Annotated in this window: 52 protein-coding genes and 2 pseudogenes (1 of these 54 running past the window's edge); 31 read left to right on the plus strand and 23 right to left on the minus strand. The window is 70.8% G+C overall.

Features of this window, described 5'->3' with window-relative positions; genetic code table 11:
• Window positions 1-201 precede the first annotated feature (201 nt).
• From ACIOKD_RS32175 to ACIOKD_RS32205, 7 genes are all read left to right on the plus strand, one after another.
• On the plus strand, window positions 202-936 hold the full coding sequence (locus ACIOKD_RS32175) for an HdeD family acid-resistance protein (RefSeq protein WP_402091006.1): 735 nt from the start codon (window positions 202-204) through the stop codon (window positions 934-936).
• Between the two features lie 95 nt (window positions 937-1,031).
• Window positions 1,032-2,399: a hypothetical protein gene (locus ACIOKD_RS32180; RefSeq protein ID WP_402091008.1), complete on the plus strand. Its 1,368-nt coding sequence runs from the start codon at window positions 1,032-1,034 to the stop codon at window positions 2,397-2,399.
• Between the two features lie 147 nt (window positions 2,400-2,546).
• Window positions 2,547-3,002: an SHOCT domain-containing protein gene (locus ACIOKD_RS32185; protein ID WP_402091010.1), complete on the plus strand. Its 456-nt coding sequence runs from the start codon at window positions 2,547-2,549 to the stop codon at window positions 3,000-3,002.
• A gap of 33 nt (window positions 3,003-3,035) precedes the next feature.
• Entirely contained in the window at window positions 3,036-3,488 is a 453-nt protein-coding gene (locus ACIOKD_RS32190) for a hypothetical protein (protein ID WP_402091012.1), read from the plus strand.
• Between the two features lie 177 nt (window positions 3,489-3,665).
• A complete protein-coding gene (locus ACIOKD_RS32195; protein WP_402091014.1) occupies window positions 3,666-4,337 on the plus strand; it encodes a TetR/AcrR family transcriptional regulator in 672 nt (223 codons plus the stop codon).
• A 100-nt stretch (window positions 4,338-4,437) separates the two neighbouring features.
• Entirely contained in the window at window positions 4,438-5,502 is a 1,065-nt protein-coding gene (locus ACIOKD_RS32200; RefSeq protein ID WP_402091016.1) for a threonine aldolase family protein, read from the plus strand.
• Window positions 5,503-5,906: 404 nt separating this feature from the next.
• Window positions 5,907-6,872 (plus strand): YihY/virulence factor BrkB family protein, encoded by a 966-nt coding sequence (locus ACIOKD_RS32205; RefSeq protein WP_402091018.1) that lies wholly within the window; start codon window positions 5,907-5,909, stop codon window positions 6,870-6,872.
• Window positions 6,873-6,923: 51 nt separating this feature from the next.
• On the opposite strand, the gene ACIOKD_RS32210 is transcribed toward ACIOKD_RS32205, so the two are convergent.
• A complete protein-coding gene (locus ACIOKD_RS32210; RefSeq protein WP_402091020.1) occupies window positions 6,924-7,286 on the minus strand; it encodes a hypothetical protein in 363 nt (120 codons plus the stop codon).
• A gap of 247 nt (window positions 7,287-7,533) precedes the next feature.
• Here ACIOKD_RS32210 and ACIOKD_RS32215 point away from each other — a divergent pair, with 247 nt between their 5' ends.
• Together ACIOKD_RS32215 and ACIOKD_RS32220 are read left to right on the plus strand one after the other, a co-directional pair.
• Window positions 7,534-8,811 carry a PucR family transcriptional regulator gene (locus ACIOKD_RS32215; RefSeq protein ID WP_402091022.1) on the plus strand — a complete coding sequence of 426 codons (1,278 nt, stop codon included), beginning with the start codon at window positions 7,534-7,536 and terminating at the stop codon, window positions 8,809-8,811.
• A gap of 104 nt (window positions 8,812-8,915) precedes the next feature.
• The gene (locus ACIOKD_RS32220) at window positions 8,916-10,559 is read left to right on the plus strand and encodes a GMC oxidoreductase (RefSeq protein WP_402091024.1); all 1,644 of its coding nucleotides are present in this window, start codon (window positions 8,916-8,918) and stop codon (window positions 10,557-10,559) included.
• Window positions 10,560-10,642: 83 nt separating this feature from the next.
• Here ACIOKD_RS32220 and ACIOKD_RS32225 read toward each other — a convergent pair whose 3' ends face one another.
• Window positions 10,643-11,122, minus strand: coding sequence for a carboxymuconolactone decarboxylase family protein (locus ACIOKD_RS32225; RefSeq protein WP_402091026.1), 480 nt, complete (start codon window positions 11,120-11,122; stop codon window positions 10,643-10,645).
• Between the two features lie 25 nt (window positions 11,123-11,147).
• The gene (locus ACIOKD_RS32230) at window positions 11,148-12,221 is read right to left on the minus strand and encodes a dihydrodipicolinate reductase (RefSeq protein ID WP_402091028.1); all 1,074 of its coding nucleotides are present in this window, start codon (window positions 12,219-12,221) and stop codon (window positions 11,148-11,150) included.
• A gap of 338 nt (window positions 12,222-12,559) precedes the next feature.
• Between ACIOKD_RS32230 and ACIOKD_RS32235 the strand changes: the two genes are divergently transcribed.
• The 4 genes from ACIOKD_RS32235 to ACIOKD_RS32250 all read left to right on the plus strand — a co-directional run bounded on the left by ACIOKD_RS32235 (window position 12,560) and on the right by ACIOKD_RS32250 (window position 16,004).
• On the plus strand, window positions 12,560-12,763 hold the full coding sequence (locus ACIOKD_RS32235; protein ID WP_107014974.1) for a cold-shock protein: 204 nt from the start codon (window positions 12,560-12,562) through the stop codon (window positions 12,761-12,763).
• Window positions 12,764-13,080: 317 nt separating this feature from the next.
• The gene (locus tag ACIOKD_RS32240; RefSeq protein ID WP_402091030.1) at window positions 13,081-14,610 is read left to right on the plus strand and encodes a DEAD/DEAH box helicase; all 1,530 of its coding nucleotides are present in this window, start codon (window positions 13,081-13,083) and stop codon (window positions 14,608-14,610) included.
• A gap of 125 nt (window positions 14,611-14,735) precedes the next feature.
• The gene (locus tag ACIOKD_RS32245) at window positions 14,736-15,167 is read left to right on the plus strand and encodes a hypothetical protein (protein ID WP_402091032.1); all 432 of its coding nucleotides are present in this window, start codon (window positions 14,736-14,738) and stop codon (window positions 15,165-15,167) included.
• A gap of 66 nt (window positions 15,168-15,233) precedes the next feature.
• On the plus strand, window positions 15,234-16,004 hold the full coding sequence (locus ACIOKD_RS32250; RefSeq protein ID WP_402091034.1) for a YqjF family protein: 771 nt from the start codon (window positions 15,234-15,236) through the stop codon (window positions 16,002-16,004).
• A gap of 60 nt (window positions 16,005-16,064) precedes the next feature.
• Here ACIOKD_RS32250 and ACIOKD_RS32255 read toward each other — a convergent pair whose 3' ends face one another.
• On the minus strand, window positions 16,065-18,623 hold the full coding sequence (locus ACIOKD_RS32255; protein ID WP_402091036.1) for a SpoIIE family protein phosphatase: 2,559 nt from the start codon (window positions 18,621-18,623) through the stop codon (window positions 16,065-16,067).
• Window positions 18,624-19,071: 448 nt separating this feature from the next.
• Here ACIOKD_RS32255 and ACIOKD_RS32260 point away from each other — a divergent pair, with 448 nt between their 5' ends.
• The 5 genes from ACIOKD_RS32260 to ACIOKD_RS32280 all read left to right on the plus strand — a co-directional run bounded on the left by ACIOKD_RS32260 (window position 19,072) and on the right by ACIOKD_RS32280 (window position 24,378).
• The gene (locus ACIOKD_RS32260; protein WP_402091038.1) at window positions 19,072-19,389 is read left to right on the plus strand and encodes a hypothetical protein; all 318 of its coding nucleotides are present in this window, start codon (window positions 19,072-19,074) and stop codon (window positions 19,387-19,389) included.
• A gap of 169 nt (window positions 19,390-19,558) precedes the next feature.
• Window positions 19,559-21,238, plus strand: coding sequence for a hypothetical protein (locus ACIOKD_RS32265; RefSeq protein WP_402091040.1), 1,680 nt, complete (start codon window positions 19,559-19,561; stop codon window positions 21,236-21,238).
• 91 nt (window positions 21,239-21,329) lie between these two features.
• A complete protein-coding gene (locus ACIOKD_RS32270) occupies window positions 21,330-22,886 on the plus strand; it encodes a hypothetical protein (protein WP_402091042.1) in 1,557 nt (518 codons plus the stop codon).
• A 231-nt stretch (window positions 22,887-23,117) separates the two neighbouring features.
• Complete coding sequence (locus ACIOKD_RS32275) at window positions 23,118-23,780, plus strand: YceI family protein (protein WP_402091044.1); 663 nt, start codon at window positions 23,118-23,120, stop codon at window positions 23,778-23,780.
• A gap of 106 nt (window positions 23,781-23,886) precedes the next feature.
• Window positions 23,887-24,378 carry an ATP-binding protein gene (locus ACIOKD_RS32280; RefSeq protein ID WP_402091046.1) on the plus strand — a complete coding sequence of 164 codons (492 nt, stop codon included), beginning with the start codon at window positions 23,887-23,889 and terminating at the stop codon, window positions 24,376-24,378.
• 67 nt (window positions 24,379-24,445) lie between these two features.
• On the opposite strand, the gene ACIOKD_RS32285 is transcribed toward ACIOKD_RS32280, so the two are convergent.
• The 6 genes from ACIOKD_RS32285 to ACIOKD_RS32310 all read right to left on the minus strand — a co-directional run bounded on the left by ACIOKD_RS32285 (window position 24,446) and on the right by ACIOKD_RS32310 (window position 30,454).
• On the minus strand, window positions 24,446-25,672 hold the full coding sequence (locus ACIOKD_RS32285) for a GDSL-type esterase/lipase family protein (protein ID WP_402091048.1): 1,227 nt from the start codon (window positions 25,670-25,672) through the stop codon (window positions 24,446-24,448).
• Between the two features lie 50 nt (window positions 25,673-25,722).
• Window positions 25,723-26,295: a TetR/AcrR family transcriptional regulator gene (locus ACIOKD_RS32290; protein WP_402091050.1), complete on the minus strand. Its 573-nt coding sequence runs from the start codon at window positions 26,293-26,295 to the stop codon at window positions 25,723-25,725.
• Window positions 26,296-26,662: 367 nt separating this feature from the next.
• Complete coding sequence (gene hemC, locus ACIOKD_RS32295) at window positions 26,663-27,598, minus strand: hydroxymethylbilane synthase (protein WP_402091052.1); 936 nt, start codon at window positions 27,596-27,598, stop codon at window positions 26,663-26,665.
• Between the two features lie 56 nt (window positions 27,599-27,654).
• On the minus strand, window positions 27,655-27,876 hold the full coding sequence (locus ACIOKD_RS32300) for a hypothetical protein (RefSeq protein ID WP_402091054.1): 222 nt from the start codon (window positions 27,874-27,876) through the stop codon (window positions 27,655-27,657).
• Window positions 27,877-28,059: 183 nt separating this feature from the next.
• Window positions 28,060-28,719 (minus strand): fasciclin domain-containing protein, encoded by a 660-nt coding sequence (locus tag ACIOKD_RS32305; protein WP_402091056.1) that lies wholly within the window; start codon window positions 28,717-28,719, stop codon window positions 28,060-28,062.
• A gap of 118 nt (window positions 28,720-28,837) precedes the next feature.
• Window positions 28,838-30,454, minus strand: coding sequence for a sulfite oxidase (locus ACIOKD_RS32310; RefSeq protein WP_402091058.1), 1,617 nt, complete (start codon window positions 30,452-30,454; stop codon window positions 28,838-28,840).
• A 143-nt stretch (window positions 30,455-30,597) separates the two neighbouring features.
• Here ACIOKD_RS32310 and ACIOKD_RS32315 point away from each other — a divergent pair, with 143 nt between their 5' ends.
• Window positions 30,598-30,975, plus strand: coding sequence for a DUF952 domain-containing protein (locus ACIOKD_RS32315; RefSeq protein ID WP_402091060.1), 378 nt, complete (start codon window positions 30,598-30,600; stop codon window positions 30,973-30,975).
• Here ACIOKD_RS32315 and ACIOKD_RS32320 read toward each other — a convergent pair.
• Window positions 30,945-31,247, minus strand: a complete 303-nt coding sequence (locus ACIOKD_RS32320; protein ID WP_402091062.1) for a CGNR zinc finger domain-containing protein — start codon at window positions 31,245-31,247, stop codon at window positions 30,945-30,947. The two genes, ACIOKD_RS32315 and ACIOKD_RS32320, sit on opposite strands and share 31 nt — an antisense overlap.
• Window positions 31,248-31,310: 63 nt before the next feature.
• On the opposite strand from ACIOKD_RS32320, the gene ACIOKD_RS32325 reads away from it, so the two are divergent.
• Window positions 31,311-32,882: a CHAD domain-containing protein gene (locus ACIOKD_RS32325; protein ID WP_402091064.1), complete on the plus strand. Its 1,572-nt coding sequence runs from the start codon at window positions 31,311-31,313 to the stop codon at window positions 32,880-32,882.
• Between the two features lie 26 nt (window positions 32,883-32,908).
• On the opposite strand, the gene ACIOKD_RS32330 is transcribed toward ACIOKD_RS32325, so the two are convergent.
• On the minus strand, window positions 32,909-35,848 hold the full coding sequence (locus tag ACIOKD_RS32330; RefSeq protein ID WP_402091066.1) for a SpoIIE family protein phosphatase: 2,940 nt from the start codon (window positions 35,846-35,848) through the stop codon (window positions 32,909-32,911).
• Window positions 35,849-36,193: 345 nt separating this feature from the next.
• On the opposite strand from ACIOKD_RS32330, the gene rpmG reads away from it, so the two are divergent.
• The 4 genes from rpmG to ACIOKD_RS32350 all read left to right on the plus strand — a co-directional run bounded on the left by rpmG (window position 36,194) and on the right by ACIOKD_RS32350 (window position 37,635).
• The gene (gene rpmG, locus ACIOKD_RS32335) at window positions 36,194-36,358 is read left to right on the plus strand and encodes a 50S ribosomal protein L33 (protein WP_402091068.1); all 165 of its coding nucleotides are present in this window, start codon (window positions 36,194-36,196) and stop codon (window positions 36,356-36,358) included.
• A gap of 46 nt (window positions 36,359-36,404) precedes the next feature.
• The gene (locus ACIOKD_RS32340; RefSeq protein ID WP_402091070.1) at window positions 36,405-36,665 is read left to right on the plus strand and encodes a type B 50S ribosomal protein L31; all 261 of its coding nucleotides are present in this window, start codon (window positions 36,405-36,407) and stop codon (window positions 36,663-36,665) included.
• Window positions 36,666-36,749: 84 nt separating this feature from the next.
• A complete protein-coding gene (ykgO, locus tag ACIOKD_RS32345) occupies window positions 36,750-36,872 on the plus strand; it encodes a type B 50S ribosomal protein L36 (protein ID WP_266451931.1) in 123 nt (40 codons plus the stop codon).
• A gap of 196 nt (window positions 36,873-37,068) precedes the next feature.
• Window positions 37,069-37,635, plus strand: coding sequence for a snapalysin family zinc-dependent metalloprotease (locus ACIOKD_RS32350; protein WP_402091074.1), 567 nt, complete (start codon window positions 37,069-37,071; stop codon window positions 37,633-37,635).
• A gap of 170 nt (window positions 37,636-37,805) precedes the next feature.
• On the opposite strand, the gene ACIOKD_RS32355 is transcribed toward ACIOKD_RS32350, so the two are convergent.
• Complete coding sequence (locus ACIOKD_RS32355; protein ID WP_402091076.1) at window positions 37,806-38,276, minus strand: ATP-binding protein; 471 nt, start codon at window positions 38,274-38,276, stop codon at window positions 37,806-37,808.
• 396 nt (window positions 38,277-38,672) lie between these two features.
• Here ACIOKD_RS32355 and ACIOKD_RS32360 point away from each other — a divergent pair, with 396 nt between their 5' ends.
• A complete protein-coding gene (locus ACIOKD_RS32360) occupies window positions 38,673-40,325 on the plus strand; it encodes a protein kinase (RefSeq protein WP_402091078.1) in 1,653 nt (550 codons plus the stop codon).
• A gap of 13 nt (window positions 40,326-40,338) precedes the next feature.
• Here ACIOKD_RS32360 and ACIOKD_RS32365 read toward each other — a convergent pair.
• From ACIOKD_RS32365 to ppk2, 3 genes and pseudogenes are all read right to left on the minus strand, one after another.
• Window positions 40,339-40,680 (minus strand): annotated as a pseudogene (locus tag ACIOKD_RS32365) (MFS transporter); the annotation flags it as partial.
• 52 nt (window positions 40,681-40,732) lie between these two features.
• Window positions 40,733-41,214 (minus strand): annotated as a pseudogene (locus ACIOKD_RS32370) (ArsR family transcriptional regulator).
• A gap of 124 nt (window positions 41,215-41,338) precedes the next feature.
• Complete coding sequence (gene ppk2, locus ACIOKD_RS32375; protein ID WP_402091080.1) at window positions 41,339-42,325, minus strand: polyphosphate kinase 2; 987 nt, start codon at window positions 42,323-42,325, stop codon at window positions 41,339-41,341.
• Window positions 42,326-42,652: 327 nt separating this feature from the next.
• Here ppk2 and ACIOKD_RS32380 point away from each other — a divergent pair, with 327 nt between their 5' ends.
• Complete coding sequence (locus tag ACIOKD_RS32380; protein ID WP_402091082.1) at window positions 42,653-43,663, plus strand: ArsR/SmtB family transcription factor; 1,011 nt, start codon at window positions 42,653-42,655, stop codon at window positions 43,661-43,663.
• A 232-nt stretch (window positions 43,664-43,895) separates the two neighbouring features.
• Here ACIOKD_RS32380 and ACIOKD_RS32385 read toward each other — a convergent pair whose 3' ends face one another.
• Entirely contained in the window at window positions 43,896-45,086 is a 1,191-nt protein-coding gene (locus ACIOKD_RS32385; protein WP_402091086.1) for a PP2C family protein-serine/threonine phosphatase, read from the minus strand.
• A gap of 294 nt (window positions 45,087-45,380) precedes the next feature.
• Here ACIOKD_RS32385 and ACIOKD_RS32390 point away from each other — a divergent pair, with 294 nt between their 5' ends.
• Window positions 45,381-46,460: a protein kinase family protein gene (locus ACIOKD_RS32390; RefSeq protein ID WP_402091089.1), complete on the plus strand. Its 1,080-nt coding sequence runs from the start codon at window positions 45,381-45,383 to the stop codon at window positions 46,458-46,460.
• A gap of 12 nt (window positions 46,461-46,472) precedes the next feature.
• Here the strand turns inward: ACIOKD_RS32390 and ACIOKD_RS32395 are convergent, their stop codons facing one another.
• Complete coding sequence (locus tag ACIOKD_RS32395) at window positions 46,473-46,721, minus strand: hypothetical protein (protein WP_402091092.1); 249 nt, start codon at window positions 46,719-46,721, stop codon at window positions 46,473-46,475.
• 70 nt (window positions 46,722-46,791) lie between these two features.
• Between ACIOKD_RS32395 and ACIOKD_RS32400 the strand changes: the two genes are divergently transcribed.
• The gene (locus ACIOKD_RS32400; protein ID WP_402091095.1) at window positions 46,792-48,060 is read left to right on the plus strand and encodes a HEAT repeat domain-containing protein; all 1,269 of its coding nucleotides are present in this window, start codon (window positions 46,792-46,794) and stop codon (window positions 48,058-48,060) included.
• Between the two features lie 91 nt (window positions 48,061-48,151).
• Entirely contained in the window at window positions 48,152-48,811 is a 660-nt protein-coding gene (locus ACIOKD_RS32405; protein ID WP_402091097.1) for a CatB-related O-acetyltransferase, read from the plus strand.
• Here ACIOKD_RS32405 and ACIOKD_RS32410 read toward each other — a convergent pair.
• Both ACIOKD_RS32410 and ACIOKD_RS32415 read right to left on the minus strand, forming a co-directional pair.
• Window positions 48,808-49,362, minus strand: a complete 555-nt coding sequence (locus ACIOKD_RS32410; protein ID WP_402091100.1) for a hypothetical protein — start codon at window positions 49,360-49,362, stop codon at window positions 48,808-48,810. The two genes, ACIOKD_RS32405 and ACIOKD_RS32410, sit on opposite strands and share 4 nt — an antisense overlap.
• Before the next feature lie 34 nt (window positions 49,363-49,396).
• On the minus strand, window positions 49,397-49,660 hold the full coding sequence (locus ACIOKD_RS32415) for a hypothetical protein (RefSeq protein ID WP_402091103.1): 264 nt from the start codon (window positions 49,658-49,660) through the stop codon (window positions 49,397-49,399).
• A 288-nt stretch (window positions 49,661-49,948) separates the two neighbouring features.
• Between ACIOKD_RS32415 and ACIOKD_RS32420 the strand changes: the two genes are divergently transcribed.
• Both ACIOKD_RS32420 and ACIOKD_RS32425 read left to right on the plus strand, forming a co-directional pair.
• Window positions 49,949-51,613 (plus strand): alkaline phosphatase D family protein, encoded by a 1,665-nt coding sequence (locus tag ACIOKD_RS32420; RefSeq protein WP_402091105.1) that lies wholly within the window; start codon window positions 49,949-49,951, stop codon window positions 51,611-51,613.
• Between the two features lie 217 nt (window positions 51,614-51,830).
• The gene (locus ACIOKD_RS32425; RefSeq protein ID WP_402091107.1) at window positions 51,831-53,198 is read left to right on the plus strand and encodes a carbohydrate-binding protein; all 1,368 of its coding nucleotides are present in this window, start codon (window positions 51,831-51,833) and stop codon (window positions 53,196-53,198) included.
• 97 nt (window positions 53,199-53,295) lie between these two features.
• On the opposite strand, the gene ACIOKD_RS32430 is transcribed toward ACIOKD_RS32425, so the two are convergent.
• The 3 genes in view from ACIOKD_RS32430 to ACIOKD_RS32440 are tightly spaced (each overlapping or abutting the next) and all read right to left on the minus strand, a layout consistent with a single transcriptional unit that may run on beyond the window.
• Complete coding sequence (locus ACIOKD_RS32430; RefSeq protein ID WP_402091109.1) at window positions 53,296-54,405, minus strand: serine hydrolase domain-containing protein; 1,110 nt, start codon at window positions 54,403-54,405, stop codon at window positions 53,296-53,298.
• Entirely contained in the window at window positions 54,402-55,322 is a 921-nt protein-coding gene (locus ACIOKD_RS32435) for a DUF6895 family protein (protein ID WP_402091112.1), read from the minus strand. Before ACIOKD_RS32435 ends, ACIOKD_RS32430 begins: the two co-directional genes overlap by 4 nt.
• Window positions 55,319-55,419, minus strand: partial view of a DUF6895 family protein gene (locus tag ACIOKD_RS32440; protein ID WP_402091233.1) — the 3' portion only. Its footprint extends 889 nt past the window's final position; 101 of the gene's 990 nt are visible here — the last part of the coding sequence; its start codon lies beyond the right edge, outside the window; it ends in the stop codon at window positions 55,319-55,321. The genes ACIOKD_RS32435 and ACIOKD_RS32440 overlap by 4 nt, the downstream gene beginning before the upstream one ends.

Below are 55,419 nucleotides of genomic sequence, written 5' to 3' on the forward strand. Positions count from 1 at the left end.
CGGGGCTGCGGTGCGGTCCGTGCCGCCGGGTGCGGGCGCACGTCTGCGTTCTCCACCTCCGCGCCCCTCGGGGGGGGGGGGAACCCCCGCGGGGGGTGACCCCCCCCCACCGGCAGGGCGCGACGCTGACGGTCCAAGTCACCGCACACCGGCCGGGTGGCGGTCCGTCCGCGGTGCTCTTCGACCGCGCGAGGAGGAGCCATGACCGTGTCTGGTAAGGCGGCACCGCGTTCCGGACAGGCGTACCGCTCCGCCGGGGCGGCCGAGGGGTCGTCGGCCGATCCGGCGGAGGTGCTGGCGAAGCTCGGTCACTCCTGGACCTGGATCCTCGGTTCGGCGGTGGCCACCCTTGTGCCGGGCATCCTCGTACTGGTCTGGCCGGACGAGACGCTGCACGTCCTCGCGGTCCTGATCGGGCTGTACCTGCTGGTGACCGGTGGCTTCCGGTTCGTCTCGTCCTTCGCCCGCGACGACCTCGGCGAACGGCTGCCCGGACTGCTCCTGGCGGTGCTGTACGTCCTCGCGGGGGTGCTCTGCCTGCGGAACCCGCTGCAGACGATCGCCGCGCTCTCGCTGATCGTCGGGGTCGTCTGGCTGGTGTCCGGCATCCTCACCCTCTACACGGCCATCGTCGCCAAGGGCCTGCCCCACCGCGGCTTCCTCTTCGGCGCGGCGGTGATCGGCATCCTCGCCGGGATCGTGGTGCTGGCGCTGCCGACCGAGTCGGCCCAGGCGTTGACCCGGCTGCTCGGCCTGTGGATGGTCCTGCTGGGACTGGTGGAGGTGGCGATCGCCTTCGCCTGGCGAGCCACGTTCGGCAAGGGGCGCGCCACGAGTCCACGAGCCCCGGCCGGCCGGTCCGAGCCGGCGAACCCCACCGGGCCCACGAGCCACCCGGACCCCGCGAGCCCCGCTAAACCCGCCGGGACCGACTGACACCTCCCCGACCTCCTTCGTCGCCGGACCGCCGCAGCCCCCGCAATACCCCGGCAGCGCGCCGCTGCCGGGGTGCACCCCTCCCAGGAGGAGCCATGGTCCCGGACGTCCCGGACAGCAACGCCGTACCGTCCCACTCCGGCGGGGCCGAGGACACCGGTCGTGTCCTGCGCCCCGAGGAACGCTCGGAGTACGAGCGGCTGCGCCGGGCCGCGACCCTGCGCCACCGGCGGGTACGCAGGCTGGGCGCGTCGGTCCTTCTCCTGGCGGCCCTCCTGCTCGCGCCCCTGGCGGTCGTCGCGGCCTGGGTGCACGACACGGTCTCCGACACCGACCGGTACGTCGCGACCGTCGCGCCGCTGGCCTCCGACCCCGCCGTGCGGAAGGTGGTGACCGACCGGCTGACCGACCGTGTGGTGCGGCAGGTGGACGTCGAGGCGGTGACGGCCTCGCTCACGAAGGTGCTCGCGGACGCCGGGGCGCCGCCGCGCGTGGTGGCCGGCTCCGAGGCCCTGACCGGGCCGCTGACCTCCGCGGTACAGACCGTCGTACGGCGCAACGTCGACCGAGTGGTCACGAGCGACCTCTTCCAGCAGGCGTGGGAGGGATCGAACCGGCGGGCGCACGCCGCCGTGGTGGGCATGCTCACCGGGGAACGGCACGGCGCCGTCCGCGCCACGGACGACGCCGTCGAACTGGACATCGGCGCGGTGGTCGACCAGGTGCGCCAACGCCTCGTCGACCAGGGCTTCGAGAAGGCCGCCGCCATCCCGGACAGCGACCGGACCGTCACCCTGTTCCGCACCGAGGAACTGGCCAGGGCGCAGGACACGATGCGGGTGCTGGACATCGTCGGTACGTGGCTGCCCGTGCTCACCGTCGCCCTCGCGGCCCTGGCGGTGTGGACCGCCCCCCGACACCGGTTGATGCTGTTGATCACGGCTCTCGGCACCGGCGTGATGATGGTGGCGCTGCTCATCGCGCTGGCGGTCCTGCGCCGGGCGTACCTGGACACGGTCCCGGCCGTCACGCTGCCTCCGGACGCCGCCGCGGCGATCTTCGACACCTTCGTACGCTTCCTGCGCGACAGCACGCGCACCCTGCTCGTCGTCGCGCTGGTCACGGCACTGGCCGCGTATCTGTACGGTCCGGGGCGGGCGGCCGTCGGCGTGCGGAACGCGTCCCGGCGTGGCGCGGGCGCGGCCGGGCGGGCGCTGAGCCGGGCGGGTGTGCGCGTCGGCCCCGTGGGACGCCGGCTGGCCGCCCGCCGGTCGTGGGCCACCGGCATCGTCATCGGGGCGGGTGCCCTGGCCCTCGTGCTGTGGAACCACCCGACGGTCGGCTCCGTGGCGCTCGTCCTTGCCCTGGTCCTGGTGGCACTGGCCGCGGTGGCGGTGCTCGTCGCCGTCGCGGTGTCCGCCCCGCCCGAGGGCGGCAGGGCCTCCGGCCGTGTCGCTCCCTGAACCGTGGCCGGGACGCCCTGAAGTCCCGTCCCGAGCGGCCCGCGTCCGGTTCTCTCACCCTCTCCGGGTGAGCCGACGGCCCTTTGACCCGGGCACGCTGAAAAAGGTGGAAAACGGCTGGGTGAAAGCCCAGGACGGAGGAAAGTCATGTACCTCGCCTACGACTATCCGCTCATGAGTGTCTTCTGGTCCATGTTGGTCTTCTTCCTGTGGATCATGTGGTTCGTCCTGTTGTTCCGGATCGTCGTCGACATCTTCCGGGACGACGACATGAGCGGCTGGGGCAAGGCCGGCTGGCTGGCGTTGGTGATCCTCCTGCCGTTCCTCGGGGTCTTCGTCTACGTGATCGCCCGTGGCAAGAACATGGGCCACCGGGAGGTCGCGCAGGCGCGCGCACAGCACGAGGCGTTCGAGTCGTACGTCCGGGACACGGCCCGGGGCGCGGACCGGCCCAGCAGCGTCGACGAACTCGCCAGGCTGTCCGAGATCAAGTCTCGCGGCGACATCACGGAGGAGGAGTTCCACCGGGCCAAGGAGCTGGTGCTCAGCGGCTCCGGCACCTCGGCCCGGACGGGCGCCGCGCACGCGGCGGCCGGTCGCTGACGGCATCGCACGACACTGAAACGAGGCATCGGTATGACTGCCACACACACCGGTCACCCACGCGCAAACCCGGCCGAACGGCACTGGGCCGAAGGCCTGACGGTCTTCGCGGCCATCATGCTCATGATCGCGGGGGTGCTCGACATACTCCGGGGAATCATGGCGATCGCCGAGGACGACCTCTTCGTCAACACCGCCAACTACGTCTTCGAGTTCGACCTCACCTCATGGGGCTGGATCCATCTCGCCCTGGGCGTCGCGGCCGTGATCGTCAGCATCGGACTCTTCCAGGCGTCGACCTGGGCGAGGGTGGCCGGCATGGTCATCGCCGGCCTCGTCATCATCGCCAACTTCCTCTCCATGCCGTACTACCCGGTCTGGTCCATCGTGATGATCGCCTTCTCGGGCTTCATCATCTGGGCCCTGAGCGTCGTCCGGCAGGACGACTTCGACGAGTCGTTCACGACGCCGCCACGGAACCTGTGAAGGAGCCCCGGCACCGGCGGTGATCCGCGGCCCGTGCCGGGACCGCAGGCGCTCGAACGTGCGTGACCCGGTCGCCCCTTCGGGGAAGCGACCGGGTCATTCGCGTCCGATATGACATCCCGCCCGTCCGATACGGCATTCCACACGTCCGGTACGGCGTACCGTACACTGACACGAATGCCACGGAACTCACCGTCCCTGGACCGAGCGACCCCCGACCGGATCGCGAGGACCGCCCTGCGGCTGGTCGACGAGGCCGGCCCCGAAGCGCTGACCTTCCGTGCGCTGGCCGCCCGGCTGGGCATCTCCCTCGCCTCCCTCCAGCGCCGCTGCACCGACCTGGCCGGACTGCTGGACCTGTGCACCGACCACCTGGCCGCCCGGCTGCCCGAGATCGAGCCGGGCACAGGCTGGGCCGAAGCCACCGAGACGCGGTTCACCGCTCTGTACCGCCTGCTGTCGGCGCATCCGGGCCTGGTCGCGCTGCGGGGCTCCCGCCCCTGGCTCGGTCCGAACCTGCTGGCCCGGCTTGTCGAGCCGCAGCTCGCCGACAGCCTCGCGGCCGGGATGAGCCACGAGGAGGCGATCACCGTCTACCGGAGGATCTACCTGCTCACCCTCGGCAGCGCGAGTTTCGTGGACCACCGCGATCCCAGGGCCACGCAGGCGCTCACCCGTACCGCACTGGCCTCGCTCGACCCGGCGGACTACCCGGCGCTGACCGGCGACGTGGCGGCGATCCTGCCCGTCCTGACCGACCACGAGGTCTACTACGGAGCCCTGCGCCAGCTCGTCACCGCCGCCGACCCGGCACGGGCGCCGACCACCGGCGACGGCCCGCCGCTGTGAGCGCATCGCGGGTCCCCCGGACCGCCGATCCCCTTCCCGCCGCCCCACCCACGCCCCTCACCCCCGCACGCCACTCCACGGAAGAGTCAGGACCCACGGCATGAGCAACAGCACGACCGCCACTCCCACCGCCGCCCGTACGTTCAGCAGCGACAACGCCGCCGGGGCCTCCCCGGAGATAGTCGAAGCGGTGGTCCGGGCCGCCTCGGGACCGGCCTCGCCCTACGGGTCGGACGGCATCACGGCCGGTGTCCGCGGCAAGCTGTCCGAGATCTTCGAACGTGACGTCGACATTCTGATCGTCTCCACCGGCTCCGCCGCGAACGCCCTGAGCCTGGCCGCGCTCACCCCGCCCTGGGGCAGCGTCCTGTGCCACCGCGACAGCCACATCAACAACGACGAGTGCGGGGCACCGGAGTTCTACACCGCGGGCGCGAAGCTCGTCCCCCTCGGCGGTGACGACGCGAAGATCGACGCGGACGGACTCCGCGCGGCCGTCCGCAACAAGGCCGGGGACGTGCACAGCGTGGAGCCCTCCGTGGTGAGCGTCACCCAGGCCACCGAGACCGGTGCCGTCTACTCCCTCGACGAGCTGCGCACCCTCGGCTCCGTCGTCAAGGAGCCGGGCCTGCGGTTCCACATGGACGGCGCCCGTTTCGCCGGAGCCGTCGCGGCCCTCGGTGCCACCCCGGCCGAGCTGACCTGGCGGGCCGGTGTCGACCTGCTGTCGTTCGGAGCCACCAAGAACGGCACGATGACCGCCGAGGCGATCGTCGTCTTCGACCGCTCCCTCACCGCCGAACTGAGCTTCCGCGCCAAGCGGGCCGGTCAGCTCGCCTCCAAGATGCGCTTCCACGCCGCCCAGCTCGACGCGTACCTGACGGACGACCTGTGGCTGCGCAACGCGACCCACGCCAACGCCATGGCAGCCCGCCTCCAGGACGGCGTCAAGGCCGTACCGGAGGTCGACCTCCTCGGCGCCGCCGAGGCCAACATCCTCTTCTGCCGACTGCCCCAGCGGGTCACCGAGGGGCTGCTGGCCGACGGCTACACCTTCTACCACGACCGCTGGGAGCCCGGCGTCGTCCGCTTCGTCACCTCCTTCGCGACGACCCCGCAGAGCATCGACGACCTGCTCCACGACATCCGCCGGTACGCCGCTTGATCCGCCGGTCCCGGCCGGTCTCAGTCGCCGCGATGACGCCAGTACCAGAAGCCGGCGGCGACGAAGGCGCAGAGGAAGGCGACGGGCAGGATCAGCCCGGGAATGCGGGCCGCGCTCACGAGACCGCCTCCGGGAGGGCGTGCGGCGGTGCGTCGATCATTCCCATACGTGTCCGAATCCGCTGTGGTGTGGTGTGGGTACCGGGTGCGCCGGCGTGCCGTGCGGCATGCCGGGAACGCGGGAGCCGGGGGGGGTGGGGGTGCGATACGCGGCCCGGACGGCATCGGCCCCATGATGGCGGAGGCGACCGGGATCCGGGCCGCGCCGGACGTGGCTGAATGTGTGTGCGATCATCTCCCGCCCGGCTCCGGTCGCCGGACGAACGACATGAGGAGACATACGCGATGGGTACCGCCGTGCACGTCCCGCAGACACGGGACATGATCGGGGAGGAACTCTCCGGCGACGAGGCACTCACCGCGCTGCGCCGCTACGGCGGCAGGCGCCTCCTGGTGGACGCGTTCGCCCGCTTCCGCTACGCCGACGGCTTCACCAACGCGCGCTCCCTCGCCTTCCAGGTGGTCCTCGGCATGGTGCCGTTCACCATCGCCCTGGTGGGGGTCGCCACGACCGTCCACACCGAGAGCATCGGACGGATCATCGAGCTCACCCTCGGCCGTATCGTGCCCGGTGCCAGCGCCGATCTGGTCGAGGAGGCCCTGGACAAGACGGCCCGCAGCGCCGGGTCCGGTGTCTGGGGCGCCCTCGCGATGTGGCTGGGCCTGGCCTTCGCCGTACTCAACCTGACCTCGGCGATGGGCCAGGTCGAGCGGGGCGCCAACCGGATCTACGGCATCGAACGCGACCGGCCGTTCCTCACCAAGTACGGCCGGTCCCTGCTCCTCGCCCTCACCGCGGGCATGCCCCTCGTCCTGGGATTCGTCGTCCTCGTCGCCGGTGACGCGGTGGGGGAGTCGGTGGTGGAGACCTTCGGCTGGTCCCGGGACGCTCTCGACTGGTGGGGACCGCTCGAAGTGCCCCTGGGCGTGGTGCTGGTGTGGGTCGCCTCCGCGGTGATCTTCCGCTGGGCCCCGCGCCGGGACCAGCCCGGCTACACCTGGCTGGCCTTCGGCTCGGCGGTCCATCTGGTGCTGTGGGTCGCGGCCACCTGGCTCCTGGCGCTCTACGTCGCCAGGAGCGGGTCGTTCGGTGCCGTCTACGGCCCCCTCACCGCGTTCGTGGCCCTGCTGCTGTGGGCCAACCTCACCGGTGTCGCGCTCTTCCTCGGAGTCGCGTTCGCCGCCCAGCTCGAAGCCGCGCGTGCCGGCATCACCGCCGCCGTGGAACCGGATCCGGGCTCCGGCCCCTGACCCGCGGGACGACGAAGGGCCCCCTGCGCGGCGACTGCGCCCGGCGGCACGTCACCGCCGCCGAGCCGCGGGGTTCTCGGTCCGGTGGTCGTAGTACGCCCACACGGCGACCGCCACGACCGCGGTGCCCGCGACCGCCCCCACGCGCACCGCGCCCGTGGTGGTGAAGGCGACCAGACCGGTCAGGGCCCCTCCGCACAGCATGATCGTGCGGCTCACGAAACGCTGCCGGGGGTTCTGCGGCTCCTCCCGGTCCTTGAGGTCGTGCAGGGCGTCGTGGGCCGGCTGCCCCGAGCCGCGCCGGGCGCGTGACCGGTACGCCAGCGCGTAGCTGATCAGCGCGTACAGAGCGAGGGCGCCCAGGGCCCAGAGCCAGCCTTCGGGGTCCCCTCCGCTTCCACGTGCCAGATGCATGACACATCTCCTCCCGTTCGGCTCCCGGATGCCCCCAAAACCCGGGGGCACGCAGGACGCCTGTCACGAGCCGATGGAAAAGAACGACGCAGAACCCTAGGGACCGACTGGACGGTATGTCATTCTACGGGGCAGGACGAGACAGGTGCCGACCATCGCAGGGAACCGCGGCCGACAGGCGGCCGTGCACGGACCGCTGTGAGCGCACCGCCACGGAGCAGACGAGCCGACGCCCCGGGAGAACGCGATGCAGCAAGCCCTACGGTCCCGAACCGAGTTCGGTCACGGACCGCCGTCCGCCGCGCTGTCGCATGCGCCGAAGGTCCGTTCGCTGATCGACGCCGACGCTCTTCGTGTGCTGCACCGGTCGGCACGGGTGCTCCTGAACGACCTTCCGGAGCTGACCGACCGGCTGGTGGCGGCGCTGCGGCAACAGGAACCCGCCTACCGCAGCACCCTGGAGAGCGATCCCGCGGGCACCTGGCAGGAGGCGCACCGGTCGCTCCGGCACAGTGTCAGCTCGCTGCTCGACCCGCGCAGCGCCCGGGACGCCGCCCTGCGTTGCTCCTGGAAGATCGGCGCCTCGCGTGCCGAACAGGGGCTGCCGCTGGACGCGTTGCTGCACGCCTTCCGGCTCGGCGGGTCCCTGATCTGGCAGTCGCTGGTCGAGGAGACCTCGCGGACCGCCCCCGAGGACGTCCGCCTGCTCGTCCACGTGGCGGCCGACGTGTGGAACTTCGTCGACGAGCACTGCACCCTCGTGGCGGACGTCTACCGCAAGGTGGAACGGCAGCACGCCTGGCGCCAGGAGCACCGGGTGCGCCTGCTGACCGCCGCCCTGCTGGACGGCACGAGCCGGATCGCGGACGTCGCCGAGACGGCGGAGGCCCTGGACCTGCCGGAACAGGGCCGGTACGCGGTGATCGCCGTCGCGGGCGGACGCCAGGCGGGCCGCACGTCCGTGCCCGGCGCCGTCGTCCCGGCCGGTGTGCGCGTGTACTGGCACACAGGGGTGGAGGTCGACCACTGCATCGTCCTCGTCGGCGACGACGACGGTGACCAGGACGAGCCGACGGTGGGACTGAGCGCGCCCGCGGGGACGAGAGTCGGTGTCGGGCCCGTCGTGGCGGGCCTCGCCGCGGTGGGCGACGCCCGCAGGCTGGCGGACATGGCCCTGAGCATGTGCGCCGACGACGGCGGCACCGTACGGCTGACCGAGCAGTTGCCGGCCGCCCTCGTGATGTCGTGCCCGGAGCTGGGCGGCGCGCTGGCCGAGAAGGTCCTGGGGCCGCTGCTGCGTCTGGAGCCGTCCGACCGCGACATCCTGCTGGACACACTATCTGCGTGGCTCGACTGCGACGGCTCGGCGCAGCGGGCGAGTGTCCGGCTGTACTGCCATCGCAACACCGTCCTCAACCGGCTGAAGCGGTGCGAGCAGTTGACCGGACGGTCGCTCGCCCGCCCGGCGGACATGGTCGAGTTCAGCCTCGCGCTGACCGCCCGGCGCCTGCTGCGCGACGCCTGATGCCCCGTATGTGATCGTCTGAAAGTTACCTCAGGGTATGGCGTGACTTCTCACGGGAGTGCCAGTAGAACCCGTTTCACTCTATGGAGAGTGAGGAGCCGCGCATGAACGACGATTCCCCACGTGGGACAGGCCTGAGAGGTGTGACCCGGCGAAAATTCATTACTGGAACTGGTTCTTTTCTTGGCTCGGCCGCGCTCGCCGGGCAGATGGGCCCGGCGCATGCCGCCACCGCGGTCGCGGCGGCGGTGATCGAACCGGGGGCGCACGTGCCCGCCCTCGTGATCGGCACCGGATACGGCGGTTCGGTGGCCGCTCTGCGCCTGGCCCAGGCGGGCGTCGACGTGCACATGGTCGAGATGGGCATGGCCTGGGACACCCCCGGCTCGGACGGCAAGATCTTCGCCAACACGACGAGTCCCGACCACCGGTCCTACTGGCTGCGCACCAGGACGAAGCAGCCGCTCAGCAACTTCCTCGGCTTCCCCATCGACAAGGACGTCCCGCGCTACACGGGGATCCTGGACGCCGAGGAGATGGGCGGCATCACCGTCTACCAGGGGCGTGGCGTGGGCGGCGGTTCGCTGGTCAACGGAGGCATGGCGGTCACTCCGAAGCGGGAGAACTTCGCCGCCGTCCTGCCGTCGGTCGACGCCGCACAGATGTACTCCGTCCACTACCCGCGCGCCAACGCGGGTCTGGGGGTCGGCACGGTCGACCCGGCCTGGTTCGAGACGGCCGACTGCTACCAGTACGCGCGGGTCGGCCGTAAGCACGCCCAGCGTTCGGGCTTCCCGTTCGTCTTCGTGCCCGACGTGTACGACTGGGACTACATGGAGCAGGAGGCCGCCGGGACCGTACCGAAGTCCGCACTCGCGGGCGAGATCCTCTATGGCAACAACTACGGCAAGAAGTCCCTGCAGAAGACCTATCTCGCCAGGGCGAAGGCGACCGGACGGGTCTCGATCTCACCACTGCACAAGGTCACTTCGGTCGCCCCGGCCCCCGGCGGCGGCTACACGGTCGTCATCGACCAGCTCAACACGACCGGCGGCACCACGGCCACCAAGACCGTCACCGCGGACCGGGTGTTCTTCGCGGCCGGCAGCGTCGGCACCAGCAAGCTCCTGGTCAGGCTGAAGGCCACCGGCGCACTGCCCGGCCTCAACAGCGAGGTGGGCAAGGGCTGGGGGGACAACGGCAACGTGATGTGCGGCCGCGCCAACCATCTGTGGGACCCCACGGGGGCCGTGCAGTCGTCCATCCCGTGCTCCGGCATCGACAACTGGGCCGCGGGTGGCGCGTTCGCCGAGGTGGCCCCCCTGCCCACCGGCATCGAGACCTACGCCTCCTTCTATCTGTCGATCACCAAGAACCCCCACCGCGCCCAGTTCTCGTACAACGCCGGCACCGGCAACGTCGGCCTGGACTGGCAGACGGCCTGGAAGCAGCCGTCCATCGACATGGCCAAGACGATCTTCGACAAGATCAACGCCAAGGAGGGCACGATCTACCGGACCGACCTGTTCGGCACCTACAAGATCTGGGGCGACCACCTCACGTACCACCCCCTCGGGGGCGCGGTGCTCAACAAGGCGACGGACAACTACGGCCGCCTGCACGGGCATCCGGGTCTGTACGTCATCGACGGCGCGCTCATCCCGGGCAACACCAGCGTCAACCCGTTCGTCACCATCACGGCGCTCGCGGAACGGAACATCGAAGCGATCATCGCCGCGGACCTGTAGCGCACACGGACACGGACACGGACTCGGACACGGAACCGGGGCCGCCCGGACCACCGGACGGTCCCGGATCGGCGGGCCCGTAGTCAGTGCCCCGGCAGCACACACATGGCGTCCAGCCCCAGTACCCGGTTGAGCCGCCCGAACGCCAGCCACGAGCCGAGACTCATCGTCAGCTCGACGATCTCGGCCTGGCCGTAGTAGGCGGTCATCCGGTCCCAGAACTCCTCGTCGAGGCCGTGATGGTCCAGGGCGTACCGCTCGGCGTACTCGGCGGCCAGCCGGGTTCGCTCGTCGAAGGCGTCGGTCGTGCGCCACTTCGCCACCGCGTCGGCGAACTCCTCCTCGACCTTGAGCCCGTCCCGCTCGGTCCGCCAGTCGAGGCAGAAGAGACAGCCGTTGATCTGCGCGATCCGCAGCCGCGCGGCCTCGAACTCGCGCAGTCCCAGCGTCGTGTGGGCGTACACGGCCAGCGAGAAGTTCGCGGCGGCGGGCCCGATACCGGGGACCATCTCGCCCCACACGTACTCGATCGCGTTCCTGCCCTCGGGAATGTCGACGTCCATCCGGGACTCCTTCGCGTGCGCCGTGTCACTTCCTGCCGAGCCTTCCGACCGCCGGCCGCAGCGGGACGTCGAGCGTGTCGTACAGTCCCGGCTCCGCGTCCACGAGCCACTCGATCGCGCCCACCAGCCGGCCGACCGCCGTGGCGTTCCCGCCAGCGGACCGGTTCTCGCCCTCGTCGGTCGCCTCGACGGTGATCTCGATGCGCGGGCGACCCTCGATGATCACGCGATGGGCCCCGTCGCCGTTCGGCGGCACCGGCCAGTCCGGTGCGCAGGACGGATGGATCCGGGTGACGTGCTCGATCACGATCCGGGGCTCGCCCCCGACGACACCCTGCACCTCGAAGCGCACCGCGCCCTGGGTGCCGGCCTCGAACTCGCCCATCGTCCGGGTGCGCACGGTGGCGTCGAGCGGGCGGCGCTGCAGGGTCTCGCGGATCTCGTCGAGTTCGACGCCCAGAGCCCTGGCCATCAGCCGTATCTGTCCGCCCCACACCATGGTCGGGATCGACGGGGCGAGCATCAGCGGCTCGTAGTCCATCGGCTGCCCCATCCCGACCAGGAACCGCACCGACTCCTCCTGCTCGTACGTGGAGTAGTCGAAAATCTCCTGGCAGCGGATGGTGTCGACGACCGTGCCGAGACCGCTCATCAGCAGGGGCAGTACGTCGTTGCCCCAGCCTGGGTCGACGCCGGAGACGAACAGCGACCCGCCGCCGTCGGCGATGGCGGCCAGCACGGGGTCACGGAACTCGGGCGGGGCGTTGCGCTGGTCGTAGAGCGGATACAGCGACGGGGTGACGACCACGGCACCGGCGCGGATCGCCCTGCCCAGGTCGGCCAGCGCCTCGTCGGGCCGGAGGTCGCCCGAGGCCGCGTACACGACGGCCCGGGGGGCCGCGGCCAGTACGGCGTCGATGTCGTCGGTCGCCGTGACGCCCAGGCCCCGGCCGAGACCGCCGAGCTCGCCCGCGTCGCGCCCGACCTTGCCGGGGCTGTGGACGAGCACGGCCGCGAGGTCGAGCGCCGGATGCGCCTCGACCGCACGGATCGCGGCGCGGCCGACATTGCCGGTACCCCAGACCACCGTGGGAATCATGCGCGGAGCGTAACCTGACGAGTCGTCAGTTTCCATAGGCGTGCACGCCCCTCCCGGGGTCCCCGCCGGAGCGCTCCCGGCAGGGACCCCGGGAGGGGCGGCGGTCCGTAGGTAACGGTTTTCCGGCGGTGCGGCCGTGCCGTTGCCTGACGGGCCCTCCGTGATAGTCTTGATCCAGTTGCAGTTGTAGTTCCCGCACACTTCAAGTGCCGCAGGCGAATTCGTATTCGTCGGGCACTTTTGTATTTCCGGCGTTCCATTCCGGACGGGGTCAATTGCGGCGTCACAGGGGTCCACACAGTGCGGGCCCCCGGGTACTGCCCCGAAAGGGATATGACATGGCTAGTGGAACCGTGAAGTGGTTCAACTCGGAAAAGGGCTTCGGCTTTATCGAGCAGGACGGCGGCGGCCCCGACGTCTTCGCCCACTACTCGAACATCGCCACCCAGGGCTTCCGTGAGCTCCAGGAGGGCCAGAAGGTGACCTTCGACGTTACGCAGGGCCAGAAGGGCCCGCAGGCGGAGAACATCGTTCCTGCCTGATGCTGTAGCGCGCTCGGCAGCTGGGGTCCCACTTAGCGGTGGGGCCCCAGCTTGTTGCATTTTCAAAGGTCGGCGGGACCGCCCCGCGGGCCCACCGACGGCCGGTCCGGTTCACGTGCACTCCGCGCCCCCGATCCGGGTCCTTCGATCCGCCCCGTTCCCACTCCGGGGATTCCCGCCGCCCGACACCGTTTCCCGGTGTGCCGAGTCGGCTGGGCAGGCCTGCTTTCGTCTTACATCCGGCTCGTTCTTGCAATTCGTTCGGCTCGTACATGCCGAGAATTCCTCGATACGTGCCATATCGAGGAAGGTTCTTCATGAACCGCTCAGCTCGTACGAATGATCGTTTCTCAAACAACCGCAAGGACGGCTTCGGCGGCTCGGGCCGCGGCGGCCGGTCCCATGCGCCGGGCCAGAGTCGCACCGTCGGCCGCTCCGGCGGCAACGGACGGCGGCCCGCAGCGGTGCAGGGTGAGTTCGCACCGCCGACCACCCTCACCCCCGCCCTCCCGGCGGTGGAAACCTTCGGTGAACTGGGCCTGCCCGCCGAGCTGCTGGAGACGCTCACCGGCCTCGGCGTGGAGGAGCCCTTTCCGATCCAGGCCGCCACGCTGCCCAACTCGCTCGCGGGCCGCGACGTGCTGGGCCGTGGCCGCACCGGTTCGGGCAAGACGCTCGCCTTCGGCCTGGCGCTCCTCGTCCGCACGGCCGGACGGCGTGCCGAGCCGAAGAAGCCGCTGGCGCTGATCCTGGTCCCCACCCGTGAGCTGGCCCAGCAGGTCACGGACGCGCTCACGCCGTACGCCCGCTCCCTCAAGCTGCGGATGGCCACCGTGGTCGGCGGTATGTCGATCGGCCGGCAGGCCGGTGCGCTGCGTTCCGGCGCCGAGGTCGTCGTCGCGACCCCGGGCCGCCTCATGGACCTGGTCGAGCGCAGGGACTGCCGTCTGGACCGGGTCGGCATCACGGTCCTGGACGAGGCGGACCAGATGGCCGACATGGGCTTCATGCCCCAGGTGACGGCGCTCCTCGACCTGGTGAAGCCCGACGGCCAGCGGATGCTGTTCTCGGCCACCCTGGACCGCAACATCGACCTCCTGGTCCGCGGCTACCTCCACGACCCGGTGGTCCACTCGGTCGACCCGTCGGCCGGCGCCGTCACGACGATGGAGCACCACGTGCTGTACGTGCACGGCGCCGACAAGTACGCCACCGCCACGGAGATCGCGGCCCGTGACGGGCGCGTGCTGATGTTCCTCGACACCAAGCACGCCGTCGACCAGTTCACCAAGCACCTGCTCGGCAGCGGGGTGAAGGCCGCGGCCCTGCACGGCGGCAAGTCGCAGCCGCAGCGCAACCGCACCCTGGCCCAGTTCAAGAGCGGCGCGGTCACCGTGCTGGTGGCGACCAACGTCGCGGCCCGAGGGATCCACGTCGACGATCTCGACCTCGTGGTCAACGTCGACCCGCCCGGCGACCACAAGGACTACCTGCACCGCGGCGGCCGTACGGCACGGGCGGGTGAGTCCGGCAGTGTCGTCACACTGGTCATGCCCAACCAGCGCCGGGACATGACCCGGCTGATGTCCGACGCCCGTATCAGGCCGCAGGTCACCCAGGTCCGCTCCGGCGAGGCCGAGCTGAGCCGCATCACCGGCGCGCAGAGGCCTTCCGGTGTCCCCGTCGCCGGGAGCGGCCAGACCGCGGAGCGCCCCCAGCGCGGCGGCGCCCCCTTCCGGGGCATGGGCACCCGCCCCGGCCGCGCCGGTGGTGAGTCCCGCAGGACGGCGGAGGCGCGTCAGACGGCGGAGGCCCGCAAGGCCGCCCGGATCCGCCGCGGCGCGTAGCTCGCACGTATGTGTAGTCGCACGTCAGTACGGGTGTCGGGCGCTCCGGGCGGCGGTGAACGCTGAGATCCACCATTCTGGAAGCAGATGCGATCACATTGCCCACATTGGGGAAGTCGAGTCCCATGACCGAATCAGAGTTTCCGCCGGAAAGCCGCCCCGTGGACCTTTACCTCGATCTGCTGCGTGTCCGAATGACCCCGACGGACTACGCGATGCTGCTGCGCATGGTCGAACCCGTGCTCGAAGCGATGCAGGAGCAACGCGCTGGACCGATCGAGCTGAGCCTGGACGGTGAGGAGGGCTCCAAGGTCTCGCAGGAGGTCCGTGACGAGGCGTCCCTCGTCGTGGCCGTCGCCGTCACCGGGCGCATGGACAACCAGATCGTCGAGATCGAGACCGAGGGCGGCGGACCCGTCAGGGTCGTGACGGACTCGGGCACCGCGGCCGATCCCGCCCGGTGCCAGGAGATCGCCGACTTCATCGGTGAGCGCCAGCGTCAGGACGAGGAGCTGCGCGGCATCGCCGAGGTGAGCGGACTGCCCACCGACGTCTGACGCCCCACCGGTGCCAGACGCGTCACACGGCACGGGTTCCCACCATGCCCGGGGCACGGCCCTGCGATGCTGGCGCCCGTGTCGATCACCTCGTCCCTGCCGGAACCCATCACGCCCGACGCCCCGGTCGTACTCCGCCGTCCGCTGCTCACACAGCAGTGGCTGGACCTGACCTTCGTGCACTGGGCCGTGGACACGGCGGCCGTCGAGGGACTGCTGCCGGCCGGTACCGTCCCCGACACCCTGGACGGCGTCACCTACGTCGGCCTGGTCGCCTTCCGCATGCACCGGGTGGGCTGGTCGCGGCTGCCGGGTGTGCCCTACCTCGGCTCCTTCCCGGAGACCAACGTGCGGCTGTACTCGGTCGACGAGTACGGGCGGCGCGGTGTGGTCTTCCTGTCCATGGACGCGTCCCGGCTCGTACCGGTGCTCATGGGCCGCCTCGGTTTCCGCCTGCCGTACGTGTGGTCCCGCATGTCCCTGCGGACCGGCGAGGACACGGTCGGCTACACCAGCGCGCGGCGCCTGCCGGGCCCACGGGACGCGTACAGCCGTCTCGTCGTCAGGCCGGGGCAGCGGATAGCGGAACCCACCGGCCTCGAACACTTCCTGACCGCCCGGTGGGGTATGCACAACCCGTTCTTCGGTGACGCCGGATTCCTGCCGAACGACCATCCACGCTGGCCGCTGCACCGCGCGACGCTGGTCCGGTGCGAGGAGAACCTCATCAGCTCGGCCGGCCTGCCGGCGCCGACAGGGGATCCGGTGAGCGTGCTGTACTCGCCAGGAGTCCCCGTCCGCCTCGGCCGCGCGATGACGGGCCCTCCGCGCCGCTGAGAACCGTGCGGACGAGACCCGTACGAGGTCGGCTGTCCACTCGTGGGGCCGGCCGTTCGGTCAGCGGGAGCGGCCCGGCTGCGCGCGGCGGGTGGCGAGCAGGAGCGCTATGTCGTCCGGGCGGTCGGCCACGTGTCGGGCCTTGGCGGTGAGCCGGTCGGCGACCCCCGCGAGCGAACGGCCCCCCGGGCGGCCGGCGGGGGAACCGGCCCGGGCCAGGGCGACGCGCAGCGCGGTGATGCCCTCGTCGATGTCGACGCCGGGCGTCTCGACCAGGCCGTCCGTGTAGAGCGCGAGGATGGCGCCGGGGTCCAGCCGCAGCTCCGTCACCGGGTACCGGGCGTGCGGATCGACCCCGAGGACGACACCGCCGGGGATCTCCAGCACATGTGTGCGGCCGTCCGGGAAGCGGAGGAGCGGCGGCGGATGGCCGGCCCGGGCCACCCGGGCCAGACCGGTGAGCGGATCGAGCCGGATGTAACAGCAGCTGGCGAAGAGACCGGGGTCGAGGTCGATCAGAAGATGGTTGGTGCCGCTCATGACCTCGTCCGGCGGCCGGTCACCGAGCGCGAAGGCCCGTACGGCGCTGCGCAGTTGGCCCATCGTGGCGGCGGCCTGGACGCCGTGCCCCTGGACGTCGCCGATGACCAGCGCGAGCCCGTCACCCGACTCGACGACGTCGTACCAGTCCCCTCCCACGTCCATCCCCTGTGTGCCCGGCAGATAGCGTCCGACCGTCTCCACCCGCGGATGGGCGGAGAGGCGCCGGGGGAGAAGCGCCTGCTGAAGTCCCCGTGCGAGGGCGGCCTCGGTGTCGTAGCGCCGGGCCTTCTCCATGGCGTGCGCGATCAGCCCGGCGAGGGCCGTGAGCACCGTGCGTTCCTCGGTGCTGAAGCCCCGGGGGCGGTCGAAGCCCAGGATGCAGGAACCGACCGGACGCCCGGAGGCGATCAGGGGCAGGAAGGCGCGGGAGCCCTCGGTCGCGTCGAGGGGGACGCCCGGGTAGGCGGTCGCGAGCTGCTGCATCGACTCGAAGAAGAGCGGGCGGCCACTGGTGAGGGTCTCCACTCCCGGTATCCGCGCGTCGAGGCCGACGCCTTCGAACGGCGCGAGGAAGCCCTGCGGGAAGCCCGTCTCCCAGGCCAGGTAGAGATGGCGCTCCTGGAGCAGATAGATGGCGAGCCGGCCGCCCCCGAAGGCGGGCAGCAGCTCCTGCATCACGACCGCGGACACCTGGCGCGCGGTGACCGCCTCGGTCAGCGCGATCGCGAGGACGATCGGCCGGTACAGCGGCGCCATGGAGGTGACGTCGGCGGCCGTCCCGTCGCTCGGGCGCACACCGGCCGCCGAGGGTCCCTCGGTCGGCGGCGCGAGGCGGGGAGCCGGCTCGGCCATCCGGTTGGCGGGCACGACGGTGCAGGTCAGGATGTCGGGTCCGGGATAGACGGAGACCGCGAGCCAGTCACCGCCCCCGTGGAACTCCCGCGGAGAGTCCTCGCTGTACCGCAGGGGGCGTACGACGTGGAAGTGCACCGGTTCCAGCGACAGCAGGGCTTCGCGCAGGTGGTCCTCGTAGGCGGAGCGCTCCAGCCACGGCACCTCCTCGCCCAGGGGGCGGCCCAGGAGCCGCGTCCGCGGGCGGCCCAGCAGCCGGGCTGCCTGCTCGTTCGCGTAGACGATGAGCCCCAGCCGGTCGAGGCAGAACACACCCTCGGGGAGCAGGTCGGCCGCTCCGTCCGCCGCCGACCCGATGTCCGGATCGAGGACGAGGCCCCGGACCGCACACGGCCCGGGTGGCACGGCCGTGTCCTGCGTGTTCCACAGCTCCAGCAGCCGCAGACTGCCGTCGGACGCGTGCACAGGCAGGGGAAGGGGCGGCGGTCTTCCCGCCGCGGTCTCCCGCAGGGCGGTCAGGATCTGATGCGAGTCGGCTGCGGCCACGGCCTCCGCGAGTTCCTGCGGGGTGTCCGTGCGTCTGCCCGGTGCCACGCCGAGCAGGGCGTGCAGACGGCTGTCCGCGGTCACGACGCCGGACGCCGGATCCCAGGTGAACCGTCCGATGCGCCCGGCGGGCGGACGCGTGGCCGGCGGCCGTACGCAGAGAGGTTCGCCGTCCCAGGCGATGTCCGTCTCGCCGTCCTCCGCCAGCTTCCACAGAGCCTGTCCCAGGTCCTCGGCCAGCTGCGCCATGCGGTCACGGTCGGGCAGGACCTCGGTGGCGTCCGACGCCGAGGGCCGCAGAATGGTCAGGACGCCGTACGTCGTCGACCTGCCCACGACCGGCACGTACAGGGATCCGAACTGGAACGGCAGGCCGGCCGCGAACTGGGGGTAGCGGCGCATCGTTTCTGTCGCGTCCGGGAGCACCACCTGGACACCCAGCCGGAAGGCGTCCGCCACGGGGAACCTGCGGTCCACGTGCAGCCGCCACCAGGGGCGGAACAGCGGTCCGGGCAGCCCGGAGAGCACAGCCAGCCGTAACAGCCCGGGTGTGCCGGAGCGCAGGTACACACCACCCGCGAAGCCGCCGGCCGCGCTGATCGCCTCCGTGGTGACCCCGGTGAGCAGCGGGTCCAGGCGTCCGGGGATCCGGGTCTCGTGCTCGGCTCTCCCAGTCATCGGCCCTACCTCGTCCGTGCGCCGCCCGGGTGGCTGACACAGCAAGAATGCGCCACGAGGCCCCCCGCCTGCACCCGGGAGAGGCACTGCGCGCGTGAATCCGATGAGGCTACCGGGGTGTACGCGAACCGTGGGCGTCCGGTGGGAACCGCTGTTCCCCGGTTCACCCGCCCATGGCACCGGAGCGCATGCGGGACGGGAAAAAGAGGCTGGTCGGGTGCCTGGTCCACCCACCGCGCGGGCCGGCCCGCATTTACCGCCGAAGGAGGGGAACGTGGAACGTGGATCACATACGAGCCGGGAGAGGCGGATCGGAACAGTTCGCGGAGCAGATCACGGAGCGGATCCGGTCGAGGGAGCCACCGCATGGGATCAGGACAACCGCGGACCTCGTCCCGTGCGGCCCGTTCCGGCCTCGACGACCCGGCGCAGCATCGTGAGGAGTCCCATGACCACGTACGTCATCACCGTTCCCGGCACGTTCGTCAACGGCGTCGAGGACGCCGCGCGCTCCGACATCGAGCGCAGGCTCCGCCCCCGGGACCCGAAGAACACGGACCTGGGGGAGAGCGAGGAACTGAGCCTGCTGACGGTCGAGGAGGGCGGCATGTTCTCCGCCCGGATCGAGGTCGAGGCATCGGACCAGGCGAGCGCCGAGGCCGAAGCGGTCCAGCTGATCTCGCGGGCCCTGCGCGACAGCGGTTTCCCCGAGAAGGACGCTCCGCTGGGGCCGGCCTTCGTGACCGGCATCGACCGCGAGTTCTGAGGGCGAGTTCTGAGGGCGGGGAAGCCGGTTCCGGTCCGTCCCCGGCACGACGGGGGACGGACCGCCCGTGGCACTCGCCGGGAAGCGGGACAAACCCGCGCGCAGCACCTCTAGGCTCTGAGGCACACATACGTCGGGGGCTACGGCCGTGCACGCGCGGGAGTTGCGGATGGACTACTACGACCTCGGTACCCACGGCCGTGCCGTGACCACGGCGTCACCCGAGGCCCAGCTGTGGTTCGACCGCGGGCTGGTCTGGTCGTACGCCTTCCACCACGAGGAGGCCGTCGCCTGCTTCGAGGCCGCCGCCGCGGCCGACCCCGACTGCGCCATGGCCCACTGGGGCATCGCCTACGCCCTCGGCCCGAACTACAACAAACCCTGGGAGTTCTTCGACGGCGAGGACCTGGTCCGTACCGTCGACCGTACGCACGCCGCCGCGGAGCTCGCCCAGGAGAAGGCGGCCGGCGCCACCCCCGTCGAGCGGGCCCTGATCGCCGCGCTGCGCGCCCGCTATCCGCAGGCGAAGGCCGTCGAGGACTGCTCGGTGTGGAACGAGCCCTACGCCGACAGCATGCGCGCCGTGTACGAACTCGCCCCGGACGACCCGGACGTGGCCGCGCTCTACGCCGACGCGCTGATGAACCTCACCCCCTGGCAGCTGTGGGACCCGCGCACGGGGGAGCCGGCCGACGGTTCGCGTGCGGCGGCGGCCAAGAAGGTGCTGGAGCGGGCGATCGCCACCGACGCCGGGCTGCGGCACCCGGGGCTCCTTCACCTGTACATCCACCTGATGGAGATGTCCTCGGCCCCCGAGACCGCGCTGCCCGCGGCGGACCGGCTGCGCGGTCTGGTGCCCGACGCCGGCCACCTCCAGCACATGCCCACCCACCTGGACGTGCTCTGCGGCGACTACCGGCGCGTGGTGGCCGACAACGGCATGGCGATCGCCGCCGACGAGAAGGTCCTCGCGCGGTCCGGGGCGATGAACTTCTACACGCTGTACCGGTCGCACAACTACCACTTCAGGATCTACGGCGCCATGTTCCTCGGGCAGTCGAGGACCGCCCTGGAGACCGCCGCCCAGCTGGAGGCCGCCATCCCGGAGGAGCTGCTGCGGGTGCAGAGCCCGCCCATGGCGGACTGGCTGGAGGGCTTCCTCGCCATGCGGGTCCACGTCCTGATCCGGTTCGGCCGCTGGGCCGACATCCTGGAACTGCCGCTGCCCGCCGACCCGCGGCTGTACTGCGTGACGACCGCGATGCTCCACTACGCCCGCGGGGTCGCGTACTCGGCCACCGGCAGGATCGGCCGGGCCGAGACCGAGCGCGCGCTGTTCAGCGAAGCGGTCGCGCGGGTTCCGGAGACCCGGATGCTGTTCAACAACACCTGCGCCGACATCCTCGCGGTCGCGCGGGCGATGCTGGACGGTGAACTGGAGTACCGCAAGGGCAACCACGAGGCCGCCTTCGCCGCCCTGGAGCGGTCCATCGAGCTGGACGACGGCCTTCCCTACGACGAGCCCTGGGGGTGGATGCAGCCGACCCGGCACGCGTACGGCGCCCTGCTGCTTGCACAGGGGCGTGTCGCCGAGGCGGAAGCGGTCTACCGGGCCGACCTGGGACTCGACGACACGCTTCCCCGTGCTTCGCACCACCCCGGCAACGTCTGGGCCCTGCACGGGTTCCACGAGTGCCTCGTCCGGCTGGGCAGGGCCGGGGAGGCGCGGATCGTGGCCCAGCAACTGAAGATCGCCGCGGCCGTGGCCGACGTACCGATCGAGGCGTCGTGCTTCTGCCGCCTAGACGCGGTCCCCGCCGATTCGGCGCCCGGCAGCGGTTGTTGCTGAAGAGCCGCCGTTCCCTCTTGTCGCCGTCTCCTGGCTGACCGTACGCTGACAAGTCATAGAACTTCGGACGTGATTGACTGGGGGAGCCGTCATGTCCTGGGACCACAATGACTTCCGTGACGGGTTCGTCATACCGCCGATGCCGACCGCGCCGCCGCCCGCACCGGCGGACGGCTGGAGAGCGGCCGGGGTGGCGCTTCTGAACCTCTGCGGCCTCGGCCTCGGTTACGCGCTGGTGCGCCGCTGGTGGCTGATGGCCGCCTGTTGGGTCGCGACCGCGGTACTGCTCCTGGTGGCGCTGCCCGCGGACCCGGACGGCGTCCCCGGCGGAGCCCTCGTCGCGTACCTCGTCCTGCTCGCGCTCGCGGCCGTCCACGGCGCGGCCGTGGGTCTGCGGACCCGGCTGACGTGGCCGCCGGCGGCCTGGATCGCCGTCGTCCTCGGCATCGTGCTCCTGGCGGTACCCGCGGGAGGTGTCGCCCTGTACGGAGGCGCACGCGACGAAGCCACCGAACAGATGCTCCTGGACCGCCTGGAACGCACGGACAAGCTGGTCCGGGCGGCCGGGAGGCAGCAGTTCCCGACGGCTGAGCCCGACTACCGCCGGGCGCTGACCGCCTACAGCGGGCTCCGCAGCGACCATCCCGGCTCACGGGCGGCCGATCGGGTCCCCGACCGGCTCAAGTCCTTCTACACCACCGTCGCGTCCGCCTACGAGGAGAAGAACTACTGCACCGCGGTGGCGCCCCTGAAGTACCTGCGCACGGTCCCGCGCACCATGGACGAGAAGGAACTCGGCGCGCTGGCGAAATGGCCCGACGGCCGACTGGCCACCTCGCTCTACGAGTGCGGCACGCAGTCGCTGTCCGGCGGATCCGCGGACTGGGCGACGCACTACGGCGAACTGCTCCGGACCTTCCCACGGTCCGAACAGACCGCGAAGGTGGAACCCTCGGTCGAGGCGGCCGTCGACAAGGCCGTGCAGGACGTGCGCGGAGACAACCCCTGCAAGGCCGTCGAGCGCCTCGAAACCCTCAACACCCAGATCGTCGGACTGCCGGGAGAGGACGCCGGACAGGCCCCGGCCCTCGACAAGAACGCCGACCGGGCGGAGAGGAACGCGGAGTCGGGTACGTACGACTGCGGAGTGGACCAGTACAAGGAGAAGAGCTTCGCCGAAGCCGTCAGCACCATGAACGACTTCGTCAAGAACGCCGGGGGGCACAAGAACGCGGCCCGCGCCAAGAAGATCGCCATTGCCGCCGAGGTCGCCCAGACCGTGCCCGCCGCGGGCAAGCGCCTGCCGACCACGGCATCCGGCGGCGGCATCTCCGTCACCGTCAAGAACGACAGCCCCGACGACATCACGGTGCTGTACACGGGCCCGGTGACGGGCAGCTTCACTCTCAAGGCCTGCGGGAAGTGCACCTCCTACTCCCTCGCCAGCACGGTGACGCTGGGTTTCGAACCGTGCAGCGACAGTGGCAGGAACTACCCGCAGCGGACCATCCGGCTGCCCGTCGGTACGACGTACTTCGTGCACAAATCCAAGAGCGGTCTCGGAAACTCCCCGGCCTCGGACACCGCCAAACTGTCGTCCGGCTACATCTACACCGAATGCGCGTATACGACGAAGTACGGCTACTGACCCGAGCCGAAAGGGCGATATGCGCTGGGCGCCGGAATTGCGCTGATCCCGGGTCGGATCCATGCGGGCCAGGCACTCAGTGCCTTCTGCGGGCCCGGTGACGGGTGTGTGGATTCTGTGACCCATTGGCCGGGCGAGGATGCCGGGCCGATTGGCGGGTACGAATCCGGTAAACTATTGGATCTTGGTTTGGCTTGCAGATATATCCATGGCGCAATAGCTAGGTGAGTCATGAATCTTTTCAATCGAGGTGCCTCTCCCCGTCGCTCGGCCACACTCGTCGAACCGCAACGGCCCGACGGCCCACCCGATTTCCCCCAGGGCGGCCGGTCGGAACCGGACCTGAGAACCCTTACCGGGAACTGGGTCATCGACCCCGCGCACAGCCGGATCGGCTTCTCCGTCCGGCACGCCATGGTCACGACGGTGCGGGGCGCCTTCACGGACTACCAGAGCCGCCTCTTCTTCGACGGCCGTGACCCGTCCCGCTCGGGGGCCGAGATCATCCTGTCCACCGCCAGTGTCGACACGGGTGTGGATCAGCGCGACAGCCATCTCTCCGGCCGTGACTTCCTGGACTCCGGCGCCTATCCGCACATGCGCTTCCTCAGCACCGCCGTGAAGCCGGCGGGCCCCGACGTCTACCTGATGACCGGCGACCTCACCATCAAGGACAGGACGCGTCCCGTCGTCCTCGAACTCACCTACATCGGCTATGTCACCGACCCGTTCGGCTACGAGCGCGTCGGCTTCGACGGCACCACCACCATCAACCGCTCCGAGTGGGGCCTGACCTACAACACCAGGCTGGCCGAGGGCGGCGCCATGGTGAGTGACAAGGTCCGCCTCCAGCTCGACATCGCGGCCATCCGCACCACCCCGCAGCCCGGCTGAACGCCGACGGACACCCTCGCACGGCTCGTCGATGCCTGGGTGCGCGCCTGCCGGGTACCTGGTACGTGGACATGCTGGTACGGACGGCGGGAACGGGAGTGATCCGGTGGGGGTCAAGGCAATGGGCTGGGCGCATTCGTTTCCGGTGTCGGGCGGTGTGCGCGCCGGACGGGAGTGGACACGCGAGCATCTGGAGTCCCTGCCGTGGACCGAGGCCGAGCCGGACACGGTGGACGCCGTCGTGCTGGCCGTCTCCGAGCTGCTGACCAACGCCCATGTCCACGCGCACAGTGACGCGCATCTGGTACTCACCTGGGACGGCGACTGCCTCCATGTGAGCGTCCACGACGAGGACCCGACGCTGCCGCGGCAGCGGGACCCGGCGGCCGGTGAGGTGTCCGGCCGCGGGGTGGGGATCGTACGGATGCTCGCCGACGAGTGGGAGATGCGCTGCCAGCGGCACGGCAAGGTGGTGACGGCCTGCTTCCGCCCGGCCGGCTCCGACGCGCGGGACGAGCACATGTGGGGCGACCGTTCGCGGGACGACCACTCACGGGATGGCCGGTCGCAGGACGACCGGTCGCAAGACAACCGCTGAGGTCCGCTCGGGCGGCCGTTGTGCGTCCGTTGCCGCGTCCGCTGCCGCTGGCTGCCCGTGGGCTCCGTCAGGCTTCGCGGGCCGCGAAGGCGCCTTCGGCGGTGAAGACCTGTTCCGCGAAGCGTTCGCCGATACGGCGATGGGTGGCCGCGTCCGGGTGGAGCTGGTCGGGCAGCGGCAGTTCGGCGAAGTCGGCCTCGCCGTAGAGGCGGAGGCCGTCGAGGTGGTGGAGGTTCGGGTCCTCCTTCGACCGCTGGGCCACGATCCGGGCCAGCTCGTCCCGGATGACGCGCAGCGTCAGTTTCCCGGTCGCCTTCTCCGCCGGATCACCCATGGCCACGAACTCCAGCCGGCCCTCGTTCATGCGGGCGAGGTCGGGGGCGCTCGGACCGGGCGTGTCCTCGTGGATGGGGCACAGGATCGGCGAGACGACCAACAGCGGTGTGTGCGGGTGCCCTTCGCGGATCGTGTCGAGGAAGCCGTGGACGGCCGGGGTGAACGCGCGCATGCGCATCGCGTCGGCGTTGACCACGTTGATGCCGATCTTGACGCTGATCAGGTCGGCGGGGGTGTCCCGGAGGGTGCGGGCGGTGAACGGGTCGAGCAGCGCGCTGCCGCCGAGGCCCAGGTTGATCAGCTCCACACCTCCGAGGGAGGCGGCGAGGGCGGGCCAGATGGCGGTCGGCCCGGCGGCGTCGGAACCGTGGCTGATGGAGCTGCCGTGATGCAGCCACACCCTGCGCCCCCGATCGGTCGCGGGCTCGACCGGGGCGTCGGTGCGCAGGGCCACGAGCTCGGTGGTCTCGTTGTGCGGCAGCCAGATCTCGACGTCCTTGCCGCCGTCGCCGTTGCCCTCGGGCAGGCCGGTGAAGCGGACGGTGCCCACCGGACCGGTCCGCAGTTCGGCGCTCCCGGTGGTCATGTCGATGGTCAGGGTGTTGCCGTCCCGCACACTGCCCCGGCCGGCCAGGACGCCGTCGACGAGCAGTTCGTAGAGGCCGTCCGGGCGGGGCGGGGCCCCCGTGTAGACACGCTTGGTGGGCAGCGTGTCCAGTTCGACGGTGGTGGCCCGGGTGCGGAAGGCCAGACGTACGCCCGAGGGCTGGGACTCGGCCATGGCCAGCTGACCGTCGGCGTACTGGGCGCGGACCCAGGCGGGCAGGCGGTGCGGCAGTACGCCGTGCTCGGTGCGTTCCAGGTCGAGGGCGCCCCGCAGGAGGTCCGCGGTGATGGGTGTGGTGATCCAGTTGACTGTGCTGTCAGCCGCGTCGGCTGAGGTGTTCTCGCTGCGCATGGCTTCGACCTTGTCGTTTCTTCTTTTTTGGGAGAGAGGGGCGGGCGGGGCTACTGCTGGGCGGGCCAGTTCCGCAGGAGGGCGTCGAGGGCGTCGAGGATCCTGACCCAGGTCTCCTGGGAGTCGGGGGCGCTGTGGCTGAATCCGCCCCCCAGCTCCAGGCTGACGTAACCGTGGAAGACGCTGCCCAGGAGGCGGACCGCGTGGGTCTGGTCCGGTTCGGTGAGGTCGTAGCCGCGCAGGATGGCTCGCGTCATCTGCGCGTGCCTGCTCCCGGCGCTGGCGGCGGCCGCCTCCGGGGTGAGCTTGAGCTGGGCGGCGGCGTAGCGGCCGGGATGCTCTCCCGCGTAGTCGCGGTAGACGTTCGCCAGGGCGATCAGGGCGTCCTTGCCGGCGCGTCCGGCCAGTGCGGTGGCGCCTCGGTCGGCGAGCTCCTCCAGGGCGAGCAGGGCGATGCCGGTTCTGAGGTCCTGGGAGTTCTTCAGGTGCGAGTAGAGGCTTGCGACCTTTACGTCGAATCTTCTGGCGAGGGCGGAGACGGTGACCTGGTCGAAGCCGACGTCGTCCGCGAGTTCTGCGCCTGCTTGGACCAGGCGTGCTGCCGTCAGGCCTGCGCGGGTCATGAGGGCTCCTCCCGTTTGGAGGGCTCAATTATGCATTTGCCTAAAGGGTTTAGGCAAATGGGTGAGCCCTTAAGGGGGGTTTCGTTCCGGGGTGCGGGTCGGTGGGGGCTGGGTGCGCCGTTCCCCGCGCCCCCGAAAGCCAAAGATTGCGCCGTTCCCCGCGCCCCTGAAAGACCGGGGCTGGGCGCGTGGGTTCCCTTGCCCCCGTAAGCAGAAGATTGTGCCGTTCCCCGCGCCCCTGAAAGACCGGGGCTGGGCGCGTGGGTTCCCTTGCCCCCGTAAGCAAAAGATTGCGCCGTTCCCCGCGCCCCTGGAAGCGAAAGGCTGCGCCGTTCCCCGCGCGCCTCAGGGGGCGACCGCCGCTGCGTCAGTGGGGGATGGTGTCGATCAGGTCGCGGGCGCCCTGGCGTAGGAGTGCTACGGCCACGGATGTGCCGAGGGTGGCGGGGTCCAGGCGGCCGGCCCACTCGTGGGCGTTGAGCTGGGTCTTGCCGTCCGGGGTGAACACGCAGGCGCGCAGGGAAAGTTCACCGTTGCGCCCGGCTGTCGCGTAGCCGGCGATCGGCGAGTTGCAGTGGCCTTGGAGGACGTGCAGGAACATGCGTTCCGCGGTGGCCTCGCGATGGGTGGCCGGGTCACCGAGGGCACTGACGGCATCGATGACCGTGGTGTCGCCCTCACGGCACTGCAGGGCGAGAATGCCCGCGCCGATCGGCGGCATCATCGTCTCGGGGGAGAGGATCTCGGTGATCACATCGGTGCGTTCGATGCGCTCAAGGCCCGAGACCGCGAGCAGCAGCGCGTCCGCCTCACCGGCGGCGAGCTTCGCCAGGCGCCGGTTCGCGTTGCCCCGGAACGGCACGCACTGCAGATGCGGACGGGAGGCGGCCAACTGCGCGACGCGGCGTACGGACGAGGTCCCGATCCGGGTGCCGGGCGGCAGCTCGTCGAGGGAGAGCCCGCCCGGGTGGATGAGCGCGTCCCGGATGTCGTCCCGCTTGAGGAACGCGGCGAACATCGTGCCCGCCGGGAGCGGCCGGTCGGCGGGCACGTCCTTGACGCAGTGCACCGCCAGATCGGCCACACCGGCCAGGAGCGCGGCGTCGACCTCCTTGGTGAACGCCCCCTTGCCCTCGACCTGGGAGAGGTCGCCCATCCACTTGTCGCCGGTCGTCTTCACGGGGACGACCTCGGTGCGCGTTCCGGGATGGAGCGCGGCCAGTTCGGCCCGTACACGCGCCACCTGTGCCAGGGCCATGGGCGAGTCGCGGGAGACGATGCGGATCAGCTCGGGAGCGTGCATACGCCCCACGATAGACCGTGCGGCACACGCGAACTGTGCCTCGCCCGCAGGGGTCTTCAGTGGCCCGGGTGGTCCCGGTCGTCCTCGGCCGACGGCAGGATGTTGGAGCCCTCCGCCCAGTGGTTGACCCAGCCGCAGTACGAGCAGGCGTAACGGTTGTTGAGCCCGCTCACCTGGGCCCCGCACTGGCGGCAGTCCGTCGTGGTGATCTCCGCGCCGGGCGCCGGGGCCGCGACGGCGTCACTTGACCCGGTTTCCGGAGACCGCTCCTGCGTCATGCGGGCAGCGTACCCGCGGGTGCCGCATCCGCGGGAAGGGTCGTCACACCGGCAGCACGCCGGGCATCGCACCGGGAAGGGGTGGCCGGGACCGAACGGTCCCGGCCACCCCTGCTCCTTCCCGTCACGGGAGCCCGGCCGCCGGCCGCCGCCCCCGGTGGGCGGCCGGCCGAGGAAGGTCCATCAGCTGGTGGGCATCAGGACGGTGTCGATGATGTAGACGTTGGCGTTGGCGGTCTTCACGTTGCCGCAGACGACCTTCGCGGAGTCGTTGACCTTGTAGGACTCGCCCGAGCCGGCGGTCGTCAGCTTCGACTTCTCCAGCGTCGGGAAGGAGCCGTTCTCCAGGTCCTTCGGAGCGAGCTTCTGACCCACGACGTGGTACGTGAGGATCTTCGTCAGCGTGGCCTTGTCGGCGAGGACCTTGTCCAGGTCGGCCTTCGGGATCTTCGCGAAGGCGTCGTTGGTCGGGGCGAACACCGTGATGTCCTCGGCGTTGTTCAGGGTGTCGACCAGACCGGCCTTCTTCACGGCCGTCACCAGGGTGGAAAGGGCCGGGTTGTTGGAGGCGGCCGTGGCGACCGGGTCCTGGGCCATGCCGTCGAACGAACCGGAACCGCTCTTGGGCACGGACGCACAGCCCGGGCCGAACGGCTCGTCCTTCGAAGCGGTGTCGCCGGAGCTGCCCATGCTGTCGTCGGACCCGGTGGTGGCGGCCGACGCCTTGCTGGAGGAGTCCGACGTGGCGGAGTCGCTGCCGCTGTCGGAGCAGGCGCTGAGGGACAGCGGGAGAACGGTGGCCGCGGCCACGATCACGGCGATACGGCTGATGCGAGTGTTCATGGTGTTTCTCCTATGGGTTGACGCGGCCGCAGCCGCGTTCGTTCGGGGGTGGGCGGGGGTCGGAAAAGTCGCTCGGGGCGTATGGCTTGAGGTAGTTGGCTTGTGGTGTCACTTGGTGTCACTCGACGGTCACCACGACCGAGTGCCGGCCGCTCGCGCCGTCGGGGACGGTGCCGGTGCGCTTCTCGGTCTGCACGGCGCCGGTGCGGTCCGTGGCCCGGACGGTGAGGGTGTGACCGCCCTTGGCGGCCCGCCAGTCGTAGGACCACTGACGCCAGGTGTCGCGGGAGTCCTCAGCGGCGAGCCGGGCCTCCTGCCAGTCGCCGTCGTCGACACGGACCTCGACCTTCGCGATGCCTCGGTGCTGCGCCCAGGCGACCCCCGCGACCATGACCGAACCGGCCTCGGGGCGGGCGAACGGCTTCGGGGTGTCGATCCGGGACTGTGTCTTGACGGGCGCCTGCCGCGCCCACTTCCGCTTGACCCAGTAGGCGTCGTAGTCGTCGAACGAGGTGAGTTCGATGTCCTTGATCCACTTGCAGGCCGAGACGTAACCGAACAGGCCGGGCACCAGCATCCGGACCGGGAAGCCGTGGGCGAAGGGGAGCGGTTCCCCGTTCATCCCTACCGCGAGGAGGGCGTCACGGCCGTCCATGACGTCCTCGACCGGGCTGCCGATCGTCATGCCGTCGACGGAACGGGCCACCAACTGGTCGGCGCGGCCGTCCTTCGAGGGCGGTTTCACCCCGCACTCGGTCAGCAGGTCGGCGAGCCTTACGCCTGTCCAGCGGGCGTTGCCCACGTACGGGCCGCCGACCTCGTTCGACACGCAGGTGAGCGTGATGTCGCGCTCGATCAGTTCGCGCCGCAGGAGGTCGTCGAAGGTGAGGGTGACCGGCCGGGTGACCCCCTTGCCGTGGATCCGCAGCTTCCAGGTGGTCGCGTCCACCTTGGGCACCACGAGTGCGGTGTCCACGCGGTAGAAGTCCTTGTTCGGGGTGGTGAAGGGACTCACGTCGCGGATCCGCAACTGAGCTCCTCGGGGCACCGCGTCCGCGGGAGAGGCCGGGGTGGGCAGTACGACGTCCGCCCGTGAGGCCGCCGCTTCGCGGCTCTTCGAGCCGCTGAGGGCGCGGCCCAGAAGTCCCGTACCGGCGGACGCGGCGGCGGCAGCGGTCGCCAGGATCACGAAGCCCCGGCGGTCCCAGTCGGTGTCGCGGGACGAGTCGTCCCGCGACGAAACGGTGTCGTCGGTCGCCGGGCCCCGGATCCGGAGCCTGCCGATCAGGAAGAACAGCAGCGCCGCGGCGACCACCGCGCCCGCCACGGAAGGCAGCGCGTCGGTGAGCCCCGTCGAGTCGGGCCGGCTGAGCGCCGCCGCGGCCCCGACCACACCGAAAAGCAGAACTCCGGCGGCCCCGATTCTCCGGTATCGCAGGGCGAATACACCCAGGGCGATCGCGAACAGCACCAGTGCGGCAAGAATGCCGAGCTGCAGGACCAGTTTGTCGTCGGTGCCGAAATTCCGGATCGCCCAGTTCTTCACGGGTGCGGGGGTGCGGTCGATCGCCGCACCCCCGACCGCGATGACGGGACCGGCTTGCGGACGCACCCCCACGGCCACCAGCTCGGCGACGGCTAGCGCGGCGAAACCAGCCAGCAGGCCGCTGAGCGCACCGAGCGCCGACCGCACCGGGCTGCGGGTAATTCGCGGTTGCTTCCTGTCGTCCGTCACGTGGGGAATCCGGTCCTGAATGCCGCCCGGATTGGTCGGTCACCCGATCCGGCACACTTCTTTTTCGGACCAATCCACGGGGCCCCTGGCTACGGATCAAGTAAATTCAGGTGCGTGAATACTTGCTGTTGTACAACCGGATCATGATCTATCACATAGTGACGCTCGGTGAGTGGACTGCCCGCCCTCATGCCCCGTACGCGCCCGCTTCCCTCGCACAGGACGGTTTCATTCACTGCGCTCCCGACGAGGAGACCGCCCTGGCCGTCGTGAACGCCTTCTACCGGTCCTCGCCGAGGCCGCTGCTCGCGCTGGTCCTCGACGAGGCCCGGCTCACCGCACGGCTGGAGTTCGAAGCGGCGGATCCCACCCCGCCGCCCGGCGTCGGCGCGCGCATCCTCTTCCCCCACCTGTTCGGTCCCGTGAACCGGGACGCCGTCGAGCGTGTCCTGGAGATCCGGTGGGACGACGACGGCCGGGCGGCGGGCCTTCAGTCCCGGGAGCCGCGCGAGCGTTCGTAGTGCCGCCGTACCCGCTCACGGTTGCCGCAGTCGCCGCTCCGGCACCACTGCCTGGTGTGGCTGCGACTGCGGTCGAGGAAGAACCACCCGCAGCCCGGCCCCTGGCACCGCCGGAGCTGGGCCAGCGGCCCGGCCAGCAACTCCGTCGCCTCCAGCGCCAGGAGCCGTACGGCGGCGGAGCACCGGCTGAGGGCGGGGCGACAGCGCCCGCTTCGGAGCAACTGCCCCTGTAGCACGTACTCGTGGTGCTCGGGAACGCTGTTCCCTGTCACCCGTAAAGACCGGCAATGTCCGCAGTCGTGTTTCGTTCGGTGAATTGTGTCTACCGGTAGTACATGGTCCAGTCGATGCGCGAGACAGAACGAAAGTACGAGGTCCCTTCACCCGCGGATACCTCCTGGCTGCCCGAGTTGGAGCGGGTGGACGGTGTCGCCGCGGTCGTCGAGCGCGGTCCCGAGGAGCTGGACGCGGTCTACTACGACACCGACGATCTCCGCCTGGCCGGCTCCTCGGTCGTGCTGCGCCGCAGGACCGGTGGCGCCGATGCCGGGTGGCATCTCAAGCTGCCGCTGTCGGGCGACAGCCGGGAGGAGATCCGCTCGGCCCTCACCGACACCGTCCCGGACGCCCTGCTCGACCTGACCAGGTCCCGCACCCGCGGGGCGGGGCTGACCCCGGTGGTCCGTATCCGCTCAACACGCGAAATACGCCACCTCGTTGACGCCGACGGCGCGATGCGTGCCGAGCTGTGTGTCGACTCGGTCCACGCGGAGTCCCTGCGCGGGGACGGCAGGCATGCCGCGTGGAACGAGCTGGAGGTCGAGCTGGCCGAGGACGCCGACCCCGCCCTCCTCGACGCCGTGGAGAAGAAGCTGCGCAAGAAGGGCATCGCGCGGGCGCACTCCCCGTCCAAGCTGCTCCGGGCTCTCGACGAGACTGTGACCACCAGGGCCGCCGCACCCGCCGCACCCGCCGCACCCGCCGCATTCGCCGCATCCGACGGGACCGGGGGTTCGGACCCCGATCAGGCGGGCGCCCAACTCCTGGCATACGTGCACGAGCAGATCCGCGCGCTGACCGCCCTCGATCCGGCCGTGCGACGAAACAGGCCCGACTCGGTGCACAAGATGCGGGTCGCCTGCCGTCGTCTGCGCAGCTGCCTGAGGTCCTACCGGTCCGTACTCGACCGTGAGGCCACCGACACGATCCGCGGCGAGCTGAAGTGGCTGGCCGGCGAGCTGGGCGCCGAGCGCGACCAGGAAGTACTGATGGAGCGGCTCAGCGGGGAGATCGACGCACTGCCGGGCGAACTGGTCCTCGGCCCCGTCGCCGCACGGCTACGGGTGTGGAACGTCGTCGACAGCACGGAGTCCCATCTGCGCAGCCTCGACGCGCTGGGCTCGCGACGCTACCTCGACCTGCTCGACTCCCTCGCCGTGCTGCTGGAGCACCCGCCGCTGCGGGCCAAGGCCGCCAAGGACGCCGACCAGGTCATGGCCAAGGCCGTCCTCAAGGAGTACGGGCGACTGGCCGGACGCATGACCGACGCCCTGGAGCTGTCGCCCGGCCCTGAGCGCGATGTGGCCCTGCACGAGGCGCGCAAGGCGGCGAAGAAGGTCCGCTACGCGGCGGAGGTGGCCCGTCCGGCTCTCGGGAAACCGGCCAAGAGTCTGAGCAAGCGGGTCAAGTCGGTGCAGAAGGTGCTCGGCGACCACCAGGACAGCGTGGTGGCCCGGGGCGCCCTCAGGGACCTCGCCGTCGCCGCCCAGACCGCGGACGAGGCCGGCTTCACCTGGGGCCTGCTGTACGGCACCGAGCAGGCCCGCGCGGAGAACAGGGAACGGGAGCTGCCCTCCGTATGGGACCTCGCCTCCGATCCCGGCCCGCGCGAGAAGCTCGGCCGCTAGGGAATCCCCGACAGCCGCCCGTGCCCCTACGAGCCCGCGCCCCCGGACTCCGCGGAGGTGCCGGAATCCTTCGGCAGGAGGGAGTCCAGGTCCGCCGCGAACATGTCCGGGGCGAACATCAGGTCCTGGGCGTCGGGCGTCGGGTCGTTGTCTCCGTCCGGGCCGAGCAGCCCTTGCTCGGTCCAGATGCATTTGCCCGTCCGCGTGTACCGCACCCCCCAGCGCTCGGAGAGCGCCGTGATCAGTTGCAGTCCGCGGCCTCCCTCGTCGCTCTCCGACGCGCGGCGGATACGCGGCATCGTCAGGCTGCCGTCGAAGACCTCGCAGATCAGCTCGGCGCCGTACAACAGCCGTAGCCGGACAGGGCCCTTGGCATGGCGTACGACATTGCCCACCAGCTCGCTGACCAGCAGTTCAGTGGACGGAACGAGGTCGTCCAGGCCCCAGTCGGCCAGTTGTCCGCGGACATGGCGGCGGGCCTGGCCGGCTGCCCTCGGGTCCTTGGGGAGCGGCCAGGCCGCCATCCTGTCCTCGGGCAGGGCGTGCAGACGGGCGACGAGGAACGCCGCGTCGTCGGCGGCCTGCTGCTCGGCCGGCAGCAGACCGGCCGTCAGGGTGTCGCAGAGGCGCTCCAGGTCCTTGTCGGTGCCGTCCTCGTGCGTGGTGCGCAGGAGCCGGGCCAGGTCGGCCATGCCCGCGTCGATGTCCCGCTTCGCCGACTCGACCAGACCGTCGGTGTAGAGCACCAGCAGACTGCCCTCGGGCACCGTGATCTCGACCGTCTCGAACGGCGGCTTCGCCGCGCCCAGCGGCGGATCGGCGGCCGGCTCCGGGAAGTGGACGCTGCCGTCGGGGTGGACCAGGGCAGGCGGCGGATGGCCCGCACGGGCGATGGAGCAGGTCCGGGTGGTGGAGTCGTAGAGCGCGTACAGGCAGGTGGCGTACGACTCCTCGTTCATGCCGCCGACGATGTCGTTGAGGTGGCTCATGATCTCGTCGGGGGGCAGTTCGAGGTCGGCCAGGGTGTGCACGGCGGTGCGCAGTCGGCCCATGGCGGCGGCCTCCGGCAGCCCGTGCCCCATGACATCGCCGACGACGAGGGCGACCTGGCCGCCGGAGAGCGGGATGATGTCGTACCAGTCGCCGCCCACGTCCATGCCCTGGCCCGCGGGGAGATAGCGGGCGGCGGCCGTGCACGCGGCCAGTTCGGGCAGCCCCTGGGGGAGCAGGCTGCGCTGGAGCTCGCGGGACCGGGCGTGCTCGGCGTCGTACAGCCGGGCCCGTTCCAGGGCCTGGGCGACGAGGGCGCTGATCGTGCTCAGCAGGGTGCGTTCCTCGTCGGTGAGCAGGCGCGGCCGGTCGAACGCGACGACGCATACGCCGAACGTGTGCCCGGACGCGGCCAGCGGCAGGAACGCCCAGGCCTGTTTGCCGGCCCGAGCCGGCATGTCGACGTGGGTCGGCGAGTGCGCGGCGAACTCCGCCACGGAGGACAGGAACAGTGGAGTGCCCGACACGATCGGCTCCCAGTCCGGGTCTTCGGGACCCCGCGGGCGGCGGTCGAGCAGGTCCAGGAACTCCTGCGGGTAGCCGACGGAGCCGACGTGGTGGAGCCGGTCGCCCTCGACGACCTGCATCAGCAGCCCGGTGGCGTCGAACGGCGGCAGTACGCGTCGGGCGACCGCCTCCACCACGTCCCGGGTGGTCGTCGCCTTGGCGAGATCCGTGGTCAGCTCGGTCATCCGGGCCGCCCGCTCGGCCGTGGCGAGCTCGGCCGTCCGGCGTTCCTCGGCCTGGCGCCGCATGTCGGTCACGTCGGTGAAGTAGAGGGTGCGGCTGTCCGGTCCTGGAACCAGCCGCAGGTGGTACAGGAGCCCGGTGTCGGGCGTGGGCACGTCGAAACCGACGGGTTTCTCCTGGGCCGCGGCCTCCCGGCAGCGCTCCTCCAGGCCGGGGACACGTCGCGCGGAGGGCAGGTCCCACAGGACGCGCCCGAACAGCTCCTCCTCGGAGAAGCCCAGGATGCGTTCGGCCTCCAGGTTGGCGAAGGTGATCCGCCACTGCTCGTCCACGGACAGGAAGCCGTCGCTCATATGGCGCAGGGCGCGGCTGAGGGCGTCACGGGCGCTGCGGGACTCGCTGCTCTCCCAGCCCACGCCGATCATCCGCAGGGCCTCGCCCCGGTCGTCGTACGTCGCCCGGCCGCGGGCTCGCGTCCAGCCGTACGAGCCGTCCAGTCGCCGCACCCGGTACTCGGCCTCGAACACGGTGTGGTCGCGGATCGCCCGCTGTGCCGCCGCCAGTGCGGGGGGCAGGTCGTGGGGGTGGACGATCCGCATCCAGTTCTCGATCCGCCCGGTGAAGTCGGCGGCGCTGGTGCCGTAGAGCTCCAGGGCCGCCTCGTCCCAGATCAGCTCACCGCTGCGGATGTCCCAGTCCCACGATCCGACGCTGACCTCCTTGAGCGCCTGCCGCAGACGTTCACCGTGCAGTTCGGTGTGTACGGGCCCGGACGGCATCGGCGCCTGGAGGATGCGTTCCTCGGCCCAGACGACGACGGCCCGCAGGAAGTCCCACTGCTCGGGGGTGGGTTCGCCCCGGTCTCCCGTCAGGAGGGTGAGCGCGCCGATGCGGCGGTCCTCGCTGGACACCGGCAGGGCGGCGAGGCCGGACCCGGACCGGAAGGTGTCGTTGGAGCTCAGCGGGACCCACACGCCGTTGCCCTGGTGGAGTGCCAGGGCCGGGGCGGACGGCCCCTCCTGGTCGACGATCTCCCATGAACGGGTGAGGGCGGACGGCAGGCCGGCCGCCGACACCAGTCTCAGGGCGGACATGGGCCCGCGCAGGTGGATCGCTCCACCCAGTGCGCCCAGCTCTCCCATCGCGTGCTCAAGCGCCAGCCGGAAGACCTCGCTTTCCGTGGCACCGGGGGCCACCGTGTGGAGAAGATCCAGCCGCGCGTTCATATGGCGAACCTTAACGCTCCGACCTCGAACGAAACCTTGCTTCTCGGGCAGGCCTCCGGTGGAAGCTCGGACGCGCGGCCGACTCCGATGCCAGATCGCCGGTCCGAACGAACGGCCGTTGAGCCCGAGCAGGACGCCGAGAGCGGGGAGGGCGGGGGAGTGCGGGTCACGCTGCCGCGTACGCCCGGTGTACCGCTGATCCGGCTCACGTCGGCCGGATAGCGGGCGGGCCGGGCCCTCGGCGGAGTGGGGGAATACTTCCATCGGAGGCCCGGTTGTACCGCACATGAATGACATGGCCCCATCAATTGAGGTGGGTGTCCAGGGGTGTGAAAGGAGACGTTCATGGCTGCCAGAGGTACGCGTCCGGTGGTGACGTTGATGTCCACTGCCGGGACCGGTGCGACCTATGTGACGCGGAAGAGTCGTCTGAACGACCCCGACCGACTGGTCCTGCGCAAGTACGACCGGGTGGCGGGGGAGCACGTTCTCTTCCGCGAGGAGCGATGAACCAGGCCGTTGCCCTTCGGCGTACGGCTGCAAGGAAGGAAACCCCATGAAGCTCGGTATTCATCCCGTGTCCCGCCCGGTCGTCTTCCGCGACCGCGCCTCGGACGCCACGTTCCTCACCCGTTCGACCGCGCCCTCGGCGACGACGACCGAGTGGGAGGACGGCAACACCTATCCGCTGATCGACGTGGAGGTCTCGTCGGCCAGTCACCCCTTCTACACGGGGACCGCGCGGGTCGTCGACAGCGCGGGCCGGGTGGAGCGGTTCGAACGGCGTTACGGCCGCACGGCGTCGATACCCCGATGAGTCCACGCCCGATGAGTCGACGCCCCGACGCCCCGATGAGTCGATGACGACCGGCCGGAGTCCCGGCGGGAGGAGAACGCGGTCATGAAGGTGCGCAAGTCGTTGCGTTCGCTGAAGTCCAAGCCCGGAGCGCAGGTGGTGCGCCGGCGGGGCGTGGTCTTCGTGATCAACAAGAAGGATCCGCGTTTCAAGGCCCGTCAGGGCTGACGCGACGCGGCACGCGGCTGGGCCCGGCCCCCCAAAAAAGGGGGGCCGGGCCCTGTCCGTGTCACGGTCGATCTCATCGCCTCGGTCGCACGCGGCCGGATTGACGGATTGGCGTCCGTCCTCGCTGGGCAGGGAGCCAGGGAATGTCATGTCATGTCATGTGCACGACTACCTTCCCCCCACAAGGAGGTCGACCATGCACGTCCGTAAACTGACCAGTGGACTCGCCGCCGTCCTGGCGGTGACCTTTTCCCTGCTGGGTGGCCAGGCCGTGGCCGCCCCGGCCCCGGTCGCGGACCACATCGCCGCCGCCCGGGTCCTGACCTACGACGCGAGCGGTTCCGCGGAGTTCAGGACCGCGGTGGACCGAGGTGCCGCGATCTGGAACGAAAGCGTCGACGCCGTCGAACTGCAGCCCGCCGCGTCCGGACAACGCGCCAACATACGGGTCCTGGCGGACAACGGCTGGCCCCGCGCCCAGACCACCTCGCTCGGCAACGGAACCGTCTACATCGGGCGGCAGGCAGTCGATCAGGGTTACAACACGATCCGCATCTCCGCCCACGAACTGGGGCACATCCTCGGTCTGCCGGACCGTAAGCCGGGCCCGTGTTCGAGTCTGATGTCCGGTTCCAGCGCGGGAACCGCGTGCACGAACCCCTACCCGAACGCGGCGGAGAAGGCCGAGGTCGAGGGCAACTTCGGCGGTGAACTCACGCGGACGGGCGGAGCGGTACCGGTCGGCGTCATGATCGTGGACTGACTCGACGCGCGCCGAGTCACCGAGTCGCCGAGCACCAGGCACCAGGCATTAGGCACCAAGCACCGACTCGCGACTCGCAGGGAGCCGTACGCCCGTACGCCCCGGAACGCATGTGGCGTTCCGGGGCGTACGCGCCCGATCCGAAGTCCAGGTCTGCCCCGGTACGCCTGTCAGTGGGTGTCGACGTCGGCGTGGGTGTCGGCGAGCAGCCCGATCCGGGCCGTGATGTGTTTGCCGACCGGCTCTCTTCGGACCTCGAAGCCCTCACAGACGGCCATGACGATCTCCAGGCCGTGCTGCCCCACCCGTCCAGGGTCCGCCGCCCTGGCCACCGGCAGTACCGGATCGCTGTCCCAGACGGCCACCTCAAGCAGGCCGCCGACGATCCGCAGAGCGAGCAGGACCGGCCCCGGCGCGTATTTCAGGGCGTTGGTGACCAGTTCGCTCACCACCAGCTGGGTCAGGTCCATCGCCCGGGCCGTGACCGGCACGCCGTGTTCGGCCTGGGCCTGTGACAGGAAGTCGGCCGCGAGATGACGGGCCTCGGCGATGCAGAGCGAATCGCCTTCCAGAGCAACAGTGGTCTCTATACGGCCACGCTGCGGCGCCATACGGCCTCCGCCCTTGATCAAAGATTCCATGCAGTCCGTCCTCACCCGGTGCTCGCCCGCATGTACCCCCTCTTTCGCGACCTACGCATCCGCTGTCGGCGAAATTCGACCGGGTGATCCGGCGAGGACTTCCAGGCGGAAACGGAAGATCCGCCGCGCATACCGGTGGGAGTAAGCCCGAAGAGCGCGGGTAGTGGCCCCATGTCGCGGGAAAGCGGGACGTGGAGCCTGGGGAGGTCGCACGTCCCGCTTTCCCGCCGTTCTCGCGAGCCCGTTCTTCGCCTTGCGGCTGTTCCTGGCACGCCCCGGAACAAGGTTCGGCAGGCAGGCACATCGACCATCAGCGATCGCGGATCCTTTGAACGCGGGACATGGCTCCCTGCGTATCCCTGGTGACCGGGAGCAAGGCTTCAGCGAGGGATGGACATGGGCAACGCGGGTGCCGCTGCAAATGAGTGGGTCGCCGGAAGGTACCGGCTTCAAGAGGTCGTCCACCACGAGGTGGGCTGCGTCTGCTGGTACGGGGAGGACATCGAGTACGCGCGTCCGCGGCTGCTGACACAGACGCAGCTGCCGCCCGATCCGGTGGAGAATTGGGCCGGGCCTGCCGCCGCACGGATCAGACACGCGTCCGAGGTCATGGGACTGCGGTGTCCGGGCGGGGTGGCGAGCGTCATCGACGTCGTCGAGGAGTCCGGCAGCCTCTGGACGGTCGTCGAATGGATCGACGGGATGCCCCTGGGCGAGTTCCTCGACCAGTACGGGCCGCTCGACCACGCGCGGGCCGCCCGTATCGGGCTCGACGTCCTGGACGTGCTGGAGTCGGGGCACGGCGAGGGCCTCGTGCACGGCGAGTTGAGCCTGGGCCAGGTGTTCGTTCGCGACCACGGCGGCGTGGTCGTCTCCGGGTACGGTCTGGCGGGCGCCGGTCCCACGGCACGGATCGGCGCCCCGGCGTACGCGGCCCCGGAGCAGGCCCGTGGCGGGTCCTACGGCTCGTCGGCCGACCTGTGGGCGCTCGGTGCGCTGCTCTACACGATGACCGAGGGGCGCCCGCCCTTCCGTGACCGCGGCCAGTCCGATGCGACCCTCAAGGCGATCGTGAGGTTGCCGCTGCGCAGCCCGCGGCACGCCGGCCCGCTCGCCCGGATCATGCAGGGACTGCTCCGCAAGGACTCCCGCGAACGCCTCACGGGGCCCGTGGTCCGCGACGCCCTCGTCCGTATCGTGAACGAGGATCCCGCCGCCGCGGAGGCGTCGCTTCCGGAGTCACGGCCCTCGGCTCACCGCGTGCTGAGCATGGCCCGGGGCGGAAAACACCTCGGCCGTGCGGCGCTCATCGGGACCGCGGTGGCCGCTGTCGTCGCCGTGACGATGACCGCTCTCGCCGCGACCGGCGACGGTTCGGGGGACGACGTCTCGGCGTCCGACGCGACGGCCTCGCGCACCGGCCCCGTCCCGACCGGCGACGGGAACGGAGCGGGTACGCCACCGTCCGGTACCGCGTCCCCCACGACCTCCCCCTCGCCCTCCGCGTCCTCCACCGCATCCGCTTCCTCCTCCCCTTCGCCCTCTTCCTCGTCCGCGTCCTCTTCCTCAGGTGCGGGGAAGCTCCCGGCAGGTTTCCGCGTCTTCACGGCGTCGGAGGGCTTCGCCGTCGCCCTTCCCAAGGGCTGGAAGCGACTCGGCACGAACCGCGCAGGGGACGGCTCCTACCGGGTCGTCTTCGGCGCCGACGGCGATCCGCGGGACCTGGCCGTCACCTACAGCACGCGGGTCGGCTCCGACCCGGTGGCCGTGTGGCGGGACACCGTCGAGCCATCGCTGCGAAAGGAGTCCGGCTACGACCGGTTGGGCGCGATCCGCGCGACGACGTACCAGGGGCGCGAGGCCGCGGACATGGAGTGGGTCGACGAGTCCGAGGGCACCCGGGTGCGTACCTTCGGCCGTGGGTTTCTCCTCGGGGGCGGCGAGGGTTTCTCGATCCGCTGGGCGACACCGGCCGCCGACTGGGGAAACGCGGGCAACCAGCAGGCGTTGAGGACTTTCCTGGCGACCTTCCGTGGGCTGCCGGACTGATCGGTCCCCCCGATCAGCTTTCCGTCGGACCGCGTGTGTGCTCGCCTGTGCGTCCGCCCGTGCCTCCGCGGGTGTGATCCATGGCGTGCCATTCGGGTCGCAGTCCGGTCAGGCTCGTGGTGAGGAGGTACGCGATGCCGCCGGCCGACAGCACCGGTGCCAGTCCGACGGCGGCCACGGCCGCTCCCGCGATCAGCCCGCCGAGGGGGATGCCGGACCAGGCCAGCGAATCACCGAGCGCGTTGACCCGGCCCAGCAGGGGGCGTGGAATGCGCTCGAAGAAGACGGCGCCGATGACCGGGTTGATGAAGCCCGCGCCGAACCCGCTCACAGCGAAGACGACAAGTACGGCACCCTCCGTAACGCGCCCTTTCCGGATAAGTGGTCCGTGTCCGGGGCGGTGTCCGTCACGACTTGTCCGGGTTCGGGTCCGCCTCGGACGTACCCGGCTCCGGCAGCAGGTGGGTGATCACGGAGAACCGTTCGGCTCCCTCGGGCGCCGACGCCGCGGCCTCGGGCGTGTCCTGGCGATAGCGGCCGACGACACCCCGCAACTCCTCGTAGAGACCGGAGGCTTCCTCGGGGGTCAGCCGCAGGACCCAGTCGCTCATGTCGAAGGTGTCCCGCCACGCCCGGGGCATGGTCTGGAGCTCGCCCAGTGCCCGCTCCGTGCGCGCGGTGTGGACGGCGGCGACGGACTGCAGATAAGCCAGGGTCGCCTCCGGCTCCCGCTCGACCAGATCGTGGTCGTTGAACCACGTCCTGCTGTGCGCCGACCGCCACCAGCGTTGCCGCGTTCGGTGGCCGTCGACGCGCCGTGCTTTCGCAGCAACCCCAGCAACTGCACCCGGACCGGGTGCGCGAGGGCCCGTAGCCCCTTGGCGTCCAGAACGGCCGTGTAGACCGCAAAGAGTTCTTCGCCAAGACTTGTTTGCGAAGGGCTCTTTGCGAAGAACCTGTGCGAGTTGACGGTCTTCCGCTGTTCGGCGGCTCCCAGAGCGGCGCGATCGCTCCTAGGGGTGGCGGCCGGGGCCCTCGGTGTGGGGAGACAGTGGGGTGGGGGAGAGGTCCGTCGGTTCCTCGCCGCTCTCCAGCAGCGTGTTCGCGGAGCCGATGATCCGTGGATCGGCCGTGCCGACGGCCTCCTCGTCCTTCGCCGTGTAGTCGCAGAGCAGGAGCACATGACGCATGGCTTCGAGGCGGGCACGGCGCTTGTCGTTGCTCTTCACCACGGTCCACGGCGCGTACGGGGTGTCCGTCGCACGGAACATGTCGACCTTCGCCTCCGTGTAGGCGTCCCACAGGTCGAGGGAGGCCAGGTCGGTGGGGGACAGTTTCCACTGCCGGACGGGGTCGACCTGGCGGATGGCGAACCGGGTGCGCTGTTCACCGCGCGACACCGAGAACCAGAACTTGACCAGCGTGATGCCCTCGTCGGTGAGCATCTTCTCGAAGACGGGCGCCTGAGTGTGGAAGAGCCGGTACTCGGCCGGGGTGCAGAAGCCCATGACGCGTTCGACCCCGGCCCGGTTGTACCAGGACCGGTCGAAGAAGACTATTTCGCCGGCCCCCGGGAGATGGGGGACGTAACGCTGGAAGTACCACTGCCCGGCTTCCTTCTCGGTGGGCTTGTCCAGCGCCACCACGTGGGCACTGCGCGGGTTCAGACGTTCGGTGAACCGCTTGATGGTGCCGCCCTTGCCCGCCGCGTCGCGTCCCTCGCACACCACGACGATCCGCCGGCCGGTGTCCCGCACCCACTTCTGCAGCTTGAGGAGCTCGATCTGCAGGATCCGCTTCTGCCGCTCGTAGGACTGACGGCGCAACTTCTTCTCGTACGGGTAGTTCTCGCGCCAGGTGTCGAGGGGTTTGCCCTCGCCGTCCAGGAGGACAGGCTGCTCGGGTCGCTCCTCGTTCACCAGCAGCCCGGCCAGCAACTCCGTCTCGACGGACGATTCGTCTCCGCCGACGGAGGCGGGTGCGTTCAGAGGGTCAGCCACATGTGGTCCCTTCGTAGCCGGGGCAGCCGCGCCCGCCGACGGACCGGCGTATGAGTCCCGCCTCCGTCGAAATGGCGTGCGACCGAGTGTCCGGCGCCGTGCGGAACGGTCAAGGCCGCCCGTCCCGGATGTCATCTGCCCAGTACCCCGACGCCGCGCTCCATCACGGCGGGACCCATCTCCACGGGCCGTGCGCCCCCTGACGACGGGCCGAACGGATCCGGCCATTGCGCGCCCGGTTCCCGGCCCTCGTGCAACTCCCCCCTCGCCTGACGGCTCTTAAGTGGGTACGGGACGACTCAAGTGAGGAACGCACACGGGGGAACCATGCTCAAGTTCCACTTCACGGACGCAGATATGGCCCGTATCCGGATGGCGGGCGGCCCGGATCCCCTGTGGGAGCTGTTGCTCAGCCTGCATGTGCTCGGCGGGAACGACGGATCGGTCGTCTTCGGGGCGTGGAAACGGCGCATCCGCCACCGCTTGCCCGGCAGCACCCGCCTGCTGTTCGATCTGACGCCGCCCCGTGGGTATTCAGCCGACTTCCTCACTCCGGTGCCTGACCGGGGGGAACTCGAAACGGGTATCGACGCCGTTCTGTCCACCCCGCGCGGTGGGCTCAGGCGTGACATCGCACGTCTCGCCGCGGCCCGGAACCTCGGGGCGCGAACCCTGTCGCTGGCCGAGGCGGGCTCCGACGCGATGCGCAGCCTCGGTGCGGCCATGCGCGGCTACTTCGACGTCGCGCTGCGGCCGTACTGGGCCGAGGTGCGGAACTCGATCGAAGCGGATCGCGCTGTCCGGGTGCGGGCGCTCCTGGACGGGGGCACCGAGGGCATGCTGTCCACCCTGCACCCCTCCCTGCGCTGGCAGCCCGGTGTCCTCACCGTGGCCAGCGCCTACGATCGCGACATCCGTCTCGACGGCCGCGGTCTGCTGTTACTGCCCTCCTTCTTCTGCTGGCGGGCGCCCATCACGCTGCGCGATCCCGACCTCCCTCCCGTGGTCGTCTACCCGGTCGCCCACGATCTCGGGTGGTCGCAGGCCTATGACGGCGCGGGCCGTGACGCCCGCGAGGCGCTGGGCACCCTGCTGGGGAGGACCCGCGCCGACGTGCTGGCGGCCGTCGCGGACCACGGCGGGTCGACCAGTGATCTGGCCCGGCGGCTCGTGATCTCCCCGGCGTCGGTCTCGCAGCACGCCGCGGCGCTGCGCGACTCGGGCCTGATCGTCACGCAGCGCCGCGGACAGAGCGTTCACCACAGCGCCACCACGCTCGGAGGCGCGTTGCTGGACGGCCACCGGCGCATTCCGCAGGCGCCCTTGGGAAGGGGCTAGGGCGTGTTTCGAAAGTAGCGTCGTCCGCCCGGAGGGCGGGCCCGGCGGCGTCAGGTGCGTGCTCTCGGCGTGCCGGGCGCAGACCCTCGTACTGGATCGTACTTGGGTCTGCGCCCGGTGCGGTGAGAGTGCGTGCATGGCGTCGCCGGGCAGACGGGACTTTCGAAACACGCCCTAGTACACGGGTGGCACGGGTGGCGGGCGAGGAGAGGCCGTCCGCGGTCGTGCGGCGTCAGCTCGCCGCGGCTGTTTCCCGTGCCGGAGCACGGTTGCCGTGCCAGTCCAGGATCAGGACCGTGGCGTCGTCGCTGAGGTTGCCCCGGCAGGCCTCCGTGACCGTGGCCGTCAGGGTCCGGACGGCCTCCCGGGGATGCAGCGCGCGGGTGTCGTGGACGATCCCCGCCAGATCGACGGCGGCGGCACCGCGGTCCTGCATGCCGTCGGTGAGCAGTATCAGCCGGTCTCCGGCCCGCAGGTGCAGTTTCTGCTCGCGGTAGGGGATCGGCGCCGGTACGCCGAACGGCAGATTGACGGCGAGTTCGATCTCTTCGACCGTGCCGTCGCGCAGCCGCATCGGCCAGGGATGGCCGGCGTTGACCAGTCGGCAGACACCTGACGCGAGGTCGATGCACAGCAGTTGCCCGGTGGCCAGACCTCGGCGGTGCTTCAGCAGGGCCTGGTGGGCCCGCTGCGCCTGTTTGACCGGGTCGCAGCCGCTGCGGCGGGCCCCACGCAGCGCACCGAGCAGCAAGGTGGCCAGCAGAGCGGAATCGGTGTCGTGGCCCATGGCGTCGGTGATCGACAGATGCAGGGTGTCGCGGTCCAGGGTGTAGTCGTAGGTGTCGCCACCGATGTCGTCGGCCGGGACCAGCCCCGCGGCGAGCGTGAACTGCGACGACTCGCAACTGGACGCCGTGGGAAGCAACTGGTGCTGGATCTCGGCGGCCAGGCTGGCGTCGGTGGTGCGCCGACGCAGGTGGTACAGGTCGGTGAAGCGGCGGTCCGTGACGATGATGTAGGCCAGCGCGTGTGCCGCTTCCCGGATCTGTCTCAGCACGGTGTCGTCCGCGTACTGCAGGGTGACTTCGAGTACGCCGATGCAGTCCCCGCGGTTGGACACGGGCGTGATGATGCGCCGGTTGCCCTGACCGTCCGCCTCCACGTGCTGGCGCTGGCTGCGCAGCACCATGCCGTGCACGCTGCCCCGCAGATCGATCGGCTCGGTCAGCTCCGCGACATCGTCCTGGAAGGCCGCGGTCAGCCGTACGAGCCGATGGCCGATGAGGTCGACGAACAGGAACGACACGTGCTCCGCACCGAACCGCTTCTGCAGGTTGCGTGCGACCACGTCGACCGACTCCCCGGGCGGCGCGGCCTCCGCAGAGGCCAGCAGCTCACCCAATTCCAGATCTCCACCATCCACGACGACCTCCCATCGGATTCCGTTCCTTCTGCCCCGAGTTTCTTCGACCTCACTTACGGTGATTCATCATGAGGGCATTCTCGAACACATGTCCGAGCTCTGGGGGTGTGCACAGAGGCCCTCGATTTACGCGCTCGCCACCCCGCGTACAACCCCCGGCGCGCGCGGGCGGTCGTACCCCCGGCGAGGAGCCCGCAAGGTGTGTCAAGACCGGTGTCCAGCAAGGTTCAGCCAGGTTCAGCCGTGTTCCGTCGTGCGCGATGGAGATGGCACGGTGCGGCAGAGGAGTCAGCGGTGAAGCGTGGCGGTACGGGCCGGAGTGCGCGGCTCACGGCCCATGGAGCCGTCTCCACGGCCCTGGCCCTGCACAGTGACCGGGCGCTCCAGGAGCTCCTGAACGCCGCCGGGACGACCGGTGTCGGCATCGGAGGCAGGACGACCCTGCTGGAGGTCGGCGGAACGCGGGTCTTCGTGAAGCGGGTGCCCCTCACCGACCTCGAACAGCAGCCGGGGAACATACGATCCACGGCGAACCTGTTCGAGCTGCCGCTCTTCAGCCAGTACGGCGTCGGCGGGCCGGGGTTCGGGGCCTGGAGGGAACTCGCCGTGCACACGATGACGACGAACTGGGTGCTCGGGGGCGAGTACGACGGCTTCCCCCTGATGCACCACTGGCGGGTCCTGCCGGACTCGGCGCCCCTGTTCGGGGAACTGGCCGACATGGAACGGGCCACCGCGAGCTGGGACAGCGGCGGAGCGGCGGTACGCCGACGGATCGACGCCCTGCGCCGGTCTTCGGCGAGCATCGCGCTGTTCCTGGAGTACGTCCCGCAGAACCTGCACCAGTGGCTGGGGCGGCGACTGGCCGCCGGTGACGAGAGCGCCGACCGGGCCTGTGCCATGGTGGAGAGCGGCCTGGAAGCAGGCACCTCCTTCATGAACAGCCGAGGCCTGCTGCACTTCGACACCCACTTCGAGAACATCCTCACGGACGGCGAGCGTCTCTACTTCGCGGACTACGGCCTCGCCCTCTCCTCCATGTTCGAGCTGTCGCGGGAGGAGCGCGCCTTCTTCGACCGGCATCGCGGCTACGACCGCTGCTACTCGGTCGGCTATCTGGTGAACTGGCTGGTCGCCGCCCTCTACGGGAGAGACAGGCGTGCGGCGCAGGTGCGGGCGTATGCCGACGGCGAGCGTCCCGCCGGAGTCCCGGCGGGGATCGCGGCAGTCCTCAGCCGCGACGCGCCGCTCGCCGCGGTGATGGCGGACTTCATCCGCAGGCTCAGGGACGAGAGCAAGCACACGCCGTACCCGCTCAAGGAGCTGCACCGGATCGGTGCGGTCCGCGGCGCGTCCGGCGACTCACCGGCGTGACCCGTCAGGCCGTCAGGTCGGCAGCCATGTGCCGAGGGCGTCGATGAGCCGGTCGAGCGGCGGCCGCTCGGCGGAGCGGTCCGTGACGACCGTACGGCCGTCGAAGCGCAGCGTGTACCGGAACAGGTCGGCCGCGCCCTTGTCCACGGTGGTCGCGGGGACGTCGTCCAGCGCCGGGTCCCCGAGCAGCGTCTGCTCATCGACGCGAAAGTGACCCGGGACCACGGGGCCTGGTGGCTCGAAGAGGCGTTCCGCGGCCACTGCAACACTGGGCCCGGCGGTGGAAGCGCAACCCCACGGCGTCTCATGAGTCTCCCCTGCAGGGGGTGCCATGGGAACGGAACAGCAAATCACGTACTTTCTACGAGAGTTGGCGAACACCGGCCCGCACGCGGACCCGGGGCGACGCGCGGCGGCGGCGAAAGGCCTCGGCAGGATCGGCCGGCCCGAGCACGCCGGGGCCCTCGCCGAGGCGGCCGACGACCCCGTACCGGCGGTGCGCGCGGCAGCGGCCCTCGGACTCGGCCGGCTCGGAGTCCCGGAAGCGGGCGGCACAGTGCTGCCGGGGCTGATGCGTGACACGGGCCCATGGGTGCGGCGCCGGGCCTCGGTCGCCGCGATCCGGCTGAAGCTGACGGGCCGCACGGTCACGGAGGCATTCGTGGGCCTGCTCGACGATCCGGACCACCACCTGCGGATCAACGCCCTGGTCGGCCTGTACGCGCTGGGCGTGACGGGCGATGCCGCGGCAGTGTCACGGCTGCTCGACGATCCGCGGGGCGCGGTGTGGGGACGCGCCCGGACGCTGCTGTACCGGTTCCGCGACGACCCGGCCGTCCGCGCGCAGGTGATCCGCACGGCCCGGGAGGGCGAGGGCGCGGCCCGGGCGCGGGCCCTGGAGATGCTGCCGAGGCGCTGCGGCGAGCGGTTGCTCGATTCGCTGCTCACCGGACTGCGCGACCCGTCCCCCGAGGTGCGGTACGCGGTGGCCTCGCGGCTGCTGAACCTGGAAAGGCCCTCGCTGCGGGACGACCTGGTCGAGGCCCTGCGGACGGAGCGGGACCCGGAGGTCGCGAGCCTGCTGCTGAGCGGACTCGGGTGGCGGGGCGAGCGGCGGGTGACCGGCCTCGCGGTGCGGTGGCTCGGCGACCCCCGGGCCGGACGGTGGGCCGCCACCGCTCTGGGACACATCGGTACCAACACCGCCGGGGAGCATCTCCGCGGAGCACTCACCGACGCGGCGCTGCCTGCGAGCACCAGGGGAGCCGCCGCGGTGGCGGTCGGCAGGGCGGGAGGACGGGACGCGGTGTGGCTGCTGATCCCGCTTCTCGGTGATCCCGGAGCCGAGGTGCGTGCGGGAGCGGTCGAGGGCCTGGGCGAACTCGTCCACGACGGCCTCCGCTTCTGGGAACGCCGTCCCGTGGCGGACGCGCTCACCACCCATCTCGCCTCCGGCAGGGACGCGACCTGGCGCACATGCAACGCCCTCGACGGCCTCGACGAGGCCCTCCCCGCCCTCCGCCGCCTGGCGGACGAGACCTCCTCGGCCGAGGTCCGGGCCGCCGCGCGGAAACTGCTGGACGCGGCCGAAGCCGACTGAGAGTACCGGTGGTCGGATCCTGCCGGCCCACAGCCTCGTGCTTGCTTGCGATCATGGGACCCGTCATCGACATACGAGGAGTTGATCCGTGATGCCGGCCGTTCCCGCCGATCCGAACGTGGTGCATCCGATGCCCGAGCAGCCCCGCGTGGTGCTGCTGCGCCCCCTGGTCACCTCGCCGTTGATCGAGGTGGGGGAGTACTCCTACTACGACGATCCGGACGATCCGACGGCTTTCGAGACCCGCAACGTGCTGTACCACTACGGGCCGGAGAAACTGGTGATCGGTAAGTACTGCGCACTGGGCGAAGGCGTGCGGTTCATCATGAACGGCGCCAATCACCGGATGGACGGCCCCTCGACGTTCCCCTTCCCCATCATGGGAGGCGACTGGGCCGAGCACTTCGACCTGATCACCGGCCTGCCCGGCAGGGGTGACACCGTGGTCGGCAACGACGTCTGGTTCGGGTACCGGACCATGGTGATGCCCGGGGTCCGTATCGGTCACGGGGCGATCATCGCCTCCGGGGCCGTCGTGGTCGACGACGTGCCCGACTACGGCATCGTCGGCGGCAACCCGGCCGGACTCCTGCGGCGCCGGTACGCCGACGAGGACATCGCCCGGCTGCTGGCTCTCGCCTGGTGGGACTGGCCCGCCGAGCACATCAGCGAGCATGTCCGGACCATCATGTCCGGCAGCGTCGACGCCCTTGAGACCGCGGCGCCGGGCTCGGACAAGGCCAAGGGCTAAGCCTGGACCTGGGCCGGCGAGCAGTCGGACCGCTGTGCGGCGCCCTCGCTCCTCAGGGCCGCGTCCATGGCGCGCAGGCGGTGCTGCTGCAGGGAGCTGTTGGAGATGCCCCAGCCGACGAAGACCACGGTGAGCAGTGCGACGCCGATGGTCTGGCGCTGCCCGCCGGTCGCGGCCGTCAGGAGGGTGACCGAGCAGAAGAGGACCGTGAGGAGGACCAGGGCCGGCACGCGGTGACGGGTGCGGTGCAGGCGCTGCGCGACCAGTGCGCGCATGGCATCGCGTTCCGCCGGATCGGTGGGGACATCACCCTTGCGCAGCTTCCGGTCCAGCACGACGAGACTGTCCGTGCTGCCGGCGGCCCGCTTCTCCTTGCGCCGGGCGACGAGTACGGCGGCGATGCCTCCGACCGAGATGACGGTCGTGCGGATCACGACGGAGAGCACGGAGGGCCCTGGGAACAGAAGCACTATCAGGGCGCTGCCGACGAGGACCGACAGGACGAACTGCAGCCAGACGTGTTTGCCGAGCAGGGTGTTGACGCGTTCCATGGTCCGGCACTCCTTGGTTTCGGGTCGGTCCCGGTCAGAGCCGGGTCCGCCGACGGACGGTCGCGACACGCAGGGACAGGGCGATGGCGAGGAGGACCCAGGCCACGGCGCAGTAGGCCCAGTCGGTCGCCCCGTTCGCCACGCCGAAGACGCTCCATACGGCCCACAGGGCCAGGACGGTGCAGAGCGCGGTCCATGCGATGTCCATGAGGCGCACCCGCAGCTGCCCGCGTTGCCTGGTACCGGGCTCCAGGGTGCCCAGCTCGGATGGCGGTGTCGCGCTGCCTCGCAGTGCCATGACTCGTCTTCCCTTCCACGTTCACCCGTGTTCGTACGGGGTTTTCGCGTACCCCGTGTCGGGGCCCGCAACCGGTCAAGTCGGGCATGACAAGCGGACGTTGACGCTCCGGAGGTCAGGACGCGCCCTCACGCACCCGCCCCGAATGCTCCGCGCGTCCCGCGCCTGCCGTATTTGTGAGCTTTATCTGTTTAACATGCGGTGATCCACTTCCTGCGGCCCCGTGACCCGGTCGCACGCAGCCGGTGGGTCCGTTGTGCGTGTCGTCAACCGCGAGAGGAGGCCTCCATGGCCCCGGCAGGCCGTCGCAGAGCGCTGACGCAGGACACCTCGTCGCGACACGACCCCGAACTGCGCGCCGCCGCCCGGCATTTCGGGCGGCGTCGTTTCCTCACGGTCACCGCCGCGGCCGCCGCCCTCGCCTTCGGCACCAACCTGCCGGCTCGCGGGGCGGCAGGCGCCGGGGAGCTGGACGCGGCGAGGATCCCCACTGATCCGTTCACGCTCGGCGTCGCCTCCGGAGACCCGCTGCCCAGCTCCGTGCTGCTGTGGACCCGCCTCGCGCCCTCCCCGTACGAGCCGGGCGGCGGTCTGCCCGGGCAGTACGTGGCCGTCGAGTGGGAGGTGGCCACCGACGAGCTCTTCGCCCTGGTCGTCCGCAACGGCATCGCCGTCGCCTTCCCCGAGTACAACCACAGCCTGCACGTGGAGGTCGAGGGTCTCGAAGCCGGCCGGGTCTACTACTACCGGTTCAGGACCGGGACCTGGATCAGCGACACCGGCCGTACCCGCACGGCGCCCGCCACCACGGCCGCCGTCGCGAAGCTCACCTACGCGGCCGTGGCCTGCCAGGCGTACCACGACGGGTACTTCACCGTGCACCGCCATCTCGCCCAGGACGACGTCGACGTGGTCCTCCACCTCGGCGACTACCTCTACGAGTACGCCGTCAACTCCGTGGGCGGCGCGCGCGACTACACGGACCGGAAGCTGCCGGACCTCTACAACCGTGAGACCAAGACCCTCGACGACTACCGGCTGCGCTACGCCCTCTACAAGAGCGATCCTGACCTGCGGGCGGCCCACGCGACGCATCCCTTCGTCGTCACCTGGGACGACCACGAGACCGAGAACAACTACGCGGGCGCGATCAGCGAGAACAACGACCCGCCGCAGGAGTTCCTGCTGCGGCGCGCGGCGGCCTACCGGGCGCACTGGGAGAACCAGCCCCTGCGCAACGCCCAGATGCCCAACGGCCCGGACGCACAGCTCTACCGCCGGCTCCAGTGGGGCACCCTCGCCCAGTTCGACGTCCTCGACACCCGCCAGTACCGCTCCGACCAGGCGTACGGGGACACGCTGCACGCTCCCGGTCCCGAGACGGACGACCCGGAACGCTCCATCACGGGGGCGGCGCAGGAGAAGTGGCTGATCGACGGCTGGCGTGCCTCGCGGAACCTGTGGAACGTCATGGCACAACAGGTGTGCTTCTCGCAGCGCAAGTTCGATCTCGGCGCCGAGGCGAGGACGTCCATGGACGCCTGGGACGGCTACCGCGCCTCGCGCCGGCGCGTCCTCGACGGCGCGGACTCCGCAGAGGTCGACAACCTGGTCGTCATGACGGGGGACGTGCACGTCGGGTACGCCTTCGACATCAAGGAGGACTTCGACGACCCGGCGTCGAAGACGCTGGGCACGGAGATCGTCGCCACCTCGGTCGCGAGCGGCAAGGACGGCGCGGACAAGCCCGGCAACTGGGACACGTACCACAAGGCCAACCCGCACCTGAAGTTCTACAACGGGCGGCGCGGCTATGTGCGGGTCTCCCTGGACCGCGCGAAGGCCCGGGCCGACTACCGGACCGTCTCCGCGGTGACGACGCCCGGCGCGCCGGTCACCACGGCCGCGTCCTTCGTGACCGAGGCGGGCGATCCGGGCCTCAAACCCGTGTGACGAGAGCCGTCCGCCTCGCTGACGTTGCTCCCGCGGACGGTCCCGGACGGTCCCGGACGGTCGCGGGACATCAGTACCCGGTGAGGCGGCCCCTCGGCATCCGGTACTCCGCCGGGCGGGTCCTTCGTGTCGTCCGAAGCGCCGAACCACAAGAAACCGGACATTTTCTGCGCCCATGTCGGCAAGGTCTAGATCCCCGAGAACGAGGAGTCACCCGATGGTCCCCAGACACGCCGGCCAAGCCGCCCGGACCGCCCTGACCGTGCTCGGCGCACTCGCGCTCACCGGGCTGCCCGCGGCCGTGGCCACGGCCGCCGAGCCTCCCGCGCCGGGGCCCTCCTCCGCGCAGACGCTCGGCGCCGACCGGCCCTCGGCCGCCGTCGTGCGCGCGATGCAGCGCGACCTGCGGCTGACGGGCGCCCAGGCCAGGGCGCGGCTGGTGAACGAGGCCGAGGCGGGCACCCGCGCCGGCCGGCTCCAGAACGTGCTGGGCAAGCACTTCGCGGGCGCCTGGGTGCACGGCACGACCTCCGCCGGGCTGACCGTCGCCACCACCGACGCCTCCGGTGTCGCCGCCATCAAGGCCGACGGGGCGCAGGCGAAGGTCGTCAAGAACGCGCTGAAGGACCTGAACACCGCCAAGACGAAGCTGGACACCGCCGCGGTGGGCAAGGCCCTCGACACGCCGGTCCGGTACGTCGACGTACGGACCAACCGTGTGACGGTGCAGGCGACGAGCCGTGCCGCTGCCGACAAGCTCATCGCCGCCGCCGGGATCGACCGGCGGCTCGTGGACGTCAAGGTGTCGGCGGACCGGCCGCGCGCCCTGCACGACGTGCGGGGCGGTGACGCGTACTACATCGACGAGAAGGCCCGCTGTTCGGTGGGCTTCTCCGTGACCAAGGGGGAGCAACAGGGGTTCGCCAGCGCCGGGCACTGCGGGAAGGCGGGCGCCAAGACCACCGGCTTCAACAAGATCGCCCAGGGCGCCTTCGAGGCCTCGGTCTTCCCCGGCCAGGACATGTCCTGGGTGAGCGTCAACAGCGAGTGGACCGCCACGCCCGCCGTCAAGGGCGAGGGCGACACGAACGTGCAGGTCGCAGGCTCCGTACAGGCGCTGGTGGGCGCGGCGATCTGCCGCTCCGGCTCCACCACCGGCTGGCACTGCGGCACGATCGAGCAGCACGACACCACCGTGAGCTACGCGGAGGGCGACATCAACGGAGTCACCCGCACGACCGTGTGCGCGGAGCCGGGTGACTCCGGCGGCGCCTACATGTCCGGCACCCAGGCCCAGGGCGTCACCTCCGGAGGCAGCGGCGACTGCAAGGCCGGCGGCGTCACCTTCCACCAGCCGATCAACCCGCTGCTCACCACGTACGGTCTGACGCTCAAGACCGCCACGGGCCAGAGCGGCACACCCGCCCCGGAGGACGGCCGGACGGTCGGCTGGACCACGGGCCGGGTGTACGAGGTCGGGACCCGGGTGACCTACGACGGCGTCTCGTACCAGTGTCTGCAGACGCACCAGGCGCAGGGAGTGTGGCAGCCCCGCCTCACACCGGCGCTGTGGCAGCGCCTCTGACGGGCACTCGGCCGCAGGGTCGCGCGGCGGCGCGAGGTGCCCGTCCCCGGACAGGGCCCTCGCGCCTTCCCCTGTGCCCAGCGGGTCCGGCCGTGTCTCACACCCCGGCCAGCAGCGCGTACGCCGTCGCCACGAAGGTGTCGCGGGCCCGGAAGCGGCGGGTGCACACGGCGGCCAGCGCCGTTGCGGTGTCGGGTCTGAATCCGAGGAAGGCCTGCTGGCCGAGGGTGGCCCCGCAGTGGAAGTACATCGGGCCATGGTCGGTGGGGTGCTGGAACCAGGCGACCGTGTGCGCATGCCGGTGCCCCCACCCGCGCCGGAGGACCGGACGGCGTACCGCGCGCAGGGCATCGGCCAGGGTGCCGTCGGCGGGATCCGGGCCCGCCGGTTCCAGGTGTGCTTCGAGGAACGTCAGCAGGTCGGGCGGGGTGGCCCGGACGGCGCCTGCCGACTGGAAGCCGCCGACGGCCAGCGGGGGCACGGGTGTTGTGCCGTCCCTGCGGTGTCCCGTGGCGTCGGTGTCCGGCCCGCCGGGCCGCAGCGCGGTGCCGCCCAGCCCGAGGGGCCGCAGCACCTGAGTGCCGAGCAGGTCGTTCCAGGGTGTCGCGGTGGCCGCGGCGAGGGCGTGACCGAGCACGGCGACACCGAAGTTGGAGTAGTGCCAGCGGGTGCCGGGCCGCCGGTGCTGCCGGTGGCGCAGAAAGGCGTCGACCACCCGCCGGTCCGGATAGGCGGCGTACGGGTCGGTGCGCCAGGTGGGCAGGGCCCGGAGGAAGAAGTCGGCGGGCAGGGCGGGCAGCCCGGAGGTGTGTGTGATCAGGTGCGCGAGGGTGACGGGGTCCCGGCCGACGCGCCGGGTCGGGTCCAGACAGGTGGCGGCCGGCTCTCCGGCGGACAGGGCGCCCGACTGCGTCAGCCGGGCCAGGAGCAGTCCGGTGAACGTCTTGGTGGCCGAGCCGATCTCGTAGCGCAGCTGATCGCGGGGAACGGGCGGGGGCGGCCCGGTGCCCCCGCAGCGCACCGTGCGGTGGCCGTCCCGGGAGAGGGCGAAGACGACATCGGGCGCGTCGACGGCGTCGACGGCGTCGCCGAGCGGGTCCCGTACCGTCTCGCCGTCGTGGTGTCGCTCCCGCGCGGGACGGTGCGGCGGGTGTGCGCCGATGGGGCCGGGCGGAACGCCCGGCCAGGGTTCGGGTCGTGGTGTCATGCCGGCGCGTGCGCCAACTGCGCCAGGGCGCGGGAGGTGGCCAGCACGGAGGCGAACGCGGCGACGAGCGTCGGGTGGTAGACGAGGTCGAACAGCTCCTCGGGATCGCCCTCGGGCATCGTGCGCACGGCGGGCATCGCCCCGTCGGGCTGCTGGGCGGCGGCGAAGCCTTCCCAGGCCCGCTCGTCCAGGGTGGGGCGCGGCAGACAGGCGTCGACGACGAGCAGCTCGCCGAGCAGGTCCCAGCGTGCCAGGTCGAGCCAGTCGTCCAGCCAGACCGGCAGCCAGGTGGCCAGGTAGTCGGCGAGCGGAGCCGGGATGCCGCCGGGGTTCTCGCCCCAGTCGGTGAGGTGGAAGACGGTGTGCGTGATGTCGTAGGCGATGTGCCCCTCGACGGTCCAGGGTTCGGGGGTGCGCCCGAGCCATGTCGTGGCGACGACCTCGGACTCCGGCGGCCGGGCCGGGAGCCCGAAACGGCGTTGGAACGCGGAAAGGCCCAGTCGGCGCGTCGGCGGCAGCTCGAAGGCGTGGAAGCTCTCCAGCCGCTGGTTCAGCCGGAAGGCCTGTTCGGCCTCGGGGTGGCTGTAGCCCAGTTCCTTGAACGGGAGATAGACCTCGAAGGGGATGGGGGAGAGGGGCTCGATGCGCTGGCCGCGGACCAGCATCCGGCCGCCGTCCAGCGTGTCGCGCCAGGCGTGGTCGAGCAACTGCCGTGCCAGCTGGGCCTGTCGGGAGCCGGCCACGCCTTCGCGGAACAACACCTTGCAGATGAGGGCCAGTTCGCCGACCGGTTTGAAGCGTTCCAGGAAGCCGACCTCCGGGTCGACGTCCTGCTCAAGACGGAATCCGTCCCGGTGGGCGTGCAGCCATTCCAGGGCGCCGGTCCCGACGGTGTGGATGAGGCGGGTGCTGGTCATCTCGATGCTCCTTGGCCACCGTGCCCCGGCCGGGCCGCGTGCTCGAAGACGCGTACCTTCCCCGTCGCCACGTTGTCGTCATCGGCTGTGCCTGTGC

It is taken from the genome of Streptomyces sp. NPDC087844, from assembly GCF_044742785.1.
Taxonomy (GTDB): Bacteria; Actinomycetota; Actinomycetes; order Streptomycetales; family Streptomycetaceae; genus Streptomyces.

Bases quoted from the DNA above. Each gene is read 5' to 3' on its own strand.
- ACIOKD_RS32215 (WP_402091022.1), top strand. From the start codon at position 7,534: ATGCAGCAAGCCCTACGGTCCCGAACCGAGTTCGGTCACGGACCGCCG.
- ACIOKD_RS32315 (WP_402091060.1), top strand. From the start codon at position 30,598: ATGATCTATCACATAGTGACGCTCGGTGAGTGGACTGCCCGCCCTCAT.
- ACIOKD_RS32200 (WP_402091016.1), top strand. From the start codon at position 4,438: ATGAGCAACAGCACGACCGCCACTCCCACCGCCGCCCGTACGTTCAGC.
- ACIOKD_RS32425 (WP_402091107.1), top strand. From the start codon at position 51,831: ATGGTCCCCAGACACGCCGGCCAAGCCGCCCGGACCGCCCTGACCGTG.
- ACIOKD_RS32430 (WP_402091109.1), bottom strand. From the start codon at position 54,405: ATGACACCACGACCCGAACCCTGGCCGGGCGTTCCGCCCGGCCCCATC.
- ACIOKD_RS32350 (WP_402091074.1), top strand. From the start codon at position 37,069: ATGCACGTCCGTAAACTGACCAGTGGACTCGCCGCCGTCCTGGCGGTG.
- ACIOKD_RS32230 (WP_402091028.1), bottom strand. From the start codon at position 12,221: ATGATTCCCACGGTGGTCTGGGGTACCGGCAATGTCGGCCGCGCCGCG.
- ACIOKD_RS32300 (WP_402091054.1), bottom strand. From the start codon at position 27,876: ATGACGCAGGAGCGGTCTCCGGAAACCGGGTCAAGTGACGCCGTCGCG.
- ACIOKD_RS32235 (WP_107014974.1), top strand. From the start codon at position 12,560: ATGGCTAGTGGAACCGTGAAGTGGTTCAACTCGGAAAAGGGCTTCGGC.
- ACIOKD_RS32400 (WP_402091095.1), top strand. From the start codon at position 46,792: ATGGGAACGGAACAGCAAATCACGTACTTTCTACGAGAGTTGGCGAAC.
- ACIOKD_RS32210 (WP_402091020.1), bottom strand. From the start codon at position 7,286: ATGCATCTGGCACGTGGAAGCGGAGGGGACCCCGAAGGCTGGCTCTGG.
- ACIOKD_RS32205 (WP_402091018.1), top strand. From the start codon at position 5,907: ATGGGTACCGCCGTGCACGTCCCGCAGACACGGGACATGATCGGGGAG.
- ACIOKD_RS32360 (WP_402091078.1), top strand. From the start codon at position 38,673: ATGGGCAACGCGGGTGCCGCTGCAAATGAGTGGGTCGCCGGAAGGTAC.
- ACIOKD_RS32195 (WP_402091014.1), top strand. From the start codon at position 3,666: ATGCCACGGAACTCACCGTCCCTGGACCGAGCGACCCCCGACCGGATC.
- ACIOKD_RS32250 (WP_402091034.1), top strand. From the start codon at position 15,234: ATGCTGGCGCCCGTGTCGATCACCTCGTCCCTGCCGGAACCCATCACG.
- ACIOKD_RS32355 (WP_402091076.1), bottom strand. From the start codon at position 38,276: ATGGAATCTTTGATCAAGGGCGGAGGCCGTATGGCGCCGCAGCGTGGC.
- ACIOKD_RS32330 (WP_402091066.1), bottom strand. From the start codon at position 35,848: ATGAACGCGCGGCTGGATCTTCTCCACACGGTGGCCCCCGGTGCCACG.
- ACIOKD_RS32265 (WP_402091040.1), top strand. From the start codon at position 19,559: ATGGACTACTACGACCTCGGTACCCACGGCCGTGCCGTGACCACGGCG.
- ACIOKD_RS32340 (WP_402091070.1), top strand. From the start codon at position 36,405: ATGAAGCTCGGTATTCATCCCGTGTCCCGCCCGGTCGTCTTCCGCGAC.
- ACIOKD_RS32260 (WP_402091038.1), top strand. From the start codon at position 19,072: ATGACCACGTACGTCATCACCGTTCCCGGCACGTTCGTCAACGGCGTC.
- rpmG (WP_402091068.1), top strand. From the start codon at position 36,194: ATGGCTGCCAGAGGTACGCGTCCGGTGGTGACGTTGATGTCCACTGCC.
- ACIOKD_RS32435 (WP_402091112.1), bottom strand. From the start codon at position 55,322: ATGACCAGCACCCGCCTCATCCACACCGTCGGGACCGGCGCCCTGGAA.
- ACIOKD_RS32285 (WP_402091048.1), bottom strand. From the start codon at position 25,672: ATGCGCAGCGAGAACACCTCAGCCGACGCGGCTGACAGCACAGTCAAC.
- ACIOKD_RS32175 (WP_402091006.1), top strand. From the start codon at position 202: ATGACCGTGTCTGGTAAGGCGGCACCGCGTTCCGGACAGGCGTACCGC.
- ACIOKD_RS32410 (WP_402091100.1), bottom strand. From the start codon at position 49,362: ATGGAACGCGTCAACACCCTGCTCGGCAAACACGTCTGGCTGCAGTTC.
- ACIOKD_RS32405 (WP_402091097.1), top strand. From the start codon at position 48,152: ATGCCGGCCGTTCCCGCCGATCCGAACGTGGTGCATCCGATGCCCGAG.
- ACIOKD_RS32225 (WP_402091026.1), bottom strand. From the start codon at position 11,122: ATGGACGTCGACATTCCCGAGGGCAGGAACGCGATCGAGTACGTGTGG.
- ACIOKD_RS32290 (WP_402091050.1), bottom strand. From the start codon at position 26,295: ATGACCCGCGCAGGCCTGACGGCAGCACGCCTGGTCCAAGCAGGCGCA.
- ACIOKD_RS32325 (WP_402091064.1), top strand. From the start codon at position 31,311: ATGGTCCAGTCGATGCGCGAGACAGAACGAAAGTACGAGGTCCCTTCA.
- ACIOKD_RS32220 (WP_402091024.1), top strand. From the start codon at position 8,916: ATGAACGACGATTCCCCACGTGGGACAGGCCTGAGAGGTGTGACCCGG.
- ACIOKD_RS32245 (WP_402091032.1), top strand. From the start codon at position 14,736: ATGACCGAATCAGAGTTTCCGCCGGAAAGCCGCCCCGTGGACCTTTAC.
- ACIOKD_RS32275 (WP_402091044.1), top strand. From the start codon at position 23,118: ATGAATCTTTTCAATCGAGGTGCCTCTCCCCGTCGCTCGGCCACACTC.
- ACIOKD_RS32270 (WP_402091042.1), top strand. From the start codon at position 21,330: ATGTCCTGGGACCACAATGACTTCCGTGACGGGTTCGTCATACCGCCG.
- ACIOKD_RS32305 (WP_402091056.1), bottom strand. From the start codon at position 28,719: ATGAACACTCGCATCAGCCGTATCGCCGTGATCGTGGCCGCGGCCACC.
- ACIOKD_RS32380 (WP_402091082.1), top strand. From the start codon at position 42,653: ATGCTCAAGTTCCACTTCACGGACGCAGATATGGCCCGTATCCGGATG.
- ACIOKD_RS32180 (WP_402091008.1), top strand. From the start codon at position 1,032: ATGGTCCCGGACGTCCCGGACAGCAACGCCGTACCGTCCCACTCCGGC.
- hemC (WP_402091052.1), bottom strand. From the start codon at position 27,598: ATGCACGCTCCCGAGCTGATCCGCATCGTCTCCCGCGACTCGCCCATG.
- ACIOKD_RS32420 (WP_402091105.1), top strand. From the start codon at position 49,949: ATGGCCCCGGCAGGCCGTCGCAGAGCGCTGACGCAGGACACCTCGTCG.
- ACIOKD_RS32190 (WP_402091012.1), top strand. From the start codon at position 3,036: ATGACTGCCACACACACCGGTCACCCACGCGCAAACCCGGCCGAACGG.
- ACIOKD_RS32415 (WP_402091103.1), bottom strand. From the start codon at position 49,660: ATGGCACTGCGAGGCAGCGCGACACCGCCATCCGAGCTGGGCACCCTG.
- ykgO (WP_266451931.1), top strand. From the start codon at position 36,750: ATGAAGGTGCGCAAGTCGTTGCGTTCGCTGAAGTCCAAGCCCGGAGCG.
- ACIOKD_RS32255 (WP_402091036.1), bottom strand. From the start codon at position 18,623: ATGACTGGGAGAGCCGAGCACGAGACCCGGATCCCCGGACGCCTGGAC.
- ACIOKD_RS32185 (WP_402091010.1), top strand. From the start codon at position 2,547: ATGTACCTCGCCTACGACTATCCGCTCATGAGTGTCTTCTGGTCCATG.
- ACIOKD_RS32240 (WP_402091030.1), top strand. From the start codon at position 13,081: ATGAACCGCTCAGCTCGTACGAATGATCGTTTCTCAAACAACCGCAAG.